The organism is Sphingobium sp., from assembly GCA_035196065.1.
GTDB lineage: Bacteria > Pseudomonadota > Alphaproteobacteria > Sphingomonadales > Sphingomonadaceae > Sphingorhabdus_B > Sphingorhabdus_B rara.
In genome coordinates, this window is the sequence record CP136575.1 from 2,960,746 (window position 1) to 3,018,416 (window position 57,671).

The 57,671-nt window shown below is 58.7% G+C and carries 52 protein-coding genes and 1 tRNA gene (2 of these 53 only partly in view); 24 read left to right on the plus strand and 29 right to left on the minus strand.

Annotated elements, in window-relative coordinates; translation table 11 throughout:
- The 3 genes from RSE16_14260 to RSE16_14270 form a co-directional block, all read right to left on the minus strand.
- A protein-coding gene (locus RSE16_14260; GenBank protein ID WRH75845.1) for an FAD-dependent oxidoreductase crosses the window boundary here: on the minus strand, window positions 1-2,159 show its 5' portion. 349 nt of this gene lie to the left of the window's left edge; the window shows 2,159 of its 2,508 coding nt (coding positions 1-2,159); the start codon lies at window positions 2,157-2,159; its stop codon lies beyond the left edge, outside the window.
- A gap of 233 nt (window positions 2,160-2,392) precedes the next feature.
- Window positions 2,393-2,477, minus strand: a tRNA-Leu gene (locus RSE16_14265).
- A gap of 82 nt (window positions 2,478-2,559) precedes the next feature.
- Window positions 2,560-3,978, minus strand: a complete 1,419-nt coding sequence (locus RSE16_14270) for a coniferyl aldehyde dehydrogenase (GenBank protein ID WRH75846.1) — start codon at window positions 3,976-3,978, stop codon at window positions 2,560-2,562.
- A 154-nt stretch (window positions 3,979-4,132) separates the two neighbouring features.
- On the opposite strand from RSE16_14270, the gene RSE16_14275 reads away from it, so the two are divergent.
- The 7 genes from RSE16_14275 to RSE16_14305 all read left to right on the plus strand — a co-directional run bounded on the left by RSE16_14275 (window position 4,133) and on the right by RSE16_14305 (window position 13,246).
- A complete protein-coding gene (locus RSE16_14275; protein WRH75847.1) occupies window positions 4,133-5,323 on the plus strand; it encodes an acetyl-CoA C-acyltransferase in 1,191 nt (396 codons plus the stop codon).
- A 23-nt stretch (window positions 5,324-5,346) separates the two neighbouring features.
- Window positions 5,347-6,018, plus strand: coding sequence for a DJ-1/PfpI family protein (locus tag RSE16_14280; protein ID WRH75848.1), 672 nt, complete (start codon window positions 5,347-5,349; stop codon window positions 6,016-6,018).
- 70 nt (window positions 6,019-6,088) lie between these two features.
- Window positions 6,089-8,266 carry a PQQ-dependent dehydrogenase, methanol/ethanol family gene (locus RSE16_14285; GenBank protein ID WRH75849.1) on the plus strand — a complete coding sequence of 726 codons (2,178 nt, stop codon included), beginning with the start codon at window positions 6,089-6,091 and terminating at the stop codon, window positions 8,264-8,266.
- 209 nt (window positions 8,267-8,475) lie between these two features.
- The gene (locus RSE16_14290) at window positions 8,476-8,814 is read left to right on the plus strand and encodes a P-II family nitrogen regulator (protein ID WRH75850.1); all 339 of its coding nucleotides are present in this window, start codon (window positions 8,476-8,478) and stop codon (window positions 8,812-8,814) included.
- A 90-nt stretch (window positions 8,815-8,904) separates the two neighbouring features.
- A complete protein-coding gene (glnA, locus tag RSE16_14295) occupies window positions 8,905-10,314 on the plus strand; it encodes a type I glutamate--ammonia ligase (protein ID WRH75851.1) in 1,410 nt (469 codons plus the stop codon).
- Window positions 10,315-10,475: 161 nt separating this feature from the next.
- Window positions 10,476-11,900 (plus strand): aldehyde dehydrogenase family protein, encoded by a 1,425-nt coding sequence (locus tag RSE16_14300; GenBank protein WRH77374.1) that lies wholly within the window; start codon window positions 10,476-10,478, stop codon window positions 11,898-11,900.
- A gap of 20 nt (window positions 11,901-11,920) precedes the next feature.
- Window positions 11,921-13,246 (plus strand): M20/M25/M40 family metallo-hydrolase, encoded by a 1,326-nt coding sequence (locus tag RSE16_14305; GenBank protein WRH77375.1) that lies wholly within the window; start codon window positions 11,921-11,923, stop codon window positions 13,244-13,246.
- On the opposite strand, the gene RSE16_14310 is transcribed toward RSE16_14305, so the two are convergent.
- The 3 genes from RSE16_14310 to RSE16_14320 all read right to left on the minus strand — a co-directional run bounded on the left by RSE16_14310 (window position 13,243) and on the right by RSE16_14320 (window position 15,178).
- Window positions 13,243-14,304: a fatty acid desaturase gene (locus RSE16_14310; protein WRH75852.1), complete on the minus strand. Its 1,062-nt coding sequence runs from the start codon at window positions 14,302-14,304 to the stop codon at window positions 13,243-13,245. The two genes, RSE16_14305 and RSE16_14310, sit on opposite strands and share 4 nt — an antisense overlap.
- Before the next feature lie 97 nt (window positions 14,305-14,401).
- Complete coding sequence (locus RSE16_14315; protein WRH75853.1) at window positions 14,402-14,830, minus strand: DUF1465 family protein; 429 nt, start codon at window positions 14,828-14,830, stop codon at window positions 14,402-14,404.
- Window positions 14,831-14,980: 150 nt separating this feature from the next.
- The gene (locus RSE16_14320; GenBank protein ID WRH75854.1) at window positions 14,981-15,178 is read right to left on the minus strand and encodes a DUF465 domain-containing protein; all 198 of its coding nucleotides are present in this window, start codon (window positions 15,176-15,178) and stop codon (window positions 14,981-14,983) included.
- A gap of 199 nt (window positions 15,179-15,377) precedes the next feature.
- Here RSE16_14320 and RSE16_14325 point away from each other — a divergent pair, with 199 nt between their 5' ends.
- From RSE16_14325 to RSE16_14355, 7 genes are all read left to right on the plus strand, one after another.
- The gene (locus RSE16_14325; protein ID WRH75855.1) at window positions 15,378-15,545 is read left to right on the plus strand and encodes a YdcH family protein; all 168 of its coding nucleotides are present in this window, start codon (window positions 15,378-15,380) and stop codon (window positions 15,543-15,545) included.
- 76 nt (window positions 15,546-15,621) lie between these two features.
- Entirely contained in the window at window positions 15,622-17,886 is a 2,265-nt protein-coding gene (ptsP, locus tag RSE16_14330) for a phosphoenolpyruvate--protein phosphotransferase (GenBank protein WRH75856.1), read from the plus strand.
- Window positions 17,887-17,999: 113 nt separating this feature from the next.
- The gene (locus tag RSE16_14335) at window positions 18,000-18,869 is read left to right on the plus strand and encodes a helix-turn-helix domain-containing protein (GenBank protein WRH75857.1); all 870 of its coding nucleotides are present in this window, start codon (window positions 18,000-18,002) and stop codon (window positions 18,867-18,869) included.
- 153 nt (window positions 18,870-19,022) lie between these two features.
- Window positions 19,023-19,991, plus strand: a complete 969-nt coding sequence (locus tag RSE16_14340; GenBank protein ID WRH75858.1) for a hypothetical protein — start codon at window positions 19,023-19,025, stop codon at window positions 19,989-19,991.
- Window positions 19,992-20,031: 40 nt separating this feature from the next.
- On the plus strand, window positions 20,032-21,000 hold the full coding sequence (gene tilS / locus RSE16_14345) for a tRNA lysidine(34) synthetase TilS (protein WRH75859.1): 969 nt from the start codon (window positions 20,032-20,034) through the stop codon (window positions 20,998-21,000).
- A 103-nt stretch (window positions 21,001-21,103) separates the two neighbouring features.
- A complete protein-coding gene (gene ftsH / locus RSE16_14350; protein ID WRH75860.1) occupies window positions 21,104-23,050 on the plus strand; it encodes an ATP-dependent zinc metalloprotease FtsH in 1,947 nt (648 codons plus the stop codon).
- Window positions 23,051-23,143: 93 nt separating this feature from the next.
- Window positions 23,144-23,761 carry a DUF3800 domain-containing protein gene (locus tag RSE16_14355; protein ID WRH75861.1) on the plus strand — a complete coding sequence of 206 codons (618 nt, stop codon included), beginning with the start codon at window positions 23,144-23,146 and terminating at the stop codon, window positions 23,759-23,761.
- On the opposite strand, the gene rpoZ is transcribed toward RSE16_14355, so the two are convergent.
- Window positions 23,758-24,102, minus strand: a complete 345-nt coding sequence (gene rpoZ / locus RSE16_14360) for a DNA-directed RNA polymerase subunit omega (GenBank protein WRH75862.1) — start codon at window positions 24,100-24,102, stop codon at window positions 23,758-23,760. The two genes, RSE16_14355 and rpoZ, sit on opposite strands and share 4 nt — an antisense overlap.
- Window positions 24,103-24,239: 137 nt before the next feature.
- Between rpoZ and RSE16_14365 the strand changes: the two genes are divergently transcribed.
- Window positions 24,240-25,403 (plus strand): phosphatidylserine/phosphatidylglycerophosphate/cardiolipin synthase family protein, encoded by a 1,164-nt coding sequence (locus RSE16_14365; GenBank protein ID WRH75863.1) that lies wholly within the window; start codon window positions 24,240-24,242, stop codon window positions 25,401-25,403.
- Here RSE16_14365 and RSE16_14370 read toward each other — a convergent pair whose 3' ends face one another.
- Complete coding sequence (locus tag RSE16_14370) at window positions 25,404-26,030, minus strand: NAD-binding protein (GenBank protein WRH75864.1); 627 nt, start codon at window positions 26,028-26,030, stop codon at window positions 25,404-25,406. It lies immediately after the preceding gene.
- A gap of 140 nt (window positions 26,031-26,170) precedes the next feature.
- On the opposite strand from RSE16_14370, the gene RSE16_14375 reads away from it, so the two are divergent.
- Window positions 26,171-26,494 (plus strand): antibiotic biosynthesis monooxygenase, encoded by a 324-nt coding sequence (locus RSE16_14375; GenBank protein WRH75865.1) that lies wholly within the window; start codon window positions 26,171-26,173, stop codon window positions 26,492-26,494.
- Entirely contained in the window at window positions 26,494-27,804 is a 1,311-nt protein-coding gene (locus tag RSE16_14380; GenBank protein WRH75866.1) for an MFS transporter, read from the plus strand. Before RSE16_14375 ends, RSE16_14380 begins: the two co-directional genes overlap by 1 nt.
- Here the strand turns inward: RSE16_14380 and RSE16_14385 are convergent, their stop codons facing one another.
- From RSE16_14385 to RSE16_14430, 10 genes are all read right to left on the minus strand, one after another.
- Entirely contained in the window at window positions 27,805-28,275 is a 471-nt protein-coding gene (locus RSE16_14385; GenBank protein WRH75867.1) for a CHAP domain-containing protein, read from the minus strand. It abuts the gene before it with no gap.
- A 159-nt stretch (window positions 28,276-28,434) separates the two neighbouring features.
- Complete coding sequence (locus tag RSE16_14390) at window positions 28,435-30,441, minus strand: 3-hydroxyacyl-CoA dehydrogenase NAD-binding domain-containing protein (GenBank protein WRH75868.1); 2,007 nt, start codon at window positions 30,439-30,441, stop codon at window positions 28,435-28,437.
- A gap of 17 nt (window positions 30,442-30,458) precedes the next feature.
- Window positions 30,459-31,658: a serine hydrolase gene (locus RSE16_14395; GenBank protein ID WRH75869.1), complete on the minus strand. Its 1,200-nt coding sequence runs from the start codon at window positions 31,656-31,658 to the stop codon at window positions 30,459-30,461.
- Between the two features lie 42 nt (window positions 31,659-31,700).
- Window positions 31,701-32,504 (minus strand): SDR family oxidoreductase, encoded by an 804-nt coding sequence (locus RSE16_14400; GenBank protein WRH75870.1) that lies wholly within the window; start codon window positions 32,502-32,504, stop codon window positions 31,701-31,703.
- Between the two features lie 2 nt (window positions 32,505-32,506).
- The gene (locus tag RSE16_14405; protein WRH75871.1) at window positions 32,507-33,280 is read right to left on the minus strand and encodes an SDR family oxidoreductase; all 774 of its coding nucleotides are present in this window, start codon (window positions 33,278-33,280) and stop codon (window positions 32,507-32,509) included.
- Window positions 33,281-33,391: 111 nt separating this feature from the next.
- Entirely contained in the window at window positions 33,392-34,471 is a 1,080-nt protein-coding gene (locus tag RSE16_14410; GenBank protein WRH75872.1) for a phosphotransferase family protein, read from the minus strand.
- The gene (locus tag RSE16_14415; GenBank protein WRH75873.1) at window positions 34,468-35,556 is read right to left on the minus strand and encodes a Zn-dependent alcohol dehydrogenase; all 1,089 of its coding nucleotides are present in this window, start codon (window positions 35,554-35,556) and stop codon (window positions 34,468-34,470) included. Before RSE16_14415 ends, RSE16_14410 begins: the two co-directional genes overlap by 4 nt.
- Entirely contained in the window at window positions 35,556-36,842 is a 1,287-nt protein-coding gene (locus RSE16_14420) for an acyl-CoA dehydrogenase family protein (protein WRH75874.1), read from the minus strand. The genes RSE16_14415 and RSE16_14420 overlap by 1 nt, the downstream gene beginning before the upstream one ends.
- Window positions 36,843-36,889: 47 nt before the next feature.
- Window positions 36,890-38,329, minus strand: coding sequence for an MFS transporter (locus tag RSE16_14425; protein ID WRH75875.1), 1,440 nt, complete (start codon window positions 38,327-38,329; stop codon window positions 36,890-36,892).
- Window positions 38,326-39,171 (minus strand): SDR family NAD(P)-dependent oxidoreductase, encoded by an 846-nt coding sequence (locus tag RSE16_14430; protein ID WRH75876.1) that lies wholly within the window; start codon window positions 39,169-39,171, stop codon window positions 38,326-38,328. The genes RSE16_14425 and RSE16_14430 overlap by 4 nt, the downstream gene beginning before the upstream one ends.
- A gap of 161 nt (window positions 39,172-39,332) precedes the next feature.
- On the opposite strand from RSE16_14430, the gene RSE16_14435 reads away from it, so the two are divergent.
- The 3 genes from RSE16_14435 to RSE16_14445 all read left to right on the plus strand — a co-directional run bounded on the left by RSE16_14435 (window position 39,333) and on the right by RSE16_14445 (window position 42,578).
- The gene (locus tag RSE16_14435) at window positions 39,333-40,496 is read left to right on the plus strand and encodes an acyl-CoA dehydrogenase family protein (protein ID WRH75877.1); all 1,164 of its coding nucleotides are present in this window, start codon (window positions 39,333-39,335) and stop codon (window positions 40,494-40,496) included.
- Between the two features lie 109 nt (window positions 40,497-40,605).
- Window positions 40,606-41,742 (plus strand): acyl-CoA dehydrogenase family protein, encoded by a 1,137-nt coding sequence (locus RSE16_14440; GenBank protein ID WRH75878.1) that lies wholly within the window; start codon window positions 40,606-40,608, stop codon window positions 41,740-41,742.
- A gap of 41 nt (window positions 41,743-41,783) precedes the next feature.
- Window positions 41,784-42,578, plus strand: coding sequence for an SDR family oxidoreductase (locus RSE16_14445; protein WRH75879.1), 795 nt, complete (start codon window positions 41,784-41,786; stop codon window positions 42,576-42,578).
- Window positions 42,579-43,501: 923 nt separating this feature from the next.
- Here RSE16_14445 and RSE16_14450 read toward each other — a convergent pair.
- The 3 genes from RSE16_14450 to RSE16_14460 all read right to left on the minus strand — a co-directional run bounded on the left by RSE16_14450 (window position 43,502) and on the right by RSE16_14460 (window position 45,696).
- Window positions 43,502-44,377 carry a LysR substrate-binding domain-containing protein gene (locus RSE16_14450; protein WRH75880.1) on the minus strand — a complete coding sequence of 292 codons (876 nt, stop codon included), beginning with the start codon at window positions 44,375-44,377 and terminating at the stop codon, window positions 43,502-43,504.
- Window positions 44,378-44,713: 336 nt separating this feature from the next.
- On the minus strand, window positions 44,714-45,385 hold the full coding sequence (locus RSE16_14455) for a glutathione S-transferase family protein (protein ID WRH75881.1): 672 nt from the start codon (window positions 45,383-45,385) through the stop codon (window positions 44,714-44,716).
- Between the two features lie 101 nt (window positions 45,386-45,486).
- On the minus strand, window positions 45,487-45,696 hold the full coding sequence (locus RSE16_14460; protein WRH75882.1) for a hypothetical protein: 210 nt from the start codon (window positions 45,694-45,696) through the stop codon (window positions 45,487-45,489).
- Window positions 45,697-45,883: 187 nt separating this feature from the next.
- Between RSE16_14460 and RSE16_14465 the strand changes: the two genes are divergently transcribed.
- The 4 genes from RSE16_14465 (at window position 45,884) to RSE16_14480 (ending at window position 50,037) form a co-directional block, all read left to right on the plus strand.
- Window positions 45,884-46,090, plus strand: a complete 207-nt coding sequence (locus RSE16_14465; protein ID WRH75883.1) for a hypothetical protein — start codon at window positions 45,884-45,886, stop codon at window positions 46,088-46,090.
- Between the two features lies 1 nt (window position 46,091).
- Window positions 46,092-47,414, plus strand: coding sequence for a sorbosone dehydrogenase family protein (locus RSE16_14470; GenBank protein ID WRH75884.1), 1,323 nt, complete (start codon window positions 46,092-46,094; stop codon window positions 47,412-47,414).
- Window positions 47,415-47,480: 66 nt separating this feature from the next.
- Window positions 47,481-48,911: a DUF1800 domain-containing protein gene (locus RSE16_14475; GenBank protein ID WRH75885.1), complete on the plus strand. Its 1,431-nt coding sequence runs from the start codon at window positions 47,481-47,483 to the stop codon at window positions 48,909-48,911.
- Between the two features lie 4 nt (window positions 48,912-48,915).
- Entirely contained in the window at window positions 48,916-50,037 is a 1,122-nt protein-coding gene (locus RSE16_14480) for a DUF1501 domain-containing protein (protein ID WRH75886.1), read from the plus strand.
- Between the two features lie 12 nt (window positions 50,038-50,049).
- Here RSE16_14480 and RSE16_14485 read toward each other — a convergent pair whose 3' ends face one another.
- The 8 genes from RSE16_14485 to tgt form a co-directional block, all read right to left on the minus strand.
- Window positions 50,050-51,186, minus strand: a complete 1,137-nt coding sequence (locus tag RSE16_14485) for a serine hydrolase domain-containing protein (protein ID WRH75887.1) — start codon at window positions 51,184-51,186, stop codon at window positions 50,050-50,052.
- 31 nt (window positions 51,187-51,217) lie between these two features.
- Complete coding sequence (gene xth / locus RSE16_14490) at window positions 51,218-51,991, minus strand: exodeoxyribonuclease III (GenBank protein WRH75888.1); 774 nt, start codon at window positions 51,989-51,991, stop codon at window positions 51,218-51,220.
- Between the two features lie 31 nt (window positions 51,992-52,022).
- On the minus strand, window positions 52,023-52,358 hold the full coding sequence (locus RSE16_14495; GenBank protein ID WRH75889.1) for an iron-sulfur cluster assembly accessory protein: 336 nt from the start codon (window positions 52,356-52,358) through the stop codon (window positions 52,023-52,025).
- A gap of 103 nt (window positions 52,359-52,461) precedes the next feature.
- Window positions 52,462-53,136 (minus strand): M23 family metallopeptidase, encoded by a 675-nt coding sequence (locus tag RSE16_14500; protein ID WRH75890.1) that lies wholly within the window; start codon window positions 53,134-53,136, stop codon window positions 52,462-52,464.
- Window positions 53,137-53,282: 146 nt separating this feature from the next.
- Window positions 53,283-54,077 (minus strand): ferritin-like domain-containing protein, encoded by a 795-nt coding sequence (locus RSE16_14505; protein WRH75891.1) that lies wholly within the window; start codon window positions 54,075-54,077, stop codon window positions 53,283-53,285.
- A gap of 95 nt (window positions 54,078-54,172) precedes the next feature.
- Window positions 54,173-54,631, minus strand: a complete 459-nt coding sequence (locus tag RSE16_14510) for a peroxiredoxin (protein WRH75892.1) — start codon at window positions 54,629-54,631, stop codon at window positions 54,173-54,175.
- The gene (locus RSE16_14515; protein WRH75893.1) at window positions 54,628-57,294 is read right to left on the minus strand and encodes a bifunctional [glutamine synthetase] adenylyltransferase/[glutamine synthetase]-adenylyl-L-tyrosine phosphorylase; all 2,667 of its coding nucleotides are present in this window, start codon (window positions 57,292-57,294) and stop codon (window positions 54,628-54,630) included. Before RSE16_14515 ends, RSE16_14510 begins: the two co-directional genes overlap by 4 nt.
- Before the next feature lie 11 nt (window positions 57,295-57,305).
- Window positions 57,306-57,671, minus strand: the 3' portion of a protein-coding gene (gene tgt, locus RSE16_14520; GenBank protein WRH75894.1) for a tRNA guanosine(34) transglycosylase Tgt. The gene runs 759 nt beyond the window's last position; 366 of the gene's 1,125 nt are visible here — the last part of the coding sequence; its start codon lies off the right edge, out of view — the gene reads right to left on this strand; the stop codon is at window positions 57,306-57,308.

Below are 57,671 nucleotides of genomic sequence, written 5' to 3' on the forward strand. Positions count from 1 at the left end.
AATCCGCTTTCATAGGCGGAATATTCCACAGACAATTCGCGCGGGATCAGCTTGTAACTTTTTTCCAAAGCCATTGCTGTCATCGCCCGGATTCCAAACGGCTTTATGTCAAATTCGGCACCAGCCTCCATCAACCGGTCGAATATGTAATTCTGCATCTCGATCGGATGATGAATTTCCCAGCCAAGCTCACCTATGAAGTTGACACGGAGGGCATCGACCTGCGCCAGACCAATGCTGATCTTCTTCCCGGTCAGCCAGGGGAACGCTGCGCTAGACAGATCGGTATCGGTCAGCTTTTCAAGAACGTCGCGCGAACGCGGGCCGGCAAGGACAAGTACGCCCATCGCTGTTGTCAGCCGCTCAAAGCTGACAGAGCCATCACGCGGCATGGCCTTTTTCAGATAGTCATGATCGTGCCGTTCAAAAGCGCCTGCCGAGACCAGATAATAACGCTGCGGCGCCATTTTATAGACGGTGAACTCGCTCCGGACGCCGCCCTTGCTTGTCAGCAGATAGGATAGCGTAACGCGCCCGACCTTTTGCGGCACGGCATTAGTCAGGAGTTCGTTAAGCCAGGCTTCCGCACCGGGCCCGGATATCTCGCATTTGGCAAATGCGCTCATATCCTGAAGGCCGACCTTTTCATGAACATGGCGGCATTCATTGCCCACATGCTCAAAATAATTTGAACGCCGGAAGGACCATTTTTCCCGGATGGGTTCGCCCTCCACCACGGGGTGATTGTCGTTCAACAGCACATCGGGCTTGTCGAGGTCTGCCTCGCTCAGCGCATAGCCTTCAGGCGCAAACCAATTGGGCCGTTCCCAACCAAACACACTACCAAATACCGCACCCAATGCTTTCATGCGATCATAGCAAGGCGTGCGTCGCAGCGCCCGTCCGGCCTCGCGCTCCTCGTCCGGATAATGGACGGTGAAAACCTTGGCATAGGCTTCCTCATTCTTTTCGATCAAGAAGCCCCGCCCTGCATAATCACCGAAGCGGCGCGGATCGACACCCATCATGTCGATGGTCGGTTCGCCATCCACGATCCAGTGGGCCAACTGCCATCCGGCACCGCCGGCAGCGGTTACCCCGAAGCTATGCCCTTCGTTCAGCCAGAAATTCTTGAGGCCCCATGCCGGGCCGACAATCGGCGAACCGTCGGGCGTATAGGCAATCGCCCCATTATAGACCTTCTTGATCCCTACCTCGCCAAAGGCCGGGACGCGTTTCATCGCTGCCAAGACATAGGGCTCAAGCCGTTCGAGGGCATCGGGGAACAGCTCATATTCGCTGTTCGCGGCCGGGCCATCAACATAGCAGGCTGGCGCGCCGACCTCATAGGGACCAAGCAGCAAACCCCCCGCTTCCTCACGCATATAGTAACTGGCGTCGGATTCGCGCAGCACGCCCATTTCGGGAAGGCCCCGACGCTTGCGCTCCATGATCGCCGGGTGCTGTTCGGTGACGATATATTGATGCTCTACCGGGATCACGGGAATATCAAGGCCAACCATCGCGCCGGTCTGTCGGGCAAAATTTCCCGAGCAGGAAATGACATGTTCGCAAAGAACGTCGCCCTGATCAGTCGAAACCAGCCATTCTCCGTTCGGCTGCTGGGTGATCGCGGTAACGGTGGTGTTTCGGTAAATTGTCGCGCCGCGCTGACGGGCCCCTTTTGCCAAGGCCTGTGTCAGATCAGCAGGCTGGATATAACCATCATCGGGATGCTGGATCGCGCCGATCACGCCGTCCATATCGGCGAGCGGCCAGATTTCCTTGACCTGTTCAGGGCTCAGAAAATTGACGTTCACGCCGATGGTCTGCGCCACGCCGGCATAATAATGATATTCATCCAAACGATCGCGGGTGGTTGCCAACCTTATGTTGGTTACCTGGGAAAACCCGGCATGCAGGCCTGTCTCAGCCTCAAGACTGGGATAAAGGCCCACCGAATATTGATGCAGCTTGCCGACCGAATAACTGAGGTTGAACAGCGGCAAAAGGCCTGCCGCATGCCATGTCGATCCGGATGTAAGCTCCTTGCGTTCGAGCAGGATGACATCATCCCAACCCATTTTGGCAAGATGATACAAAGTGCTTACCCCGACGACACCGCCGCCGATGACCACTGCCCGGGCCGTTGTTTTCATAATTTTCGTCCGTCCATTTGTTGGGGGCGCTATGTCAGGCACAAGGGTCAGCAATCAATCCCAATGCACCCGGGATCGGGATTGTATTTCAAAGTCTAATATTATTCATTAGCGATCAGCGTCATTGGGACTGGTCCGCCATCGGAACGGCAATTGCGGTCGGATGGTCAAACCGGCGCGGCATCAAGCGCCGCCCCTGATCGAGCCGCAAAAGCAAATTGAATATTTGGAAATGGTGCCCCTGGCCCGACTCGAACGGGCACATCTTTCGATACTCGATTTTGAGTCGAGCGCGTCTACCAATTCCACCACAGGGGCAGCAGCGGTGCCATTAGCGAAGGCTTGCGGCGGATGCAACGCATAACCGCCGCCCTGTCAAAAGCCAGGGCGACGTCCCGGTTCATCCCAGTTCGCGGGCCAGGGTTTTCTGCGTCGCCTTGCCAAAGGGCGGCTTGAGACCCGCCAAACCCGCAACGTCGATCTTCGGCTGGGTATAGACAGAGCGTGCATGGCTGAAGGTCTTGAAACCTTCCGGTCCATGATAGCTGCCCATGCCCGAAGGACCAATGCCACCAAAAGGCAGATCGTCGACCGAGACGTGGAAGATCACGTCATTGATGGTGACTCCGCCCGAAATGGTGCGGGTCAGCACCCGCTCGCGCTCGGCCGTATCCTCGCCGAAATAATAAAGCCCGAGCGGACGATCCTTGCGGTTGATATAGTCAATCGCCTCATCAATCCCGCGATAGGTCTTGACCGGCAGAACCGGACCGAAAATCTCGTCCTGCATCACCTTCATGTCATCATCGACATTGCGCAAAATGGTGAGCGGCATTTTGTGCCCGTTTGACGAAGAGAAATCTTCATTGCCCGGATTGACCTCGATAGCCTCGGCACCCTTGGCTTTGGCATCGTCGATCAGACCCTGCAGGCGGCCATGGTGGCGCGCATTGACGACCGAGGTATAGTCGTCATTGTTCAAAAGCTTCGGATACATTTTGCCAACCGCACCGACGACTGCGCCGATCGCACGATCCTCCATATCCTCGGGTACCAGCATATAATCAGGTGCAAGGCAGATCTGCCCAGCATTCATCATCTTGCCCATCGCAATGCGCTCACCCGCACGTTCGATATTGGCGCTACGTCCCAAAATCGTGGGTGACTTGCCGCCCAGTTCGAGGGTCACCGGCACCAGGTTATCGGCCGCCGCATGCAGCACATGCTTGCCCACCGCAGTTGCACCCGTGAACAGCAGATGGTCAAACGGCAGCGAACAGAATTGCTGGCCCACATCGGGCCCGCCCGTGATCACCGCAAGCTCTTCCTCAGCGAAATATTTCGCGAAAACGGATTTCATCAGTTCAGAGGTATCCTCGGTGAACTCGCTGGGCTTCACCATCACGCGGTTACCGGCGGCAAAGGCCTGCGCCATCGGTCCGATCGTCAAACCGACGGGGAAATTCCATGGCGAAACGACACCAATCACGCCTTTGGGTTCGTAGCGCAATTCGGCTTTCGCGCCCAGAAGACCGAGTGGAAACAATGGCTTGCGCTTTTCGGCGCGCGCCCATTTGTCCATGTTTTTGAGGCAATATTTAACCGCACTGATCGACGGCACGATGTCAGTCATCATGCTCTGTTCGTGGCTGCGGTGGCCGAAATCCCGGCTCATGGCGCGGGCAAATTCCTCGCCATTGTCCTTGATCATCACAATCAGTCGCTTCAGCCGATCCTTGCGTACCGACATGGACTCAGGGCGCGCCGCCTCAAATGCCGCGCGCTGATTGTCCAATATCGCTTTCATATCCGTCGCCATGACACATTCTCCTCCAATTAATCGGACAGTTAAGCACTCGGCACGCAGATGCAAGCTGCCATAACCGATGGGTCTGGCGGAAAGTGGCATTTGTCTTTGCCGCACTGCGGGATTATGGCGACTCCTATATCTCCCATTTCAAGGAAGCCAGCTCGTGACCAACACCGATCCCGTCGTCATCCTGTCTTATGCACGCACCCCGATGGGCGGCATGCAAGGCGCGCTCGCCGACGTTGCCGCGACTGACCTTGGGGCGACAGCGGTAAAGGCTGCAGTGGAGCGTGCCGGTATTTCGGGCGACGATATCGAACGCATCTATATGGGCTGCGTGCTTCCCGCAGGTCTCGGCCAGGCCCCTGCCCGTCAGGCAGCTATCAAGGCGGGGCTTCCTAAGTCAGTGCAGGCCACCACGGTCAACAAGGTCTGCGGCAGCGGCATGCAGACGGTTATCATGGGCGCAGAAGCGATCGCTGCGGGTTCAGTCGATTATGTGGTTGCAGGTGGCATGGAGAGCATGACCAACGCGCCCTATATCCTCAAAAAACATCGCAGCGGCGCGCGCATCGGGCATGATACCGCCTATGATCATATGTTCCTCGACGGGCTGGAGGATGCCTATGAACCCGGCCGCGCCATGGGCACCTTTGCTCAGGAAACCGCCAACGAATATCAACTGACCCGAGAAGATCAGGACGCCTATTCGATCGAATCGCTCCGCCGCGCACAGGCGGCCATTGCCTCTGGCGCATTCAAGGATGAAATTGTGCCGGTCACGGTAGTCAGCCGCGCAGGGGAGGCGGTAGTCGATACCGACGAGCAGCCCGGTAAAGGCCGTCCTGACAAGATCCCGACACTGAAGCCCGCCTTTGCCAAGGATGGCACGATCACCGCAGCGACCAGTTCTTCGATTTCAGATGGTGCGGCCGCATTGGTCCTGACGCGCGCATCGACTGCAGAAGCCAAGGGGCAGAAAGCGGTTGCGCGGATCGTCGCCTCGGCGGCCCATGCGCAGGAACCGGCAGCCTTCACCACTGCACCGGTTGGGGCGATCACCAAATGCCTCGCCAAGGCGGGATGGAGCATCGACGATGTCGATCTGTTCGAGGTGAACGAAGCCTTTGCCTGTGTCGCCATGTTCTCGATGCGTGATCTTGGCATCGCGCATGACAAGATCAACGTCCATGGCGGCGCAACCGCACTCGGCCATCCGATCGGCGCGTCGGGTGCGCGGATCATCACGACACTGATCGGCGCGCTGAAAACAAACGGCAAAAAGCGCGGTGTGGCATCGCTCTGCATCGGTGGCGGCGAAGCGACAGCGATCGCTTTAGAGATTATCGACTGAACGCGGTCGATAGGGATCCGCACATGAACATCGTCTTCGTCCTGTTCGACAATGTCACCCAACTCGATTTTGCGGGCCCGGTGCAGTTTCTTTCGCGCCTGCCGGGTGCGACGACCCATGTCGTTTCCAAAGATGGCACATCGGTTTCGACCGATTGCCGCTTTGCCATAGTCCCGTCGTCAAGCTTCGCCGATTGTCCGCAAGCGGACATCATCTGCGTGCCCGGCGGCTTTGGGGTGCGCGAGGCGATTGCCGATGCGGAGATCGTCGATTTCGTCCGGACGCAGGCAAAAGCTGCACAATGGATCACCAGCGTCTGCACTGGCAGCTTTATTCTCGGAGCTGCAGGTCTTTTGCAAGGCAAGCGCGCAACAACGCACTGGGCCTATACACAACTCCTTCCTCTCTATGGCGCGACGCACGAAGCAGCGCGCGTTGTGCGCGACGGCAATCTGGTCACTGCCGGCGGCGTGACATCAGGCATCGATTTCGCGCTGGAATTGATGGCGTTGGCACAAGGCGAAGACGTTGCGCGCACGATTCAATTGGCACTCGAATATGATCCGGCACCGCCCTTTGCCGGCGGCACACCAGCAACGGCCCCCGCACCCTTGGTGAGTGGCCTTCGCGATCGGCTTTATGATCCGGCGGCTCAGGAAATGGGCGACGCAATCCGGCAAAGCCTTATTGTTTAACCGATCGCTTAAATTCTTGCTGGACTTGCCCTGAAGAAATAATAATCTCCGCCATCAAAGGAGTGGGGAAATGTTCAAGAAAGTAGGAATCGTCGCGATTGCGGCGCTGGCGCTCGCGGGCTGTAAGCTTGCACAGGATAATCCGGGGGCACAGGACCCCAATCTGGCGAAGATCGACGGCGAATTTCTGAAGACCGGCGGAGATGGCGACGATTGGGCCTCGCCGGCATTCAATTATGCCGAAACCCGCCATAGCCCCCTCACCCAGATCAACGACAAGAATGTGGGGGAGCTTGGCATCGCATGGTATGCTGATCTGCCCGACGCACGCGGCCATGAATCGACCCCTGTTGAGGTTGGCGGCAATCTTTACGTGACCGGCCCCTGGTCGAAAGTTTTTGCCTTTGAGGCCAAGACCGGCAAGCCCTTGTGGCAATTCGATCCCGGCGTTGACAAGGCGCGCGGGGTCAAGGCCTGTTGCGACGTCGTTAACCGCGGTGTCGCCTTCTGGAAGGGCCGCGTTTATGTCGGCACGATTGATGGCCGGCTGATCGCGCTTGATGCCAAGACCGGCAAGGAATTGTGGAGCGCGCAGACGCTCGATCCCAAATCGAACGGCATCATCACCGGCTTCCCCCGTGTTGTGAAAGACCTTGTTATCATCGGCAATGGCGGCGCCGAATTCGGCAAGCGTGGCTATGTGACGGCCTATCATGCCGATAGCGGCAAGCAGGCATGGCGCTTCTACACCGTTCCCAACCCCAAGGGCGAACCCGACGGCGCGGCCAGCGACAAGGTGATGAAGGAACTTGCCTATGATACATGGAGCAAGAAACCGAAAAAGGGCGACTGGCGTGAAAGCGGCGGCGGCGGCACGGTTTGGGACGCGATCGTCTATGACGCTGAACTCGACCAGCTCTATCTTGGCGTCGGCAACGGCAATCCCTGGAACCATGGGCTGCGTTCGAATGGCGAGGGCGACAATCTCTTCCTTTCGTCAATCGTCGCACTGAAACCCGAGACCGGCGAATATCTGTGGCATTATCAAGAAACACCCGCCGAAACCTGGGATTATACCGCAACCCAGCCGATCCTGCTCGCCACTGAAAAGCGTGACGGCAAGGATGTGAAGGTGCTGTACCACGCTCCCAAGAACGGCTTTTTCTTCACGATTGATCGCAGCAACGGCAAATTGCTCTCGGCCAATCCCTTCATCAAGGGTTTGAACTGGGCCACCGGCTACGACATGGCGACCGGCCGCCCGATCGAAAACCCGGCGGCGCGTTTCTACAAAGACGGCAAGATGTTCCTTGCCAATCCGTCGGCATTGGGTGCGCATAACTGGCATCCGATGAGCTTCAACCCGGCAACCGGCCTAGTTTATATTCCCGCCATGCAGTTGGGCGGTGCATTTGTCCCGCAGGCGGCACCGAATGAGCAGGAACGCAAGTCTATGGGCTTCAACACCGGTACCGCGATGGCGGCCGCAGATGTGCCCGATGACCTCAACATGGTGAAAGCCATTCAGGCAGCTACTTTCGGTCAACTTGTCGCTTTCGATCCGAAAAGCGGTACGACCAAATGGTCGGTGGACTATCCAGCCCCCTGGAACGGCGGCACGATGTCGACCGCAGGCAATCTGGTGTTCCAGGGCGACTCGGTAGGCCGCTTCCATGCCTATGCAGCGGATAGCGGCAAGTCGCTTTACAGCCTCGACGTCCAATCGGGCGTGCTGACCGGAGCATCGACATTCCTTGTCGATGGCGAGCAATATGTTGCCTTCATGACCAGCAAGGGCGGCGCCTTTCCTCTGGTGTCCGGCTATGTCGCCGGCGCAAGCCAGGAAGTGCCCAACATCCCGCGGCTGATCGTTCTGAAACTGGGCGGCAAGGGCGCGCTGCCCGCGCTACCACCCGCTGAAAAATGGGTATGGAACCCGCCCGCGATGATCGGCGATGCCGCCACAATCGCTGCCGGCCAGTCCAATTACCAGCGTTACTGCCTGGTTTGCCATGCTCCGGGCGCTGTGGGTTCCGGCGTCTTGCCCGACCTGCGCAAATCAGGAACAATCGCAGATGCCGCGACCTTCAAGTCGATCGTCTATGACGGCATCCTTGCCCAAAATGGCATGGCCAGTTTCAAGCCAGTTATGACGCCGGCGGAAATTGAAACCATCCGGGCCTATCTGATTGGCCGCGCGCATTTTGCCAAGGCGAATGACGACAAGTATCGCGCTGCCCGTAAATAACAGCAATTGCCCCTCTCCTTCACCGGGGAGGGGCAACGATCTGCCCGATTCTCCACCAATTGCCTAAATAATAGGCAGCAGCAGCTTCGGTTGTACCGCCACGGCTCACGGAAAACCCCGTCTTTACCAATTGGCACGCTCCTTGCGAGGGATAGCCCATCATCCGCGCGCGCGGAGCACGTCCTGCACGCGCCAATTTGGGGAAAGCCATGAAGAAGATCGAAGCGATCATCAAACCGTTCAAGCTCGACGAGGTGAAGGAAGCACTGCATGAAGTAGGCGTTTCCGGCATCACAGTCACAGAAGCGAAGGGCTTTGGCCGCCAGAAGGGTCATACAGAGCTCTATCGCGGCGCAGAATATGTCGTCGACTTCCTGCCCAAGGTGAAGCTGGAAGTGGTTGTTGACGACGCGCTTGCAGACCGCGTGGTCGAGGCAATCGCCGCCGCTGCCCAGACCGGCCGCATCGGCGACGGCAAGATTTTCGTGATCCCTGTCGAAACCGCCCTGCGTATCCGCACCGGCGAACGAGACAGCGACGCAGTTTAACATTCGCCCTAAGGCTGCGCGCGTCGCTTCGGCAAGCTCAGAACTACGGCAATCAATCAAAATCAGTTTAGAGGAAAGAAGGAAGTTACCATGGCCAGCGCCAAAGATATTCTGAAACAGATCAAGGACAATGATATCGAGTGGGTGGACCTGCGTTTCACCGACCCCAAGGGCAAGTGGCAGCACCTCACCATGTGCGCCGGCGTGCTTGGCGAAGATGAACTCGAAGACGGCCTGATGTTTGACGGCTCGTCGATCGAGGGCTGGAAGGCGATCAATGAATCGGACATGATCCTGCGTCCCGATCTCGACGCAGTTTGGATGGATCCGTTCAGCGCAACGCCGATGATGATCATCTGCTGCGACATCGTCGAACCTTCATCAGGTGAGCTTTATGCACGCGACCCGCGCAGCACCGCGAAGCGCGCTGAATCCTATCTGAAGTCGACCGGTATCGGCGACACCGTTTATGTTGGTCCCGAAGCCGAATTCTTCATGTTCGACGACGTGACCTTCTATGATGGCTATGATGGCTCGGGCTTCCGCATCGATGATATCGAACTGCCGACCAACACCGGCCGCAGCTATGACGGCGGCAACCTTGCCCACCGTCCGCGCGCCAAGGGCGGCTATTTCCCCGTCGCACCCGTCGACAGCGCCGTCGACATCCGCGGCGAAATGGTCTCGACCATGCTCGAAATGGGTCTGCCCTGCGACAAGCACCACCATGAGGTGGCTGCCGCGCAGCATGAACTCGGCCTCACCTTCGGCACGCTGGTGCAGACTGCAGACCGCATGCAGATCTACAAATATGTCGTGCATCAGGTTGCCCATGCCTATGGCAAGACCGCAACCTTCATGCCGAAGCCGATCAAGGCGGACAATGGTAGCGGCATGCATACCCACATCTCGATCTGGGAAAAGGGCAAGCCGCTCTTCGCTGGTAATGGCTATGCCGGCCTTTCGGACATGTGCCTTTACTTCATCGGCGGCGTGATCAAGCACGCAAAGGCATTGAATGCCTTCACCAACCCGACCACCAACAGCTACAAGCGTCTGGTCCCGGGCTTTGAAGCGCCGGTGTTGCTCGCTTATTCGAGCCGCAACCGTTCGGCTTCGTGCCGCATCCCTTATGGTACTGGCGACAAGGCAAAGCGCGTGGAATTCCGTTTCCCCGATGCGCTGGCCAACCCCTATCTGTGCTATTCGGCGCTGCTGATGGCCGGCCTCGACGGTATCCGTAACAAGATCCACCCCGGCGACGCGATGGACAAGAACCTTTACGACCTGCCGGCGAAGGAACTGAAGAAGGTTCCGACCGTTTGCGGCAGCCTGCGTGAGGCGCTGGAAAGCCTGCAGAAGGATCATGCCTTCCTGCTTGAAGGCGATGTCTTCACCAAGGATCAGATCGAAGCCTATATCGATCTGAAATGGGACGAAGTGACCCGTTGGGAAACCACCCCTTCGCCGGTCGAGTTCGACATGTATTATTCGGGCTAATCGCCCCGAAAAAATCCAAGGGAAAGCCCGGAGGGAAACCTCCGGGCTTTTTTTGTTTAACTGCATGATTGAAACGCAGGTTGACCTCGGCTTAAAAAGTCCCAAATCAAAACCCAAGCGCGGGTCGCATCCGACTCGCCGGCATCCTGAGGAGAGAGATGATGGACAGCTATCTGAAGCATTATATCAACGGCAAATGGGTCGACAGCATCGGTGGCGCGCGTCATCTGGTAATCAGCCCTTCAACCGAGGAGCCCTGCACCGAAATCACGCTGGGCACCCAAGCCGATGTCGATTCCGCCGTTACCGCGGCACGTGAAGCGTTCAAGACATTCAGCCAGACCAGCCGTGAGGAACGGGTCGCGCTGATGAACCGCATCATCGAAGAGTATAAAAAGCGCATTCCCGATTTTGCCAAGTCGATGGCCGCCGAAATGGGCGCGCCGCTCAGCTTTGCAACGATGGCGCAGGCCCCTGCCGGCCTTGGCGGCTTCCTGGGTACGCTGCCTGCGCTCCAGAATTTCTCGTTCAGCGAACAGCATGGCCCCAACACCGTGGTTTATGAACCGATCGGCGTCGTCGGCCTGATCACGCCTTGGAACTGGCCGCTGAACCAGATCGCGCTGAAAGTTGCACCTTGCATCGCTGCAGGCAACACCATGATATTGAAGCCTTCCGAGGAATGCCCCGGCAACGCCGCAATCTTTGCCGAAGTGATGGATGCAGCCGGCGTGCCGGCGGGCGTGTTCAACTTGGTGCAGGGCGATGGCCCGACCGTCGGTGCTGCAATTTCGGCGCACCCCGGGGTCGACATGGTCAGCTTCACCGGTTCAACCCGCGCAGGCATCCTTGTCGCCAAAGCGGCGGCCGATACCGTGAAGCGCGTGCATCAGGAGTTGGGCGGCAAGTCGCCCAACGTCGTATTGCCCGATGCGAAATTCGAAGAAGTGCTGCCGCCAACCGTACAAGGCGTCCTCATCAACAGCGGCCAGAGCTGCATCGCACCGACCCGCATCCTTGTTCCCAAGGAACGCGAGGCAGAGGCTGCCCAGTTCGTTACCGCAATGTTTGAAGGCACAAAGGTCGGCGATCCGCTTCAGGAAGGCGCGCATATCGGCCCGGTGGTCAACAAGGCGCAATATGAAAAGATCCAGGGTCTGATCCAGTCGGCTATCGACGAAGGTGCGAAGCTGGAAACCGGTGGCACTGATCGTCCGGCGGATCTGAATCGCGGCTATTATATCAAGCCGACCGTCTTCTCCGGCGTCACGCCCGACATGCGCATCGCCAAAGAAGAAGTCTTTGGCCCGGTCGCAACGATCATGGCCTATGACGATCTTGATCAGGCAATCGCGGTTGCCAACGACACCGAATATGGTCTGTCTGCTGTGATTTCCGGCGATCCGGCCAAGGCCGCGGCTGTTGCGCCGAAATTGCGTGCCGGCATGGTCGCGATCAACAATTGGGGTCCGGCACCCGGCGCGCCTTTTGGCGGCTACAAGCAGTCGGGCAACGGCCGCGAAGCCGGCCTGTTCGGCCTGAAGGACTTCATGGAAATCAAGGCGATCAGCGGGTTGCCTGCGTGAGCCTTGGCTTGACGAAGAAAATGCGCCAGTCCCTCGCCCTTACAGGTGCGGGACTGGCGCTCGCCTTTGCCAACCCTGCCTTTGCTCAATTGAGCAAGGCGGAAGCCAAGATGGCTGCGACCGTTGATAGCGAATATGAACGCTCGGTCGCGCTGCTCGAACGGATGGTGAACCAGAATTCGGGCACATTGAATTTTGACGGCGTACGCAAGATCGCCGATATGATGCGCGCAGAACTCGAACCCATGGGCTTCACCGTCGAATGGATCGACATGAGCGCCGCGCAACGTTCGGGGCATCTGGTCGCGAAAAAGAACGGGAAAAAGGGCACCAAGCGGCTTCTCCTGATCGCGCATCTCGATACAGTGTTCGAACCCGACAGCCCGTTCCAGACCTTTGTCCGCAAGAAAGATGGCAAATCCGATCTGGCAGAGGGGCCCGGCGCGGGCGACGACAAGGGCGGGATGACGGTAATCGTCGCAGCGCTTCGTGCGATGCAGGCGGCTGGCACGCTCAAGGACGCCAATATCGAAATCCATATGACCGGTGACGAGGAAGATGCAGGCGATCCGATCGAGGTCACCCGCGCGCCATTAATTGCTGCAGGCAAGCGCGCCGATGTTGCCCTCGATTTTGAAGGACTGGTTCAGGATCAGGGTCGTGACATGGGCTCTATCGCCCGCCGTTCGTCGAACAGTTGGAAGTTGGAAGTGAGCGGTGCGACAGGCCACAGCTCACTAATATTCAGCCCGACCTATGGCGATGGCGCAGCATTCGAACTTTCGCGTATCCTCCACCGCTTCCGAACCGAATTGCCCGAAACCAATCTGACCTTCAACGTCGGCCTGATCGCTGCCGGGCAAGAAGCTGGGGTCGATGCAGGTGGCATTCGCGCTACGGCTGCGGGCAAGACCAACATCATTCCCGGTATCGCGCTGGCTCGTGGCGATTTCCGTACCTTGTCAGAGGAACAGACTGCGCGGGTGAAGGCCAAAATGCTCGCCATTGTTGCGGACAATGCGCCCAAGACCAAAGCGACGATCAGTTTCGATCAGGGCGGCTATCCGGCCATGGCGCCCACAGACGGCAACCGGGCGTTGCTCGACCGACTGAACTCAGTCAACCGCGATATGGGGCTTGCCGAAATGCCAGCACTTGATCCGTTGAAACGCGGCGCGGGTGATATCAGCTTTGTCGCAGGCGATGTTGACGGGCTGGCCGGCCTTGGCACCTACAGCTTTGGTGATCATGCGCCGGGGGAGACCGTCGATCTGGACAGCATCCGTCGTCAGGCAAAGCGTGCAGCCATTTTGATGTCGCGGCTTGCGCGGGAAAAGGCGGATTAAGCCGTTTTCCCGCCGCGGATCGACGAGCCTACAAGCCGAATGATCAAACCGCGTAAATTGGGATAATTCGCCTTCGCATAATTGCTGCCATCGCCAAACTTCGCAGCGAGTTGGCGGTGCACCTCCGGCAAGGAATGATAGGGTACGCTCGGCACAAGATGGTGCAGGGCATGATAACGCAGGCCCACGGGCGCCCAGAATTCCGCTATCGGGCCGGGCGGCGGCACATTGACGCTATCCAGATATTGCTCGGTTACGCTCAACACATCTCCGTTATTTTCCCAGAGATGCGCAACCAGGGTGCGCAGCTGGTTCAAGGCAAACGCCGCCGAGACGACGCCGAGATAAATCAGGAAAGCCTTCAGCGCGATCCAACCCATCGCAACGCCCGCAATCAGCCCGATCGACCAAAGGCTGGCACCCGTTTCCATTATGATCCAGTCGCGCCGGAACTGGCCCGTCGGCAAAGGCCGGCGATAGCTTGGGTTGATTGCCAGCGTTGAAAAACGGGCGACCGTTTCGCGCCTTATCCATGGTGAAATGACCGAAAGCGGGGAGAAGATTGCAAATCGCAGCAAAAACCCGACAGAACCAAAAAGCGCGATCGCCAAGAACAACACCAGCATATAAGGCTTCATCAGCGCCAATGGCAGATATTCAGGGTCCCTCGCCGTGCCATAGCGCATCTTTGAATGATGCTGATTGTGCGTATCTTCATAGACAAAGGACGGGATCATCATCGGGATGCCGACCAGCACGTTCCACGCCCAGCGGAACCCGGGCACATGGTCGCGCTTCATATGGGTGATTTCATGGATAAAGCTCGCGCTGCGGTACAGCAGCACGATTGCAACGGTCGCCCCAATCAACTGCACCGCGAGGGACATTCCGGTGATCGCCAAGTACAAACCGGCATAACCAAGCACAGCGGATGCAAGCAAATCCGGCCAATAGATGCCGGGCTTGGCTTTGCTGAATTCACGTGTGAGAGCGGCTGCCTCTCGAATCAGATCGGCATCCTCAAAAGCTGTCGCTCTTATTATCGTCTGCTGTTCCATATCATGCCATATAGTCGCGCAACGCGCCAAGGTCACGCCAAAGAAAGACGAAGTTTTCGATTTGACTGATCTGACAGGCCGGAATTTCGGTATCTAGTCAGAAAGCTTGGCGTAGCTGTTCGATCATCCGATGCGGCGCGGGCGGCTCTGTGGCATCGCTGCCGACATGCGAACTGATCCGTTGAACGCGATAATAAAGGTCTTCGCTGGCCAAGATCAGCGAGCGGGCAACCTCCGGCATCCGGTCAACCATCCAGCCGTCGGTCGCCGGCGCATAGCCAAGCTCGTCGAGCCCGCGCAGAACATCCGTCGGATGGATTTCGCCGGCACTAATCGCCTTCTGATTCAGCAGCCAGGCAATGACGTGCATCAGCCGCGTCGTTACTTTCAGGGACTCACATGAAAATGCGACCGCCACGTCAGCAGGGGTGATTGCGCGTGCATGATCGCTATCAAAATATGACCGCGCCTCGTCGGCCAGAAGCATCGCTTCTGTGTAAAGGCCATCAATAAGCTTTGGCGTCATTTGATAGTGCGGCGTGGGCATAAGGAGGCCATGCCAAAAACAGGTGACCGTTGTCAGCAAGATTTACCATTTTTCCACCGAAAATCATGAATTGTTCCATAACGGAACGTTAACCAAGTGCCAAAATAAGATACTGAAATCTATTAAGATTTAGGCGATGATATCAGGGATTAACTGGTCTTCCAACGCAATGATCCGGTCTTTCAAGGCCAGCTTGCGGCGTTTCAGCCGGGCAATCTGCAACTGATCAGCAACCGGATTTGCCTGAAGCGCCATGATCGCATCGTCGAGGTCGCGATGTTCGATTTTCAACGTTTCAATATGCTGCCTGATGCCCTCGTCGTTCATTATGTCCCAATCGAACCGACCCAATTTGTGCGCTTATGATATCCGGCCTCGCCCGCTGTCGCCAGAACGAAAATCGCATGGATCAAAATGGTGCCTTTTTCGCAAGACAGGCTCTGGGAAACATGATTTACTTTCCTCCTTGGCTCGTTGGAGTCGAACAAGGTCGACTCTCCGGGCGCCAAGCCAGAAGGAGATAGCGGTGAGCAATAATCATTTGTCGGCCCTGCGCTCGAAGCATGCAGACTTGGAAGCGCAGATAGAAATCGAAGAAACCCGGCCCTATCCCGACGAAGATCTCATCCACCGGCTTAAAAAACAGAAACTGGCGCTGAAAGACACGATCGCGCAGGAATTGGCAGAAGCCTGAATACTAGTGCCATAATATTTTTGCAGCTGTGCGAGAGGGTATCGCCTGTCTTGTTGCTGCATGCTAACCAGTGGTGATGGAAACCGCTGCACAAGCTGCTCGCAACATTTTGACCGGCCTGCATGAGGTGATGGCTTCGGGCAACCATGCCCAAGCCAAACTGAACCATGTCGTCAATATTATCGGCGAAGCGCTGACCAGTGAGGTCTGCTCAATCTATCTGCTGCGCGACGGGGTGCTGGAGCTCTTTGCCACACGCGGGCTGAACCAGTCTGCCGTCCATGTCACCAAACTGGCCTTTGGTGAAGGGCTGGTTGGTACGATTGCGGAAAATGTCGAAACGCTGAACCTTGATGAGGCAGCGGCGCACCCTGCGTTCCGCTACATGCAAGAGACGGGGGAGGAACGGTTTCACAGTTTCGCCGGCGTTCCGATCGTGCGCTCCGAACAGGCCGTCGGCGTTCTTGCTGTCCAGCATGCCGAACCGCGTCGTTATGCCGAGGTGGAAATCGAGGCACTGCAGACGACTGCCATGGTGTTGGCAGAACTGATCGCCAATGCCGGCCTGATCGACGAACATCAGACTGCTGGCAGCGCGCAGACCGGCACCGTGATCCTCAACGGATTGCCGCTGGTTACAGGCATGGCGGCGGGCGTGGCGATTTTCCACCAGCCACATGTGCGGATCGCACATACCGTTGCCGAGGATATTGAGGCGGAGCGCGCGCGAGTCTATTCCGCATTTGACCGGATGCGCGAACAGATTGACCGCATGGCAAGTCAGGCCGAATTTGGCAGCGGCGGCGAGCATGACGAGATTATCGCGACCTACAAGATGTTCGCCTATGATGAAGGCTGGTCACGCCGGATCAATGAAGCCATCGACAGCGGCCTCACTGCCGAAGCTGCGATCGAGCGGGTGCAGCAACGCACCCGCATGCGGATGCGGCAAATTGACGACCCGCTGCTTGCCGATCGAATGCATGATCTAGAAGATCTGTCGAACCGGTTGCTGCGCATCGTATCCGGTCAGATGAGCACCGCGGCGCAACTGGGCCTCAAACAGGACTCAATCCTTGTTGCCCGCAATCTGGGGCCGGCCGAACTGCTCGAATATGACAAACGCCGCCTGCGCGGAGTGATACTTGAGGAAGGCTCGCTTACGGCCCATGTGACGATCGTGGCGCGCGCCATGGGCGTACCCGCGCTGGGCCGGGTTGGTGGCGTCAGACAGTCAATTGTCGAAGGCGACATGCTGCTGCTGAACGTCGACGAGAAAAGCGTGATCGTCCGGCCGGGAGACGCCGCAAAGGATGCCTTTTCCGCATCGCTGACCGAACGGCAGAAAAAACGGGCACGCTATGCCGCACTGCGCGATGAACCCGCCGTCACCCGCGATGGCAAGCAGGTCACGCTGATGATCAACGCCGGGCTGCGCGACGATGTTTCTGCAGTGGCGCTGACGGGTGCCGACGGGATCGGATTGTTCCGCACCGAATTCCAGTTCCTCATTTCCGCGACACTGCCGCAACGTGAGCGCCAGCAACGCTTTTATCGGGATGTGCTGGACGCGGCAGGCGGCAAGCCTGTTATCTTCCGTACAATTGATGTGGGCGGCGACAAGGCATTGCCCTATCTGAAGCATGCGTCCGAGGAAGAAGAGAATCCAGCAATGGGTTGGCGCGCACTCCGGCTCGCGCTCGATCAGGAAGGCTTGATGAAGGCCCAAGCGCGCGCACTTCTTGAAGCATCGGCCGGACGGCAACTCAACGTCATGTTCCCGATGGTGTCCGAACCATGGGAGTTTGATACGGCAAAGGCGGTATTCGAAGCCCAGCTGCGTTATCTGGCAGGGCGTAAGAAACAATTGCCATCACGCATTCGCTATGGCGCGATGCTTGAAGTCCCGGCTTTGGCGGAAACGCTCGACATATTGCTGCCGCGGCTCGATTTCCTCTCGATCGGAACCAATGATTTAACGCAGTTCCTTTTTGCGGCAGATCGCGCAGACCCGAGGCTTGCCGAACGCTATGACTGGCTCAGCCCGGCAATCTTGCGCTTCATCCGCCGCGTCGCGACCGCCTGCCGCGAAGCCGGCGTCGACCTTTCGGTATGCGGCGAAATGGGCGGACGCACGTTGGAGGCGCTGGCACTGATCGGGATCGGGATCGAAAAACTGTCGATCACGCCCGCCGCTGTTGGCGCCGTGAAAGCAATGGTCCGTTCGCTCGATCAGGGTGCAGCCGCTGCCAAGATGGATGCCCTTCTCTCCGCCCCGCCGCACAGCATCCGACAGGAGCTTTCATCCTGGGCCGACGAACAGGGCATTGAGATTTCGTAAAATCCTTCACACCGTGGCGCGTTTCAAGGATTTGACGTTGACTTTCATTAAGGTGCCGCCATTGTCCCTGCATCGCCCGGCAGAGGCACTATAACGGGTCAATGGAGAGCGCTGTGGTTGACGAACGCGCAGACGAAGAAATGGATGCGCAGGCTAACGAAGACAGCGCAACCGACAACCAAACAGCCAGCCAACGTCTGCGTGCAGCGCGTGAGGCGGCTGGGCTTTCACTTGCCGATGTTGCCGCCAAAACCCGCGTCCCGATGCGCCATCTGGAGGCGATCGAAGAGGGCGAATTCGCTACATTGCCCGGCGCGACCTATATTCTCGGCTTTTCCCGTTCCTACGCCCGCGCTGTCGGGTTGGATGCAGCCGAACTGACCGACCAATTGCGCGAAGAGCTAGCCGAAGGTGGGCTCCAGCCCATGTCGGCCCGGCAGCCGGCTTATGAGCCCACCGATCCCGCGCGTGTACCATCCTTCACGCTGGCATGGGGCGCAGCTGCTCTCGCCGCTGTCTTGCTCGCCGCCTATTTCATTTGGCGCAGCTTCGCGCTTTCGCCCGACGCAGAGCCTAAGCCGACCAAGCCGGTTGCAGAAGCGCCAATTACCGCGAACAAAGGCGCGGCGGCACCTGCGGCCGCTCCTGCTGCGACCAATGGCACAGTGAAAATCACCGCAACCGATAGCGTATGGGTGAAGATCTACGATGCTGACAATGTGCAGCTCTATGAAAATGAAATGCAGCGAGGCGACAGCTTCACCGTTCCCGGCGATGCTAATAATCCGATGATCGTTACCGGTCGACCGCAGGTCCTGAAGGTGACGATTGACGGGAAGCCGGTTCCCCCACTGGGCACAGGCGAACGGTCGATTGCCGATGTCGGCGTAAGCGCCGCTGCCTTAGCTGCGCGCCCTGCGCCAGCGGCGAGCGCCAGCCCAGCCGGATCCGTTGCACGCGAAGGTGGTGCGCCGGCGCAGTAAAGCATCCGCTGGTACCCAATCCACAAGATTTTACAGCGATTTGCTCCAATTGGGAGCGAAAGGCTTTATTCGCCATATCGCGTGGGCTATACGATCCTAGGGCCAGCCCAATCCAAATTTACATTGAATCAGGCTGTTATGACGGAGACCGCCATGAAATCGGGATATTTGATCACTGCCGCGCTGTTTGCCACGGCCGCCACGCCGATTCAGGCGCAGGAAGCAAATATCGAAGGGCGTGTGGTCAAACTTGAGAAAGAAATGAAGTCCGTCCAGCGCCGGGTGTTTCCCGATGGCGCGGGACGCTTCATCGAACCCGATATCCGCACCGAAGCAGCCAAGCCGGCACCGGTAGGCACTCCTTCTTCGACGGCGGTGAGCGATCTGATCGCGCGGGTCGACGCGCTGGAAACGCAATTGGCGACCCTTACCGGGCAGGTGGAAACACAGGCCGCCAGCATGCGTGCGATGGACAGCCGCCTCAAAGCGATTGAGGCGCAGTTAAAGGAAGCGGCAGCAACCGCTGCTGTTGCAGCGGCACCTGCCCCCGAAGTAACACCGAAAGAAGTGGCTCCGAAGGTTGCAGTTGCCGCGCCAAAGCCTGCTACGCCAGCTACGAAACCTGCTGCACCCGCCGCGAAACCTGCCGCGGCCACAAAGGCACCTGTGGTTGCCAAGCCTTCGGCTGCGCGCACCGCCGCCGTTGCAGCCATCGAACGGCCCAAGTCCAATGACGCGTTTGAGGACAGCTATTCCTACGGCTACCGCCTGTGGGAAGCGAAGTTCTACCCCGAAGCGCAAGTGCAGTTGCAGGATACCGTCAGCAAGTTTCCCAAACATGCGCGTAGCAGCTATGCCCGCAACCTTCTGGGTCGCGCATGGCTGGACGATGGCAAGCCCGCGACAGCGGTGAAGATCTTTTACGACAATTACAAAAATGATCCGCGCGGCGACCGGGCGCCCGACAGCCTCTATTTTCTGGGTGATGCGCTAACCGAACTGGGCAAGGCGGCAGAGGCGTGCGAGGCATTTGCCCAGCTCACCAGCGCCTATCCTGCCGACTCGGCTGGACGGCTGGCAAACCGGCTTGTCGAAGGTCGCAAAAAGGCCAAGTGCAAATAGCTGATGGTCAAGTAGCGGCGGTCTGATTATGGCCGCCCCGATGGCGCGATCAAATGCAGAGATTGAGGCCGGCTTTGCGGCCAACCTGCACCGGCTTACCGGCATTGAAACCGGGGGGGCGGAACAGCCGCGCTTGGGGCTTGCCGTATCGGGCGGCCCAGATAGCCTCGCGCTGCTATTGATTGCCCACACACAATTTCCCGGCACCTTCCGCGTCGCGACCATCGATCATCGCTTAAGGCCCGAAGCCGCTGAAGAAGCAGCCTATGTCGCGCGGATTTGCGCAGAGCGCGGTGTCGACCATGCCATTCTGTCACCTGAACAGCCAATCACCGGCAATCTGCAATCAGCGGCGCGTGACGTGCGCTATGCCTTGCTCGCGCAATGGGCAGACGACAATGGCCTCGACTGGATCGCAACCGCGCATCATGCCGACGATCAACTGGAAACGCTTTTGATGCGGATAGCCCGGGGCAGCGGCATTGCCGGATTGTCCGGAGTTCGCGAGACAAATGGCCGGATCATCAGACCGCTGCTCGGCTTTACCAAGAAAGAGTTGGTGGCATATTGCGCGGCACATGGGGTGGTGCCGTGCGATGATCCTAGCAATAGCAACACCGATTTTGACCGTGTGCAGTTCCGCAACTGGCTGGCGTCCGCGCCTTCCACGCTCGATGCCCGCCGGACGGCACGCACCGTTGCCGCGCTGTCGGGCGCGCATATGGCACTCGAATGGGCAGCCGCGCAGATCGCGAACGACCGCCTCGTGCGTCCAGGCGATGGCAAAGTGCGCCTTGATCCCCAAGGACTGCCGCCTGAGTTTGTCCGCCGTCTGCTGATCCTTGCGTTGCAGGCTGTTGACCCGGCAATCGATCCGCGCGGATCGACAACTGACAGGGCGTTGGCTGCGCTTGCCGCGGGTGAGACATTGACCATCGGCAACATCCTGTGCCGCGGCGGCCCAATCTGGCATTTTCAACCCGCGCCGGAACGCCGACAAAATCATTAGAGAAATCGGAATTTTCGCTGCTTGGCCGAAAACCCTTATATTGCCATTCACCTTTTGCGCCCTACATTGGGACATAACCGATTTTTGATAACGGACTAGATGCATGAACGACGAACAAGAACCCAAAGGCAATCCACTTGTCCGCAATCTGATGATCTGGGCGGGCATCATGGTGGCCCTGCTGCTGGTTGTTTCGATCTTCAGCGGCGGCGGCGCAGATGCGTCCAAAGGGCTCAGCTATTCCAACTTCCGCGACAAAGTTGAAGCGGGCGAAGTGAAGTCCGTGGCGATTTCACCCGACCGCATCACTGGTGAACTGGCCAATGGCGAACAGATCGTCACCGTGCCCGTTCCCGGCGACACCGATCTTTACAAGCTGCTCGACGAAAATGGCGTCGATGTGCAGGGCAAGCCCGAAGAACAGCCCAGCCTCTGGCTGATCCTGCTCTATCAGGCCCTGCCCTTCCTGCTCATTCTTGGCATTGCTTTTTTCGTGCTGCGCCAGATGCAGAAGGGCGGCGGTTCGGGCGCGATGGGTTTTGGAAAATCCAAGGCCAAGCTGTTGACCGAAAAGCATGGCAAGGTGACGTTTGACGATGTCGCCGGCATCGACGAAGCCCGCGAAGAATTGCAGGAAATCGTCGAATTCTTGAAGGATCCGCACAAGTTCAGCCGTCTGGGCGGCAAGATACCGAAGGGCGCGCTGCTGGTCGGCTCGCCCGGCACCGGCAAGACTCTGCTGGCGCGTGCAATTGCAGGCGAAGCGGGCGTTCCCTTCTTCACCATTTCAGGTTCAGACTTTGTCGAAATGTTTGTTGGCGTCGGCGCAAGCCGCGTGCGCGACATGTTCGAACAGGCCAAGAAAAACGCGCCGTGCATCGTCTTCATCGACGAAATCGATGCGGTCGGCCGCAGCCGCGGTGCGGGACTTGGCAACCAGAATGACGAACGCGAACAGACGCTGAACCAGCTGCTGGTCGAAATGGACGGTTTCGAGGCGAATGAAGGTATCATCATCATCGCTGCGACAAACCGCCCGGACGTTCTTGACCCGGCTTTGTTGCGCCCGGGCCGTTTTGACCGCCAGGTCGTCGTGCCGCGCCCCGACATCGATGGCCGCGTCAAGATCCTGGCAGTCCACATGAAAAAGGTACCATTGGCGCCCGACGTCGATCCGCGCGTGATCGCGCGCGGCACTCCCGGCTTTTCGGGTGCTGATCTTGCCAATCTGGTGAACGAGGCTGCTCTGCTTGCGGCCCGCCGTTCGAAACGTCTCGTTGCGATGCAGGAATTTGAAGACGCCAAAGACAAGGTGATGATGGGCACCGAGCGCAAGTCGATGGTGATGACCGAAGACGAAAAGCGCATGACCGCCTTTCATGAGGCAGGCCATGCCATCGTTGCCATTCATGAACCGGCATCGGACCCGATCCACAAGGCCACCATCATTCCGCGCGGCCGCGCACTGGGCATGGTGATGCGCCTGCCCGAACGCGATAATTACAGCTATCACCGCGACAAGATGCACGCCAACCTTGCTGTCAGCATGGGCGGCCGCGTCGCCGAGGAACTGGTGTTCGGCCACGACAAGGTGAGCAGCGGCGCATCGGGCGATATCCAATATGCGACCAGCCTTGCCCGCGACATGGTGACGCAATGGGGCATGTCGGACGAGCTTGGCCCGCTGCAATATGAAGAGCGGCAGGACGGCTATCTGGGCTATGGTATGCGCCAGGCGACGGCAATGTCCGATGAAACCGCAAAGAAGATCGATGCGGAAATCCGCAGGCTGGTCGAAGGCGGCTATAACAAGGCAACTGCGCTGCTGAAAAAACATCGCAAGCAGCTCAACCTGCTGGCCGAAGCGCTGCTCGAATTCGAAACACTGTCGGGCGATGAGATCAAGCAACTGCTCGAGACCGGTTCGTTCCAGCGCGATACCAGCAAGACGATGCGGCCCGCAGCCGTCCCGGTCGTCGGCACCGCTATTCCCAAGGCCGGGCGTGGCAAGCGCGGCGGAATTGGCGATCCCAACCCGCAGGGCGCCTGATTTCCAAAGCTCCCCTCGCAGCATTGCTCGAGGGGAGCTTTTCTTTTTCCTCTTTACCGTTGCGATGCCGCGCTACTGCACTATCCTGCAGCCATGCCGATCTATTGCGATGAATCAGGCGGCGTCGGGCGCGGCGTGATGACCCTGGCAGCGGTCGATATCGATGCCGACAGGGCAGAGGCGCTGACCGCGCGGTTTCGCACCGTCACCGGTTTCCATGGCGAGGTGAAGGGCAGCCGGATCGATCTCGCCGAACGCGCCCTGTTGTTCGAGATGATACAGGACAGCAAGGCGCGCATCCTTGTCGGCATCGCCATATCCGCAATGGTTCCCGACGGGGACGGCGACCGTGGCGATCATGATGCCAGCGTCTATGCTGCATTACTCGAAGATGTTGTCGCCGCGATGCTTTCCGGCGCAGGTGATTGCCCGAATGTGGTGGTTGATGACGGACGCTATGGCCCGATCACGCTTGGCGCCATCCGGGAGGATATTGCTGCTCTGGTCGGCCCGTGCGGCACCGCACAACTTGACCTTAGCCACAGGCTGGCCGGCCTCCAGATCGCAGACGTCGTGGCCAACACATTTTTCAATCGGGCGCTGGTGAACGAACGGCAGGGGCCGATGGCAGCGATTGCTGCCCCGCTTCTGGAAAATGGCCAGATCAGGATGCGGGTGCTCGGCGGCAAAACCGCCGATGCAATTACCTAACGGTCGTAATCGCGGGCAACGCCGGCGCTGCGCGCAGGTGCGGCAGCGGTCAGGCGCAACGCCTCAGCCGACTTGGCGAGCGAGCCGATGTCATCAACCTCTTCGTCCTCGTCGACCTGCACCTTCTGCAACGACTGGATCAAACCTTCCTTGAGATGATCGGGACGAACCGTTTCTTCGGCAATTTCACGCAGTGCGACGACCGGATTCTTGTCGCGATCGCGATCGATTGTCAGTTCCGCACCGCCGGAAATTTCGCGCGCACGCTCAGCCGAGAGCAATACGAGATCGAACCGGTTGGGAACCTTGTCGATGCAATCTTCAACGGTAACGCGTGCCATGCTGGCTCCTGAATCACAAAAATGCCGGAAAAGAGCGGCGCTGATAGGCCTTGGGTGCCGGATTGTCAACGAAAAGCGCCTGTATTGCGCAGCGTCCTGTTCGTTCCTACCTTCGCTCTATGGCCATAATAGACAGCATGGCGGAATTTCCGGGCAACAGGTTCGAAGTGGGCGGGCACAGCCTGCACCTTGTGCATGATCCGGCCGACCGTCTGGGCGCACTGTTGCGTCTGATCGAAAGCGCGCAGCGATCGATCCGCATGTTCAGCTATATGTTCTGCGCGGACCAATCCGGCGACGACGTGCTGGCCGCACTGTCCGCAGCGGCGGGCCGCGGCGTGCGGGTGCAACTTATCATCGACAGTTTCGGGTCAGGCGATACCACGCATGCCTATTTCGATCCGCTGGTTGCGGCCGGCGGGCACTACCATTGCTTCGGCTCGCGCTGGGGCCTGGGCTATCTGGTGCGAAACCATCAGAAAATCCTGATCGCTGATGAAGAACATGCGCTTGTCGGCGGCTTCAACATTTCGGACCATTATTTCGACCGCAAGGGGGATGAAAGTTGGGAGGATCTGGGCGTCATCGTTAGCGGCCCCGAGGTCAGCCACCTCGTCCAATATTATGACGCACTGGACCGTATCTCCGAAGGCGGACGCGTCAAATTTCGCGCGATGCGAAGGGTGATTCGTGATTGGAAGCCGGGCGACGGGCCGGTGCAATGGCTGCTGGGCGGGCCGACGAACCGGATCTCACCTCTGGGGCTAGTCCTCAAACGCGCGCTTGAAACGGCGAAACGGATCGACATTGTCGCCGCCTATTTCTCGCCATCACAGACCATCTTGCGCCGGATCGCGCGCGTCACAAGGCGCGATAAGGGCTCGCGGCTGATCATGGCGGGAAAGACCGACAATGGCGCCACAATCGGTGCAGCGCGATCGCTGTATCGTTATCTTTTGCGGCGAAAGGCCCGGATTTATGAATTCCAGCCGCGTCCGCTCCACATGAAACTCCTTGTCATGGACGACTATGTTTATATCGGTTCGGCCAATCTGGATGTGCGCAGCCTGTTCATCAATATGGAGATTATGGTGCGCGTCCATGATGAAAGTTTCGCCAACCATATGAAGGCACTGATCGATCGCCTGGCCGAACAATCGATTGAACAGACGCGCGAAGTGCTGCGGGAACGCGATAATTGGTGGACGCGGTTCAAATCCGGCGTCGCTTATTTTCTGGTCAATTCGGTGGATTACAGCCTCGGCCGACGGATCAAGTTCGGCCTAATCAAGAACGACTGATCAGCTTTTCCATCCCCAGAAGAGATGGCAAGGCAGGATGTTCCAAAATTCGAAGCCGGCGTCGATGCGCTTGAAATGCGGCGCCATATATTCGCGGGCGCGGGCGCGGAACTGATAGACCAGAAAGGCTCCGCCCGGGCGAATGGCCTTTGCCGTCTCGCTTGCAATGCGGGGACCAAGGTCGCCCGGCAGCGTTGAAAAGGGCAGGCCGGACAAAATATAATCGGCATGTTCGAAACCGAATTCGCGCATGATCGCATTCACATCTGCTGCCGAACCATGGACCGCAACAAAACGGCTGTCGCAAAAATGCTGGCGCAGAAATTCGATGAAATCAGGATTGGTATCAATCACCAGCAGCGTGGCATCCTTGCGCATCCTGTCGAGCACGGGCTGGCAAAATGTGCCGATGCCCGGCCCATATTCGACAAACAACCGGCACTCATCCCATTTTACCGGGGCAAGCATCTTTTCCACTGTCCAGCGTGAGGATGGAATGATCGATCCGACCATTATCGGGTGTTTCAGGAAGCCCCGGAAAAACACACCCCAAGGACCGAAAAAGCGCTTCACTGCGGCCTTGATGCGATCGATGCGGGCAGAAATCGCTACGGAACCCTCGGTCATCAACCTGCCTTATGAGAATAATACAGTGGAGGCAACCAGTCGCAAATGCGCCCCGGCAGTGCAAGCAGGTTAAGCGAAAAATCAGGTAAAAGGTTCCGTCGGGCTTGCAGCGGGCAGCGTTGCGACTCTATGCAATTGTGATGCCTGCCCAGTCCGCCGATAGCATAGCCGTAATTTTCCTGTCGCACCGAAGCGGACAGGACGAGGCGGGATATAATGCCGCAGCCGAGCGGATGGTGAAGCTTGCAAAGGCCCAGCCGGGCTATATCGGCATGGATTCGGTTCGCGATAGGGACGGCGTCGGCATCACCGTCAGCTATTGGGCCGACGATGCCAGTGCACGCGCCTGGCGCGATCACCCTGAACATGTCGAAATCCGCGAGGCTGGTCGTCAGCGCTGGTATTGCAGTTACGACCTGCATGTCGCGCGGATCGAGCGCAGCTATGACTGGAGCAAAGCCTGATGCCTGCCAAGAATGTGATCCCCGCCGACCGCGTGACCATCCTGTTCCTTGTCATGCTGGTTGCAGCGGCCGGCAATACGGCCATGCAATCTGCTCTGCCTGCGATTGCAAGCCAACTCGACATTGGTGATGTCTGGGTCAGCCTCGCCTTCAGTTGGTCAGCATTGCTTTGGGTCTTGACCGCCCCGAAATGGGCCCGCCTTTCCGACCGGCGCGGACGCAAGCAATTGATGACCATCGGCGTGGTCGGTTTTGCGGCGTCAATGGGGCTGTGTGGGATCGTCCTTTGGATGGGCCTTCACGGTTTGATCGCGCCGACTGCCACCTTCATCGCCTTTGCAATCTTTCGCAGCCTGTATGGCGGGTTCGGATCGGCCTCCCCTCCTGCGGTTCAGGCTTATATCGCGGCGCGCACCGAACGGGCCGAGCGCGCCAAGGCTCTGTCTCTGCTCGCTTCCTCTTTCGGCCTTGGAACGGTCATCGGCCCGGCCCTTACCCACTTTCTTGTTTTCGAACCCTTTGGCCTTGCCGGACCGCTAATCGCTTTCGGAAGTTTTGGTTTTCTGGTGCTGGCTGCGCTGCACTGGCGCTTGCCCAACGATACGCCGCGCTTTGCCGCGCGTGGCATCATCACTTCTTACCCTTCGGCAGCGTCGGTCAACCAGCCCGAACAGGATGAAGCGGGTGAAGAAGACAATGCCCTCCCCCGCGAGGAAATACGCTTGCCCTGGCGCGATAGCAGACTCGTCAACTGGTTCATCGCAGGGCTGATTGGCGGTCATGCGCAGGCATTGATATTGGGCGTAATCGGATTTCTCGTACGCGACCGACTGGGTTTGCACGATCTTCCGAAAGAAACGGTCGAGGCGACAGGGTCGGTGATGTTCGTCGGCGCAATGGCAACGCTGTTGGCGCAATGGGGGATCATTCCCATGCTGTCGATCAGCCCGCGCGCGTCGGTGCTATGGGGTTCTTTCCTAGCGCTTCTTGGCATTGCACTCGTTGGAATCAGCTATGATTTCTATGGGATTACGCTGGGCTTCGCCATCGCCTCACTCGGTTTCGGGCTGTATCGGCCGGGCTTCACCACCGGTTCTTCGCTCGCCGTGCGGCGCGACGAGCAAGGCGATGTTGCCGGCAAAATCGCATCGATCAATGGCACGGCCTATATCTTCACGCCTGCGATAGGGGTGGCCTTGTTCAATTGGTGGGAACCGGCGACCTTCATCCTGATCGGGGCCGCCCTACTTTATCTGATCATTTGGGGACGCCGCAGCCTGGAAGAAATGCCAAGGGCGGGCGAGGCCTGATCAGATTTCAGCGCTCTTGTCGGCGTCGTTATAGATAAAGCCGTAAAGCGGATAAGACGACGTTCCAAGGCCCTTAACCGGGGCATACCAAACGCGCACTTCGCTCCAGTCACCATTGGTCGAAACATCGATCACACGCGCACCGCGTTCCACATGACCGCGACGGCCATCAATCGTCGACCAATTGGAATGGTCGATCAGCACTTCACGATCAGATACGATCTTGCTGACCATAGCGACATGGCCCATCGGCATCGAACGGGTGGGTTTGAAAGTCATCACCGCGCCCAGTTTAGGTTCATCACCGCGGGCGTAGCGGCCCTCGGCCTGATACCACCAAGTCTTGGCATTACCGAAAATTTCGACGCCCGAAATCTGCCGGGCAAAGGGGGCGCACTGCAATGCCATTGCCTGCGCAGGTATCAGCAGAGCAAGCGCACCGAGTGCGGCAAGGCATTTTTTGCGGAACATGGAACAACGACCCCAGATCTTTATCTTGTAGGGGCGTGATGGCTGCGAGGGTGTTTGACCACAACATCTTGTCGGTGACTCGTCGGAGTCACAGGATGAACCGTTGTTCATTTTCAGCCCGTCGCCGGTGAGGCTCAACTCACCGGCGACGGGTGTAAATCAGGCGGCTTTCGCCTTCAGCGAATCGGTGACGGCCACGCCATGGCGTTCCAGTGCCTCGACAATCTTGCCCGCGCCTTCAAGGTCGCCCCAGAACATTGGACCGCCGCGATAGACCGGCCAGCCATAGCCATAGATCCAGACGACATCGATATCCGAGGCGCGCTGCGCCTTGCCCTCTTCGAGGATCTTGTAGCCTTCATTGACCATCGGATAGAGCGTGCGCTCGATAATTTCCTGATCGCTGATCTCGCGCTTTGGCAGGTTGGACGTCGAACGGAATTCCTCAATGATGTCGAGCACTTCGGAAGATGGCGAGCCGACCCGCTTTGCATCATAATCGTAAAAACCCTTGCCGTTCTTCTGACCGAAGCGGCCAGCCGCGCAAAGCGCATCGCGGATCGTCTCTACGCGGGTCGGGTCGCGGTGCCAGCCAATGTCGAGACCTGCAAGGTCGCTCATCTGGAATGGCCCCATCGGCATGCCGAAATCGGTATGCACCTTATCAATCTGCGCTGGCGTTGCACCTTCGAGCAGCAACTGCATCGCAGGTTGTTGCCGCTGGCTGAGCATGCGGTTGCCGATAAAGCCGTGGCAGACGCCTGCAACCACGGCGACCTTGCCGATCTTCTTGCCGATCGCCATCGCTGTTGCCAGCACGTCGTCTGCGGTCTTTTCGCCGCGCACCACTTCAAGCAATTTCATCACATTGGCCGGCGAGAAAAAGTGCATGCCGACCACATCCTGCGGACGCGAGGTCGATGCAGCGATTTCATCCACATCCAGATAGCTGGTGTTCGACGCCAGAATCGCGCCGGCCTTGCAGATCTTATCCAGCTTGCCGAACACGTCCTTCTTTACGTCCATGCTTTCATAGACGGCCTCGATCACAAGATCACAATCGGCAAGGTCGTCAAGGCTGAGCGTGGGCGTGAGCAGCCCCATCATCCCTTCGACCTGCTCGGCCGTAAAGCGGCCCTTTGCGGCAGATGCTTCGTAATTTTTGCGGATGACGCCAACACCCCGGTCGAGATTTTCCTGCACCATCTCGACGATGGTGACGGGAATACCCTTAGCCAAGAAGTTCATCGAAATTCCGCCACCCATGGTGCCTGCACCGATCACGCCGACCTTCTTGATGGCGCGAAGCGCGATGTCCTTGGGCAGGCCATCAATCTTTGCGGCCTGACGCTCGGCAAAGAACATGTGACGCTGCGCGGCCGACTGGCTGCCAGACATCAGCTTCACAAATTCGGCCCGTTCGAACTTTAGGCCGTCTTCAATGTTCGGGTTTTCGGCTGCGGCAGCAACGCAGCGCAAATTCGCATAGGGCGCTTCAAAGCCTTTCCACTTGCGAACATTTTCCGCCTCAAGCTTGGCAATAATCGCAATGTCACCCTTGACCGGCAGGTCGCGGGTGTGGCGCGGGCCCTTGGCAACGCATTCGCGGGCAAAGGCCACGGCATCGGCAGCAAGGCTGTCTTCACCGGCCAACTTGTCGATCAACCCCGTGTCGAGCGCTTTCTGCGCCGAAATGGGTTCACCGAGCGAGGTCATGACAGCCGCCTGTTCGATCCCGACAAGGCGCGGTAAGCGCTGCGTTCCGCCCGCCCCAGGCAACAGGCCGAGCTTGACCTCGGGCACGCCCAGCTTTGCCGAAGGAACGGCGATGCGATAATGGCAGACCAGCGTGGTTTCGAGGCCACCGCCCAATGCCGTGCCATGGATCGCCGCAACGACCGGCTTGGTCGCCATTTCGATGGTGTTGAGCACCGAGTTGAAATCCGGCCCTTGCGGGGGCTTTCCAAATTCGGTGATGTCCGCGCCGGCGATGAAAGTCTGCCCTTCGCAGCGGATGACAATCGCCTGCACGCTGTCATCCTTCAGGCCCTGTTCGATACCGTCGGAAATGCCCTGGCGGACATGCCAGCTGAGGGCGTTCACCGGCGGATTGTTTACCGACAGGATCAGGATTTCACCGTCTTGGGAGGTGGTTACCGATTGCATTACTATCTCCACTTTTGTCAGGCGGCCAAGGCCGCATACATCATTGTCCGAATTTCGCGTCGGATCGGGTAGGTCGAAGATGGCGCAAGCTGCGTCATGAAAATCATGATCAGATCCTCGACCGGATCAATCAGGAAGGCGGTCGAATACATGCCGCCCCAGTAAAATTCGCCCTTTGATCCGGCCAACATCGTGGCCGCTGGATCGATATTGCAGGCAAAGCCGAGGCCGAAACCAATACCGGCATTTTCTGCCTCGCTGAACAGGGATTTGCTGTGCTGTGTCAGGTCACCGCCGCCGGGCAGATGGTTGGCAACCATCAGTTCCAACGTCTTGGGGCTGATGACCTGCACACCGTCCAAGGCGCCACCGTTCAGCAGCATCCGGCAAAAGCGGTGATAATCGGGGATGGTCGAGGCAAGTCCACCGCCGCCCGATTCAAATTTCCACCCCTGCGCCCAAAGGCTTTCGGAACCGGGCTTGTCGGTCTGCACCATATTCTGTGTTGGATGAAAGGCATAGCAATCGGGGATGCGGTGCGCCTCGCTGGCCGCCACCTTGAACCCTGTATCCTTCATACCCAGCGGTTCGAAAATATGCTCGCGGAAATAATCACCCAGCGACTGGCCCGAAATGCGTTCAACAAGAACCCCAAGAACATCGGTTGAAACCGAATAGTTCCAACTCGTGCCCGGATCAAATTCAAGCGGGATCTTCGCCAGATGGTCGATGAAGCTCTGGCTGTCATTCTTCACCCAATGCTCAAGCTCGGTCTTGCGATAGGCGGCATCGACCGGCGTGCGTTCCTGAAAGCTGTAGGTGAAGCCCGTAGTATGGCGCAGCACATCGATGATGTTGAGCCGCGTCACCGGCGGGCGCGTGATGAAGGGCACATTTCCGCCACCGCTGACAAAGACGCCCAAATCGGCAAATTCGGGAATATATTTGGCCACCGGCTCGCTGAGCGCGACCTTGCCTTGCTCAACAAGCTGCATGAAGGCGATCGAGGTGATCGGCTTGGTCATGCTGGCGATACGGAAAATCGCATCGCCATCTACGCCAGAGGCCCAGCTGTGCGCGACCTCATCCCCTCGCCCGATGAGCAAGGCACCGAAAGGCAGTTTTCCGCTGTCCAGATATTTCGTCTGGATATGCGCGCCGATCCGGTCAAGCCGGTCGGGCAGGAAACCGAGTTGTTGTGCCGTGCTGCTATTCATAGCATTCCCTTTTCTTCCCTCCCGCAAGCAGGAGGGGGATGATTAATGCGCCGTCTGTCCCAGCAATTGCCGGGTAACCGGATGCGAGCTGGTAAGGCCGCCATCAACCGCAATGGCCTGCCCGTTGACATAGCTTGCCTGATCAGAAGCCAGAAATAATGCAACATTGGCAAGCTCGTCGGGCTGGGCCGCGCGCTTCAGCGGGTTCAATTGCCCGACCTTGTGCATTACATCTTTGGCACGGGCATAATCGAAGGTCGGCTTGGTCATCCCGGTTTCGGTAAGGCCGGGGCAGATTGCGTTCACGCGCACACCAGACGTCGTCAACTGTTGCGCCGCTGTCTTGGCAAGATTGATCACACCGGCTTTCGACGCCGAATAGGTCAGCGGACCCGCGCCGGAATTGAGACCGGCCACACTGGCCGTCAGCACGATTGCGCCGCCGCGTCCCTGATCGACCATTGCCTTGCCCGCATGTTTCACCATCAGCGCAGGGCCAATGACGTTCACACGGAATGTTTCGGCCATGCTGGCCGGATCGATTTCGAAAATCCCGCCCATGTCGCCGATGATCCCGGCATTGGCAAAGGCGACATCAAGGCCACCATAGTTGGACGTGGCGGTCTCAACCAGCTTTGCCACATCGGCCTCAACCCCGGCGTCAATCTGCAGCGCGGTCACAGTGCCGCCGGCAGCTTCGACCATTTTAGCGGTCTCAAATACAGCTTCGCTCTTGTCGCCGATCACCAGCTTTGCCCCTTCGGCGGCAAAGCGCAGCGCCGAGGCGCGGCCGATGCCCGATCCTGCGCCGGTAATGATTGCGACCTTATCTGCCAACGCACCCATGCTCATCCTCCTGAAATCGTGTTACCGCCGTCGATGACGATGGTCTGACCGGTTGTGAAGCCCCCGGCCTTGCTTGCAAGAAATACCGCAGCGCCTGCAATTTCGTGCGGCTCGCCAATGCGGCGTAGCGATGACCGGCGCGTTGAAATTTCCAGCGTTTCCGGGTTTTCCCACAATGCGCGGGCAAAATCGGTCTTGATCAAGCCCGGCGCGATGCAATTCACGCGCACACCCTGCGGGCCGAATTCGTCAGCCAGATTGCGCGCCATCTGCATGTCGGCCGCCTTGGAAATGCAATAGATGCCGATCACTGTCGACGCCTTGATCCCGCCCACAGACGATACGATCGTGATCGATCCATCACGGCGTTCCAGCATTTCAGGGGCGACCATGTGGATCAGCCAATGGTTGGACAATATGTTATTGTCCATAATCTTGCGAAACTGATCATCGCTGATCCCTGCCGACGGGCCATAATAGGGGTTCGACGCCGCGTTGCACACCAGCGCGGTGATCTTGCCAAAGGCCCTGCGCGTCTCATCAACCAGATTCTGCAGATCTGCCTTTGACGAAATGTTCGCGGCAACCGCAATCGCAGTGCCCGCCCCATATTTCGCATTAATCTCTGCCGCGACCGTATCGCAGACATCCTGCTTACGGCTGGAAATGACGACCTTGGCGCCTTGCTCGGCCATTTCCTCGGCAATGGCCTTGCCAATGCCGCGCGATGAACCGGTGATAAGGGCCACCTGCCCTGTCATGTTGAAAAGGGACATTCTAAATCCTTCTATTTTATGGCCCCTGCACAGGCAGGGGCCGAAGGAAGTTTGCACAACATGCTTTGGGCAAACTTATGGCGACCCTGCATTCGCAGGGAGGACGCTGATTTACGCCCCGGCCTTCTTCGCAAATTCCCAGGCGCATTCCGCAAGCGGGGCAACACGTTCGGACATGGCCTTGGCCTGTGCCGAACTGGCGGTGCCGTCGATCACCCGCTTCTTGATGCCCTGGATGATGCCTGCCAGCCGGAAGAAGTTATAGGCGAAATACCAGTTGAGATCGGGGATGCCGTCGCGTCCGGTTGCCTTGCAATAACGTTCGACCACTTCCTCAAGCTCCGGGATGCCCAGCGCCTTGCGATCAAGATCCATCACACCAGAACGGCCGGCATTTTCGGTAACCCAGGCCATTGCAACATAGGTGAAATCGGCCAGCGGATCGCCAAGCGTCGACAATTCCCAATCAAGCACGGCGAGGCACTTTGTCCCGTCGCGTTCAAAAATCGCATTGTCGATGCGGAAGTCACCATGGACCACGCTGGTCCGCGTCTGTTCTGGCAGCGTTGCTGGCAGCCATTCGATCAGCCGCTCCATTGGCTCCATCGTCTCTGTCTCGGACAGCCGATACTGCTTGGTCCAACGATCAACTTGACGGCCGAAATAATTGCCGGGCTTGCCAAAATCGGCAAGGCCTGCATCCTCAATCGGGGTGTTATGCAACCGGGCGAGCACGTCAATCATCTCGAAATAGACCGCGCGCCGTTCCTCTGGATTGCTGCCGGGCATCGCGCCATCCCAGATGGTGCGGCCATCTACCATATCCATCACATAGAACCAGCTTCCGATGACGGCATCATCGGTGCACAGCCCATATTGGCGGGCGACGGGAAAGCCGGTTTTGTGCAATCCGGCCTGCACCTTATATTCGCGGTCCACGGCATGGGCAGAGGGCAACAACGGACCAAAGGGCTTGCGCCGCAATACATAATTATGGCTGTCGGTTGCGATCTTATACGTCGGGTTCGACTGGCCGCCCTTGAACTTGCCGAGATGTAGAGGGCCTTTGAAACCCTCCACATTCGCTTCCATCCATTGCGTCAGTTTCGCTTCGTCGAGACGATCGGCCCCTTCGGGCTCGACCGTACCGACAAATGTTTCCTGTGCGTTGATCGGGGCAGCTTCGCTCATTGATCGAAAACGATCACGCTCCGTGCGCTATCGCCCTTCTTCATCTTTTCGAAGCCTTCATTGATACCCTCCAACGGGATGCGTTCGGCTATGATGCTGTCGAGATCGAGCAGACCGCGCATGTAGAAGTCGACAAGGCGCGGAATGTCGACGGGGAAACGGTTGTTGCCCATGATTGCGCCCTGCAGTTTCTTGCCCGAAAGCAGGTCCATCGCCGACAGACCGACCGAATGCTGCAACGGCATCATCCCAAGGATCGTTGCTGTTCCGCCGCGGCGCAGCGATTTCACTGCCAGTTCGCCCGAAGCAGGACGGCCCACGGCCTCAATCGCATGATCAACGCCGCCCTTGCTGATTTCAAGGATCTGCGCAGCGGCATCATCTGCCAACGCATCGACAACATCAGTTGCGCCCAGTTTGATCGCCAGTTCCCGCTTTTCGGGGATCGGATCGGCTGCGATGATGCGGCCAGCGCCAGCAATCTTCGCTGCATTGATCGTCGCAAGCCCGACGCCGCCACAGCCGACGACCGCAACCGTCTCGCCGGGCGTGACCTTGCAGGCGTTGAAGATTGTGCCAGCCCCGGTGGTAACCGCACAACCGATCACTGCCGCCCGGTCGAGCGGCATTTCCGGATTGATGCGGGTACAGGCATGTTCGTGGATCAGCATCATTTCGGCAAATGCCGAAAGGTTGAGCATCTGGTTGACCGGCGAACCATCGGGCCGGGATAGGCGCGAAGCCTCACCCGGGCCGCGCCGCGTATCGCCGCCAAGGCACAGCGACATGCGCCCGGTGACGCAATATTCGCAATGGCCGCAAAACGCGGACAGGCAGGTGATCACGGCATCGCCGACCTTCACCGTGCGTACTTCCGAACCGACCGCCTCGACAATGCCGGCGGCTTCATGGCCGGGCACTGCGGGCAGCGGGTGCGGATAGGCACCGTCAATGAAGTGGAGATCCGAATGGCACAGGCCGCAGGCAGCGTTGCGGATCAGCACTTCGTGCGGACCCGGCTTCGCTATTTGCAGCGTTTCGATCTCGAGCGGTTTGCCCGGCTGGACGAGGACTGCGGCCTTCATCAGCGTGTCGCCGCCATGTGGCCGCTCGACATTTCAACGCCGCCGCGAACACCGCCATATTTGCCCAGTTCCATGCGTGCAATGGCACGGTTGTGGACTTCATCGGGGCCGTCAGCGAGGCGCAGCGTGCGCTGATGCGCGTAAGCCGATGCCAGACCGAAATCTTCGGAAACGCCGCCGCCGCCATGCGCCTGAATGGCGTCGTCAATGATTTTCAGCGCCATATTGGGTGCCTGCACCTTGATCATCGCGATCTCGTTTGCAGAAGCCTTGTTGCCGACCGTATCCATCATATGCGCGGCCTTAAGGCAGAGAAGGCGGGTCATTTCGATGTCGATGCGTGCGCGGGCAATACGTTCGTGCCAGACGCTATGTTCGGCAATGGTCTTGCCAAAAGCGACGCGGCTGGTGAGGCGCTTGCACATCTTCTCCAGCGCTTCTTCGGCGACGCCGATGGTGCGCATGCAGTGATGAATGCGGCCCGGCCCGAGGCGCCCTTGCGCGATTTCGAACCCACGACCTTCGCCGAGGACGACATTTTCGACCGGAACGCGAACGTCTTTCAGTTCGACTTCCATATGGCCGTGCGGTGCATCATCATATCCGAAAACCGGTAGGTGGCGGAGGATGTTCACACCCGGCGCATCCATAGGGACGATGATCTGCGACTGCTGCTGGTGACGCTGCGCGCCGCCATCGGTCTTGCCCATGACGATCGCCACCTTGCAGCGCGGATCGCCAAGGCCTGAGGACCACCATTTGCGGCCGTTGATTACATATTCATCGCCTTCGCGGCGCATTTCGGTCTGGATATTGGTCGCATCGGACGAAGCGACTCCCGGTTCGGTCATCAGGAATGCGGAACGGATTTCGCCGTTCATCAGCGGGATAAGCCACTTTTTCTTCTGTTCTGCCGTGCCATAACGGTTGAACACTTCCATATTGCCGGTGTCGGGTGCCGAGCAGTTGAACACTTCAGAGGCAAAGCCAACGCGACCCATTTCCTCAGCGCACAGCGCATATTCGACATTGGTCAACTGCGGCCCGTCAAATTCGACCGTGGTATCCAGATGCGGATTTGCGCCCTGTGGCGGCATGAACAGGTTCCAGATGCCAGCAGCCTTGGCCCGGGCCTTTTCCTCTTCCACGACCTGCAGCACCTTCCAGCGCTCACCGGTGGCATCTTCCTTTTTATAATCACCAACGCGCGGACGCAGATAGGTATCGATGTGGTTCTTGACGCGGTCGCGCCAATAGGTTTCGCGTTCGGTGAAGGTAAAGTCCATGCGATTCGTCCTCTTTTAATCGTCCGGTTAACATCAATTCCTTGGGCTTATCCGCCCACTGCTTCAACTGTTTTTTCGCCGCGCAACTGACGCACGCGCGCCTCATGATCTGCCCTGTTGATCGGAAAGCGGCTCATGATCGAAACACTGGCCGTTGCGAGTATCCCCAGCGCCACAATATAGCCGATCCCCAGCGTCTGCAGAACGGGCTGGGCAACCTCACCCGGCACTGCTTTCTGCGGCAATCCTGCCAGGCTGATTATCGTGCCTGTGATGAAAATGCCAAATCCGTGCGAGCATTTCTGCACAAAGAAATAGCCCGAAAAAAACAGCCCCTCCGCCCGTTCGCCGGTGCGCGCTTCGGAATCCTCAATGACGTCAGCCGCCATCGACTGGCCAAGCATGGCACTGCAAACAGCGAAGCTGTTGGAGATGGTCACCAGCGTGAACAGCAACGGAATCAGCAGCGGGCTGCCATTTCCGGGGAATAGGTCAGCAAAACGCAGCAGATAGGGCAGCAGCGTAAAGATGAGTGAGACGATGCCGCACAGCACCGCAGCCGTGCGCTTTTCCATCCGTGATTGCAGCAGTCCGACAAGGAAGAAGGACCCGATCACGCCAACAAACAAGGTCAGCGAATAGGCAAGAAAGCCTTCCTGCGGCATTTCCCAGAAATAGGTCAGCATATAAGTCGTGATCGAAAAAGCGACACCCTGGCTGACAAAGGCGAAAAGCGAGGCGAGAATTAGGATCAGATAAGCGCGGTTGGAAAGAGTGCGCCCGATCTGCCGGAATGTCTCGCCCAACGGCAAATGGGTGGGTGCGGTATCGGGCAGCTTTGCAATCCGCCGATGCGTGGTAAGCGCCGCGGTGGTGGTCGCAATGATCATCAGGAGCGCGCCGGTCCAGCCATAAAGTTCATAGCCATCTTTATTGAGCTGGCCGACGGGATATTCCGCACTAGGCACAAGGAACACCGCAAAAGCGAGAAGCAGCATCAACAGCCCCCCCGCCCAACCGAACAGGAAACGCCAGCGCGTGATTTCCGTGCGCTCGTCATAATCCGCCGATAGCGCGGGTACGATCGAAAGTGCCGGCACCTCGTAACAAGAAACCGCCGCCCGCAAGAGAAAGGCAAAGAGCAGCAGGTAGAGATACAGGCTTTCCTGCGGCAATGTTTCCGGCGGATGCCATAACATGATCCAGCTTGCCGCCATGGGCAGGATCGCGGCATACATCCACGGGTGACGTTTGCCCCAACGGCTGTGCGTCTTGTCGCTCCAATAGCCGACCAGCGGATCGATCACTGCGTCGAGCAGCAATGCAATCAGCAGGATGAAACCTGCGGTACCGGCATCAAGCCCGAGCACCTGATTGTAGAACAGCAGCAACAATGTCGCAAAGCCATTGTCTTTGACGCCGTAGGCGACCGAGCCGAAGCCATTGCCGAGCTTTACGCGCAGCGGCAGTTTGGCCGCTAAATTCATCCCTGTGCGGACCCGATGAAATTCTGCAGTGAGTCAAACATCGCCGGACTGTTTTCATCCCAGCTATGGCGCGGTCCGATCGTGATACCGCCATCAACGACCATATGTGCACCAGTAATGAAACGCGCTTCGTCGCTTGCCAGATAGGCGACCATCGAGGCGATATCATCGGGGTTGCCGCCGCCCTTTACCGGCTGGGCATGGGCGGCAACTTCGTGGATCACCACATTGGCCTCGTCGCGCTTCTCATCGGGAACTTCAAGCGCGGAGGCAAAGATGTTGGTCTTGATGAAGCCGGGACAGATCGCGTTGACGCGAATGTCGTGCCGCGCAAGGTCGGCCGCGGCGAGTTTTGACAGATGCAGCACGCCCGCCTTGGCAACCGCATAGGCTGACGGCGAATAGCCCGCACCCAAAGAAGCGACGCTGGCAGTGTTGACAATCGATGCCCCCGCGCGGCCCTTCATATGCGGCACGGCATAGCGGATGCCCATGGCGACCGAGCGCAACAGCAGGTTCATCGTCCGGTCCCAGCCTTCGGGATCAATCTCGTCAATGGGTGCGCGATCGCCCGCTGCGCCGGCATTATTGAACACAACGTCGATGCCGCCGGTCGTTTCGGCGGCAAAATCCATCAGGGCCTTGATCGCCGCGACATCACAGACATCAGTCTGTTTGAAGATGATCTTGCCATTGGAGGTTGCAGCCAGTTCGGCACCGCCAGCGGCGTCGATATCAGCGGCGATGACGGTCGCGCCTTCCGATGCCAGTCGCAGGCATGCCGCCTTGCCAATGCCTGATGCTGCCCCGGTGACAACCGCGGTCTTGCCGACGAATCTCATATCTCTCTCCTACCTCCGATTCACCGCCTATCCTGTCCCTCAAAATCGACCCGGTCAACGGCTGCAAAAATGCCGTTACGGAAAGGCGGGACGGCAAGTTGACGCTTGCGTAAACCCCGTAAAAAGACATAGTGATTCTGTCTGTTTTGAGGAGAATCCCCATGAGCGATCTGGATCAATTCCGGTCTGAAATCCGTGCCTGGATAGAGGCGAACTGCCCGCCAGAAATGCGCACCCCTGCCCGCGGCGACGATGACGTCTGCTGGGGCGGCCGCAATTTCGTCTTTCAGTCAGAAGCCCAGAAACAATGGCTTGAACGCTGTGCCGAAAAGGGCCTGACCGTTCCCGACTGGCCAAAAGCCTATGGCGGTGCCGGGCTCAGCGCAGCGGAAACCAAGATTTTCCGGCAAGAAATCGCCCGCGCCGGCGCGCGCAGCCCGCTCAACAGCTTTGGCATCTGGATGCTTGGCCCGGCGCTGCTCAAATTCGGGACCGAGGAACAGAAACTGCATTATCTGCCGCCGATTGCACGCGGCGAGATCCGTTGGTGCCAAGGCTATTCCGAACCGGGTTCAGGTTCGGACCTTGTCAGCTTGCAGACCTATGGCGAGGACAAGGGCGACCATTGGGTGGTCAACGGCCAGAAGATCTGGACGAGCTATGCCGACAAGGCCGACTGGATTTTCTGCCTGGTCCGCACCAACAAGGAAGACAAATATCACGGCATCAGCTTCCTGTTGTTCGACATGACCACGCCGGGCGTGACGACGAAGCCGATCAAGTTGATCAGCGGCTATTCGCCTTTCTGCGAAACCTTTTTCGACAATGTCGTCGTTCCAAAGCACCAGATTGTCGGCGAACTGAACCGTGGATGGGACGTCGCCAAATATCTGCTCGGTCATGAACGGGAAATGATCTCGAACATGGGCGGCGGCGATGGCGGCACAGCCTCGCTTGGTGGCGGCATCAAGGATGCGCTCGATGATCAGCCGATATTGCGCGCGCAGCTTGCGATGTTCGACGTCGAAAGCCTTGCTTTCCGTGCACATAGCGAACGCTTCATGGACGAATGGAAGACAGGTAAGGCCCATCCGGCCTATTCGAACCTGATGAAATATATCGGCACCGAACTGAATAAGCAGCGCCACGAACTGGTGATGGCCGCTGGCGGTTCGGACGCGCTGGAATGGGATAGCGAACGGTCGAGCGGCGGTAAGAAGCCGCGCGACTGGCTGCGCACCAAGGCCAATTCGATCGAGGGCGGCACCAGCGAGGTCATGCTCAACGTTGTTGCGAAGCGCATATTGGAAATGCCGGGGGCATAACCCCACTTCGCCTGCGGAAGGGGCCGGGGGAGGGCCCTTTCTGACGCGACTTTTTCTGCCCCTCCCCTGATCCCACCCCAAGCGGGCCGGGAAACCAAGGATGACTGCTATGGCAATGGTATATAATGACGACCAGTCGATGCTGCGCGACAGCGCGCGCGACTTCATGAAAAGCGAAGCGCCGGTCGCGCATCTGCGCAAATATCGCGACATGAACTGCAAGGATGGTTTCGGCCACGCCTTGTGGAAACAATTTGCGGAAATGGGCTTCACCGGCATCCTCATTCCTGAAGATGATGGCGGTCTTGGCATGGGCCATATCGAGGCAGGCATCGTTCTTGAAGAAATCGGCCGTAACCTGACGCCCTCCCCCTTCCTTTCCACCTCGGTCGTAGCCGTCGAAGCTCTAAAGGCTGCCGACAAGGCAATGCGCGACCGCTGGTTCCCCGGTATCCTCTCAGGTGAAACGGTAATTGGCATCGCTATCGACGAAGGCAAAAAGCACCATCCCGAAAAAATTGCGCTGAAGGCCGAGCGTTCAGGCAATGGCTTCAAACTCACCGGCGCGAAGCAATTTGTCGTGCAGGGATCGTCTTCGGATATGCTGATTGTTGCCGCGCGCACGGCAGGTGCCGCTGGTGAGACCGCAGGCATCACCATGTTTGCAGTCGAAAAGGATGCAGCGGGCCTTTCCATGGATGCCGCCCGCACAGTCGACTCGGCTATGGCCGCGCGCATTGCCTTTGACGGCGTCGAAGTTACGGCGGACGCGGTGATCGGCGAAGTGGATGGCGGCTGGGAAGTGCTTGGCAAAATGCTCAACGCCGGACGTACCGGATCGGCCGCCGAAATGGTCGGCGTCGGCACCGGCGCCATGGAATTGACCTTCGACTATCTGAAACAGCGCAAGCAATTCGGAAAACTGATCGGTGAGTTTCAGGCGTTACAACATCGTGCCGCCCATCTTTACGGTGAGATGGAAATGGCACGTTCAGCAGTGCTGAAGGCGCAGAATTTCCTCGACGATGGCGATCCGCGCGGCGAGCTTTACGCCTCTGTTGCCAAGGCAAAGGCAGGGCTTGCTTGCAATCTTTCGGTGCGCGAAGGCGTGCAGATGCACGGCGGGATCGGGATGACCGACGAATATGACATCGGCCTCTATATGAAACGCGACCGCGCGCTCGCCGAATTCATGGGCGACATCTATTTCCATGCCGACCGTGTGGCGCGGCTGAACGGATACTAACCCCAGCCCCGAATGCGGGGCAGGCATCAATGGAGTTTTTTATGAACCTCAATTCACTCTTTGGACTTGAAGGCCGCGTTGCCTTGGTCACCGGCGGATCGCGCGGAATTGGCGCGATGATCGTTGAAGGCTATCTCGCCGCCGGTATCGAGCGCGTCTATATCAGCGCGCGCAAGGTTGATCAGGTCGAGGCAGCTATTGCCCGTTTTGGCCCCAAAGTTATCGGCCTGCCCATGGATATCTCCACCGTAGAGGGATGCCGTGCGCTTGCCGCAGAGATCGGCGCACGGGAGGAAAAACTCGACATCTTGGTCAACAATGCCGGTGCCGCCTGGGGAGAGCCTTATGAAAGCTTTGGCGAATCGGGTTGGGACAAGGTGATGGACCTCAACGTCAAATCGCTCTTCTTCCTTACCCAGGCACTGACCCCCAAGTTGAAGGCTGCGGGCAGTTTCGACCGTCCGGCCAAGGTGATCAATATTGCGTCGATCGACGGGCTGAAGATCAATCCCTGGGAAACCTATAGCTATCAGGCATCAAAGGCCGCAGTCATTCACCTCACGCGGCGGCTGGCGGCCGAGTTGGCACGTCAGAATGTGCTGGTGTCTGGAATTGCACCGGGTGCATTTCAGTCGGATATGAACAAGGCTGCCCGCGATTTCGGCGACCAGGTTGGTAAGAATATCCCCTTCCCGCGCATCGGTACGACCGAAGACATGGCGGGTCTTGCCATCTTCCTGGCCGCGCGTTCGGGCGATTATATTGTTGGAGAAACAATAGCTTGTGACGGCGGCATCGTGAATGCATCGCTGCCCGGAAACACCATCGAGGCCTGATTTTTCAGGCCCTTTGAAAGCGCAATCAGGCCCAGTTGCACGTTATGCAACTGGGCAAATTGTTTTCGCAATTGCACAATAAACGTTGGGCGACCAAATGGCTCTCAACGGAAACGATACTTTCCAAATTTGACGGGCCGGGCACTCTCCTCCTCCTCTCCCCGCCCGCCCGTTGATACGAAGCGGCCTTCACGCTCAGCGTGAAGGCCGTATTCGTTTGTGCGATTGTTTCCCGGTATCGTACGAAGATTCCGCTGGCGTGAAACGCCGCAGCTTATGCTCCAACATATCCACCGCAAACCGGTCCTCCTGTGGATAAGTTGCGTAAATCCTGTTGTGCGACTCAGTCATGGATGAGAGCTTTGTCTTGTCAGGCAGAGACGCCGAAGCGCAAAGCGGATTGGAAACAGGAAGCTAAGCACTGCGGAAAAACTGCAGGATACCTCGCCGGATTGCTTCAGAAGCGCAAGCGGAAGAAACAGGAAAAGCAGAGGTTGCTGCTGGACAACGAACGTCAAGTGCGGGCCAAGGCCTCACCGCCAAAGCCAACGCCGGGCGGGATAGCAAAAGCAGTCAGGCAAACCGGCGTTCCTTCGGGATCGCCGGGGAGCCGGACGCCAGAAACCGGAAAGAATGGCCCTAGCGGCCAAGGACTTCCAATATCAGGCGCAGTGGGCGCTGGCAGCGATGCCAGCGCCCATTATCGTTTGAGAGGCCCAATGGCCCGACATATTGGCCGCAGCCAAAGCTGCCAGCCGCCCTCATCATTTCGATACTGCAATAATCTTGCCGGCGTGATGCGCGTCACGCTCCGAATCAACCGGTTCCTGCCAAAACTGGCTCGCGACCCGGTTGGCGCGGATCTCCCTGCGTCAACATCCTGCCGGGGGCGGAATGTGCAAACATTCCGTTCCTCGGCTTTTTTATACTGCGGATTTAAGCAGCCAATCGTGGAAGATGCGCACCGCGCGTTGTTTCAATGCGCGCGGCCGGCACACGAACCAATAGCTGTAAGGGCTTTCAACCTCGATATCGAAGAGACGCACGAGCCGCGGATCTCTGGCGTCGGACAAATGGCTGCCGTGCATGATTGCGACGCCCAGCCCGTTCGCCGCAGCTTCCAGCATCAACTGTCCACTGTCGATATGGTCAATCGCGGCAGGTTTCAGTCGGGGTGCACCAATAGCCTGTCGCCAGGCGTCAAAGACCAGCGGCATATCGCTATGGACCAGAACAGTCTGGTTCGCGAGGTCGGACGGGTGCTGCAGCTTCTGCTCACGCGCCAGTGTTTCCGATGCGATAGCATAGACGGTGTTGCGGTCGAGCCGTACCGAATACAAGCGCGGATCAACCTGATCGGCAATGATGATCGCCGCATCCACCACGTCACCCAGCAGATTTTCTGCATGGGCAGAGGTATCGAGATCGATATGCAATTTGGGGAACAGCTTGCGCAATTCCGGCAAGCGGGGGATCAGGCGCTGCGAACCGAACAGAGGCAACAATCCCAAACGCAGGCGATATTCACCGCCCTGCCCGGACAATTCATCAACCGCCTCTGCCAGCGATTCCAGCGCGGGTTCGATAGCCTTCAACAAAGCCGCACCGTCGGAGTTCAAGATCATCGCCTGTGCCTTGCGGTCGAACAGCGGCTTACCCATGAAATCTTCAAGCGCCTTGATCCGTCGGCTGAGCGCCGGGGGCGAAAGCCCGAGTTCGGAAGCAGCCGCCTTTGCTGAACCCAGCTTGGCGATACGGACAAAGGCTTCGAGCGAGCGAAGGGGCGGAAGACGGCGCATAGGTGACAAACTCTCCGCTTTTGTGCGGCGCGCAAAGATAGGCTTTACCCCATAGCTGCGCACTTTCGCATGTTTTTCCTCGCCAAAGCGGCTAACATTGGTTGCAAAATTTGCAATCAAAAAAATTTTGTTCGCACTTGCACAATAAATTCAGACGGCCCATATAGGCGGGGCCTTACAGGCATCCTCTCCTAAAGACTTTCCGAGGCTGGTGGTTTCCACCGGCCTCTTTTTTTGCCTGTTGCCTCGCCCTTCCCGACTTGTCGAAACTATCAGGCGCTTTGTGCTGATCGTCGTTCCGAGCCTCAAAGGCAGCGCGCGGCGCGGCGGATGGAACTAGAAATCGACCTGCTCATAATAGGGGGGAGGCGTTATGCTCTCCATCCGCTCTGATAGCAGCGGGCGGAAACTGGGCCGGCTCTTGAACATCGAATACCAGCTTTTGGTCTGTTCATGCCCGCTCCAGTCGATACCGCCGAGATAATCCGCGACTGAAATCTGGGCCGCTGCTGCAAGATCGGCCATGCTCATCGTCGGACCCGCCATCCAGGCACGGTGATCGATCAGATAATCGATATAATCCAGATGCCCATTAGCGAGGCGCATCGCTTCGCGCAGCACATTGCTGTCTGGCGGCTGACGATGGACGATCCGCTTCTTCATCCGTTCATGCAACAAGGGCGCCGTCACATCTCCAAAGAACTGCTGGTCGAACCAGGCAACCAGCCGGCGGATTTCGGCGCGATAGGCGGTCGAACCGCTGATCATCGGCGCAGTGTCGCTGATTTCCTCAATATATTCGCCAATAGCGACCGAATCAGCAAGCGTCAGGTTGCGCGCAGGATCGATCAAAACGGGCGTACGCGCCGCCGGATTCATGTACAGAAAATCGTCCCTATGTTCCCAGGGGTTTTCGCGCACCAGACTGTAAGCGATGCCCTTCTCCCCCATTTGCAAGCGCACCTTGCGCGAAAAGGGACAAAGCGGGAATTGCAGGAGTTGCCACATGACTGCCCTGTTAGGGAAGCGCGCCGTGAAAGGGAAGTCGGGAGTTGGTTTTTGCGCAGTTGCGCGCCGCTAACGTCAACGCCGGATCAGCGGAGCGAGCCTCAATGAAGCGTGCCCGCTGTCATTTCGAGATTGAGGATCGTCACCAGCCGTTCGATCTGTCGCCAACGGCAAAAATGGATATGGTTTCCGAGATTGCGGCTTGCCTCTGCCCGTTCAGCAGCTTCCAGCCCAGCGGCATCGCCAAAACGGGCGATGAGGGCCTGCGCCTCGCGCACATCGCGGGCGTTTACGTAAAACGATAGATTCATGGATGCAGAACGATCCTTAAAAACTGCAAGGTTGCAGGCTGACCGGGGTGTGGCCTGCCTGCATTTCTGTCTATAGCGATCAGCCATGGAGGAAGCCTTCCGACACATGGTTACCTGAAGCTTATCCAAAAGAGGGCAGCCACTTGAACGCTTGCTACCCGCCCCCCTTCGGTGGCATGGGGCGGCAATGGCAACATCGAACACACCCGGCAATGGCGACCGTCCCACAATGGCAGGCGGCATTTTTCTTTTCATCAGCCTGTTGGTCGGCGCAATTGCAGGCACGGCCTTGGGTCAACCCTCGCTTGGCACGATCACCGGTTTTATCGTCGGCAGCGCACTGGCGCTGACCGTCTGGCTGGTTGACCGGAATCGCGCGAAAAAAGGAAACTGACATGCGCAAACATATCCTTGGATTTTCCGCATTCGTGCTGTTTCTTGCCGTTATCGGCATCTGGTTTGCCTTGCGACCCGATGTTGCGCAGTTGCCGCTTTCCAAGGTGACGGGCGTCGATCCCGCGATCACCGATGCGCGTGAGGAAATGGTTCCAACGGTTTCAGTCGCCACGGCTATTGGCTGGAAAGCCGGCGAAACCCCGGTTGCCGCCGAGGGCCTGGTAGTGGAACGTTTTGCCGAAGGACTGGATCATCCGCGCAATGTCTATGTGCTGCCCAATGGCGATATTTTGGTGGCAGAAACCAATGCACCTGCAAACCGTATGAAGGGCCTTGAAGGCTGGATCGCCGAAAAGCTGTTCAGCAAGGCTGGCGCTGCCGTGCCTTCGGCCAATCGCATCACTTTGCTGCGAGATGGCGACGGCGACGGCAAGGCAGAGCTGCGTACCGCCTTTCTTGAAGGGCTCAACTCACCCTTCGGCATGGCACTGATTGGCGATACGCTCTATGTCGCCAATACCGACGCCATACTCGCTTTCCCCTACAAGACGGGCGACACCAAGATCGCGGCAGAGGGCAAAAAGATTCTTGAGCTGAATGCCAAGGCCCCGAACAATCATTGGACGCGCAACCTGGCGGCCAGCCCCGATGGCAAGAAGCTTTACATCGCGGTCGGATCGAACAGCAATATCGGCGAGAACGGCCTCGATACCGAACGCGGGCGCGCGCAAGTCATTGAGCTCGACCTCGCAACCGGCAAGTCGGGTGCCTATAGCTCGGGCCTGCGCAATCCCGTCGGCCTTGACTGGGATAGCAAGGGCCAGCTTTGGACGGTTGTCAACGAACGCGACATGCTCGGTTCCGATACCGTGCCTGACTATCTGGCGGTCGTAGAATTTGGCGCAGATTATGGCTGGCCCCACCATTATTGGGGCGGCTTCACCGATCATCGGGTAAAGCCCGGAAAACCGGAAAAGCGGCAATATGAACGGCGCCCCGATTATGCGCTGGGTGTGCACACCGCGCCGCTGGGCCTCGTCTTTGCCGACCGCGCAAAACTGGGCGGACCCTTTACCAGCGGAGCGTTTATCGCGCGCCATGGTTCATGGAACCGTGTGCCCAAATCGGGCTATGACGTGATCTTCGTGCCGTTCAAAAATGGACAGCCGACCGGCCAGCCTCTGAACGTGCTCACCGCTTTCCTCGACAAGGATGAACAGGCGCGTGGTCGCCCCACAACGGTGGCCGTCGACAAGTCTGGTGCCCTGTTGGTCAGCGATGATGTCGGCAATATAATCTGGCGCGTTCGCGCGAAGGGTTAAGCCGGTTGGCGCGTTAAGCGGGGTAAAGGCCCGCAATATCGGGCCCTCGATTGAAAGAAGGTCCCAATGGCGATCGATGCCGCAATTGCAATGAACCGCTTCGGTCTGGGCGCGCGCTCTGGCGCTGCTGCGCCCGAAAGGCCGGCACGCTGGCTGCTTGACCAGTTGGGGCGCCATGATCCGCGCCCCCCGGCAATTGCGGCGTTACCGCCGCGCAGCGAACTGATCGGCGCGATCCGCGATCTTCGACAGGACAGGCAGCAACGCCGCTCGATGGCGGAAGACAAACCCGCAGACGATGCCGCAGCCGCAGCCGACCGGGATCTCAACAATTATCGCACGGCGGTACGCGGGCAATATGTCGCGGCAGTTGATGCACGGCTCGGTGTGGCGCTATCGTCCGACACCGATTTTGCCGAGCGGCTGGTGCATTTCTGGGCAAATCATTTCGCTATATCGATCGACAAAATTGTCACCGTGGGCCTTGCCGGGAATTTCGAATTTGAAGCGATAAGGCCGCATATCCTTGGCAGCTTTGCCGATCTGCTAAAATCAGCGATCCGGCACCCGGCGATGCTGCTCTACCTTGATCAGGCACAGTCGATCGGCCCAAACAGCCTGCTTGCCCGGCGCATCGGTGCGCGAAGCGACCGCGAAATCGGCCTCAACGAAAATCTGGCGCGCGAGATACTCGAACTGCATACGCTGGGTGATCGAACCGCCTTTACCCAAGAAGATGTCACCGAATTTGCCAAGGCAATGACCGGGCTCACCGTGGCTGGACTTGGCAGACCGCAATTGCAGCGCGCCCTGGGGACCGACAAGTCGCCGGGCGATGCAGTGTTTGCCGATGCGCTGCACGAACCCGGCAATCGCACAATTGCGGGGCGTAGCTATGGCGGAGGCGGCGCGCAGGCGCTGGATAGGATCCTCGACGATCTGGCTATGCATCCCGCAACCGCCCGGCACATCGCCACAAAACTCGCCCGGCATTTCGTGACCGACGATCCGCCTGCCCCACTGGTGGCGCGGTTGGAGGCTGTCTTCCTGAAGACAGGCGGCAACCTGCCCGCCATATATAGGGCGCTGGTCGAAGCACCCGAAAGCTGGCGAATGCCCGTCGCCAAATTCAAAAGCCCGTGGGAATGGACGGTCTCTGCCTTGCGGGCGCTGTCGGTCACCGATTTCCCGGGTCGGGCCCAGGCCGCGGTCGGCTTGTTCACCCAGCTGGGCCAACCGGTCTGGCGTCCCGGATCACCCAAGGGTTTTGGCGATATCAGCGCAGACTGGGCGGGCCCGGCCGCGCTGATGCGCCGGGTGGAAACGGCAGGCCGCTTTGCCCGGCTGGCCGCAAACCGCGTCGACGCGCGACAATTGGCACCTGCCATCCTACCCGGAACGCTCGGCCCGCTGACAGCCGAACAGATCGCCCGCGCCGAAAGCCCCGAACAGGGGTTGGCATTGCTGCTCGTTTCACCCGAATTCCTGCGGAGATAATCCGATGATCCTCAATCGCCGCCATCTTGTGCTGTCGGGACTCGCCGGGACGGGTATTGCCCTTGCCCCGCGCATCGCCTTTGCCGCCGCCGAAACCGACCGGCGCTTCATCTTCATCATTCAGCGCGGCGCCGCCGACGGTCTGGCCATTTTGGCCCCGACCGGCGATCCCGTCTTTGCGGCTGCACGCGGAGAGATCGCGGCCAGCGCTGCAAGCGGGGCCGCGCTGGACAGCCTCTTCACGCTGCATCCGGAAATGAAAGCGAGCGCCGCATTATTCGGGCAAAAACAGGCCGCCTTTGTCCATGCGATTGCCTCTGGCTATCGGGAACGTTCGCATTTTGACGGGCAGAACATGCTCGAAACCGCAGGCACCCGTCCTTATGGCCGCGACGATGGCTGGATGAACCGGTTGCTCACACTGCTTCCCAAGGGCGAAAGCAAGGCCATTGCCTTTGCCAACGCCATCCCGCCAGCGCTGCGCGGCCCGATAGCGGTCAGCAGCTACGCCCCCTCGCGCCTGCCCGACGCCAATGCCGCGCTGCTCGAACGGGTCGCCATGCTTTATGCCGAGGACCGCGAGCTGGCGCCATTATGGCAAAGCGCGACCCAGACCGAAGCCATGGCAATGGGCAGCGACCCGGCAGGACGCGGCGGCGCAGCGGCCGGAAAGCTGGTCGCCAGCCTGATGGCAGGTAGCGACGGTGCCCGTGTTGCGATGGTCGAAACTGGCGGCTGGGATACGCATATCAATCAGGACGGGCGGCTGGGCGCGGTGTTAAAGGGTGTCGATGACATGATCGATGCCCTGCGCATCGACCTTGGACCAGCGTGGGATAAGACACTGGTGCTGGTCGCGACCGAATTCGGGCGCACCGTGCATGTCAACGGGACGCGCGGCACCGACCATGGCACCGGATCGGCAGCATTGCTCTATGGAGGCGCACTGGCCAGCGGCGGCACGGTGCGTTCGGATTGGCCGGGGCTTGCCACCGGACAATTGTTCGAAGGTCGCGACCTCAGGCCGACGATGCGGTTTGAAAGCGTCGCGGTCGGGGCACTTTCGGCGCATTACGGCATCGATCCCGTTTTGATGCGCCGAACAGTGTTTCCAGATTACAGCTGACGCGCCGCCCGATCAATTTCCATAAGCTGCCCGTTCGACCGCGCCGAGGAAATCGAGCGCGCCGGCATCGCCAAAGGGTGCAAGCTGGCTCATCATCACGCCGGCAACGCCATTTGTCGGGTCGATCCAATAATAGCTGTTGAAAATCCCCGCCCAGGCCAAGCTGCCCGGCGCGCGGCCATTGGGGCCTTGTTCGGGATTGATCAGAAAACCCAGACCCCATCCGGTGTGCTGGTCGGGGAAGGTATCATAAGGCCGGGCAAGATCGGGCATTGCCGTTCCCATATAACCGGCACGCAAGGGGGCGACCTGATTGCGCGCCATTTCCGCGACGCTGGCTTCGGATAGCACGCGCGTGCCATCCAATTCACCACCGCGCAGGATCATGCGGACGAACTGGCCATAATCGGCTGCGGTTGAACTCAGGCCGCCGCCGCCCATGTCGAACTCGCCACCGCCCAGAAAGATGGGCTGGGTGGCAAAGCCGCCATCGGGAAGCCGCGCATGCACCTTTGCTGCATCGTCGGGCAGCGCATCGCGGAAAGCGGTCGCCGTCATGCCGAGCGGGGCAAGCAGATTATCCTGAAGATAGGCGCCCAGCCGCTGGCCGGTCGCCGCCTCGATCGCAAGACCAACCCAATCGGTCGCGACGCTATATTCCCACTTTTCGCCTGGATCGAACATCAGCGGCATCTGGATTGACGCGAGCGATCCGGGGGCTGGCATCCCGGTTGCGGCATAATAGCGCAATATTTCCGGGTGGATGAAGAAATAGCCGAGCCCTGCCGTATGCGTCAGCAGATGGCGCAGCGTGATTGGCCGGCTTGCGGCGCGCAAAATCGGTTCGCCGCCGTCCGAAAAGCCGGAGAGGACCTGCGGCGCCGCCAGTTGCGGCAACAAATCTCCAACCGGGGCATCGAGATCGAGCCGGCCCTGTTCGACCAGCTGCATCGCCCCTGCGGAAACGACCGCCTTGGTCATCGACGCAATCTGGAAGACGGTATCGACCTCCATCGCCTGCCCGCTAATGGCATCGGCGTGGCCATAAGCACCCGTAAAGCGCACCCCATCCCGGTCAGCGATCAGCGCCACCGCGCCCGGAATTGCCGCTTGTGCAAAGGCTGCCTGCAGTTGTGCTTCTATCCCCATCTCGTCTCTCCCCCTCAAATCCCGATTATTATCATTCGCCCAGTTCGATCCATGTCGGCGCATGGTCGCTGGCCTTTTCACGTCCGCGATGCGCCTTGTCGACGCCGCTGGCAAGCAACCGGTCGGCCGCAACCGGGCTCAGCAACAGATGGTCAATCCGGAAACCATGATCCTGTTGCCAGGCGCCCGCCTGATAATCCCAATAGGTCCACACCGCGCCCTGCGGATGGTGGGTGGCGATCGCATCGGTCCAGCCGTCGGACAGGATCGTGCGATAGGCGGCAATGCTTTCGGGCTGGCGCAACGCATCGTCGCGCATCGCCTTTGCTGACCAGATATCATGATCATGCGGGATCACATTATAATCGCCTGCCAGCACCACCGGGATTTCCAACGCAAGCAGTTCCTGCGCGCGCGCGCGCAACCGCTTCATCCAGCTGAGTTTGTAATCGAATTTTGGCCCCGGTTGCGGGTTGCCATTGGGCAAATAGATTGATGCGACGCGCAGACCAAAAACCTCAGCCTCCAGATAGCGCGAATGCACATCTTCCGGATCGCCTTCCAGCCCACGCCCCGTTTCCACGGGCTGGGCATCACGCGCCAATATGGCAACGCCGTTAAAGCCTTTTTGCCCGTGCCAGATCGCGCCATAGCCAAGCCGTTCAAACTCGGCGGCGGGAAAGCCCTCATCCTGTGTCTTGATTTCCTGCAGGCAGGCAATGTCCGGTCGGGTTTCGTCGAGCCATTCGAGCAGCCTTGGCAGCCGCGCCTTTATGCCATTGATATTATATGTCGCGATACGCATTCGGCGACCCTAGCGGCCGACCAGCCATGCTTCAAACCGAAAAGCTGGATCCGCAACCGCAACCGGCCTGCGCCTGAGGGTTTGTAACCTGAAAGCTTTTTCCGCCGAGCGATTCGATAAAATCGACCGCAGAGCCGCGCACCAGATCGAGGCTGACCGAATCGACCACCAATTTGGCATCACCCGATTCGGCGACGACATCATCGGCCTCGATACTGTCGGCAAGGCCAAAGCGATATTGAAAGCCTGAACAGCCGCCGCCTTCGACCGACAGGCGAAGCAGCGCGGATTTCCCAAGTTTTTGCGCAATTTCGCTCACCCGGCGGGCGGCGTTAGGCAGCAATTGGATATCAGGATGTGCGGACATGGTGCCAATGTAGGCTCAAACAAAAAGGGCGGCAAGGTGTCTCCACCAAGCCAGCCCCAGATTTACACCCTCTCCCAAAGGTGATGCGTTACGGTCAGGTCGCTTATTCAGCGGGACCGCCTATCGATTTGCTATCAGCATCTTTTGCAGCGAGCAAGAGATTTGACACATTTGTAACAGGCTCAAGAAATGAGGTCGGATTGACGGGTTCGCCGGCGATCCGCACTTCATAATGCAAGTGGCTGCCGGTCGAACGGCCGGTCGATCCCATGAAGCCAATCACGTCGCCCTTGCGAACGCGCTGGCCCGACTGAACGTTCATTGCCGAAAGATGGCCATAACGGGTCTGGATGGCGTTGCCATGTTCGACCTCGATATATTTGCCATATCCGCTGACCCATTGGGCGCGGCCAACAATGCCGTCAGCAGTTGCATAGATCGGAGTGCCGATCGGGCCTGCAATGTCGAGGCCTTTATGATTTTTGCGGCGACCCTGGAACGGATCGGTGCGGTAACCGAAATGGCTGGTCTTGCGCATCACTTCGACCGGATTGATGGCGGGCACAGCAACAACCTGTTTGCTGCGGGTGCCATTGATGCTGCCCCAGCTATCATTGAGGGCGCGAAATTCGGGATCGGACACACCAAGGGCGGTCTTGTTCGATTCGACGTCTTCCGGTTTGACGCGGAACGAATCAGAGGCGGCGGAGTTTGCCATTGCCGGAGTAGCAACTGAGGCCGTGAAGACCAGGCTGCCAGCAAGCAAAAGCTTTCCCATCAGTGATTGGCCTGCGGCCAAAACGCTGTGTAGCATGTGGTAATACGACCCTTTGTTGATTTCCCGGATTTGCATCCGAGAAAGACCCCAAAACTGTGCGGCAGTTAGCTGCCTACCCCTTATGTATATGGTGTGTGACGGGGGGTTCAGCCCAATGCAACCTGCAGATAATAATCCCGCGTTAAACCGGCCTTTGAACGCGCCGAGTCGTTGAACGGAGGCTTCAACTGCCCCCGAAAGTGACGCTCAACCAGTGTTTTCCAATGTTTTTCCGGGATGAACTTTTGCTCACTACAAGCCGACTGAAACCATGTCGTACCCGCCAAAACATGGCGGATTTCGTCGGTATAGATGCGATTCAAGATGCGCGCCGAGGCCGAATCACCCACCGATTCGAATCGCGCCACCGTGGCGGGCGTCACGTCTAGGCCGCGCGCCTCCAGTACCATCGGTACAACGGCCAACCGAGCGAGCGCATCATGCCGCGTCTCATAGGCCGATTCCCATAATCCATCATGGGCGGGCATCGCGCCATATTCGCTGCCCAATTGGCGCAGCCGACGGTCCAGCAAGGCAAAGTGCATCGCTTCATCTGCGCCGACCCGCAGCCAGTCATCGGCAAATTCACGCGGAAACTGCTCTCCAAACCGGCCGACCAGATCAAAGGCAAGGTCGATGGCGACGAATTCGATATGCGCCAATGCGTGGAGCAGCGCCGCCCGTGTCGCATCCGATCCCGCCTTACGCCTTTTCGGCATGAAGCGCGGCGCGAGCAGTTCCGGTCGGGCAGGCCGGGCAGGAAAATCGGGCATGGCCGCGTCAAAACGATGCTCCAGCCGCCCTAACCGCCAGTCGCGCGCCACCGACCGCGCCCGCATCACTTTGGTCTGCGGATCGGGGGTTTCGAGCACCAATTTGCACGCTTCACCGAGCGTCGTCATACGCTCCTCCCGGATGCGGGAGAGGGACGCGAACATGGCTCGCACGCAAAATCATACATCCCATGCCCTCCAAGCGATCAGTGCCATGCAGGGCTTCAAAGCCCCTTTGCAGCCTCCAGCACGTCCTCAGCATGTCCCTTGACCTTCACATTGTTCCAAACGCGGACGACCTTGCCATCCTTGCCCACAAGATAGGTCGACCGTTCGATCCCCATATATTTCTTGCCGTACATGGATTTTTCGACCCAGGCGCCCATCTGTTCGGTCAGGTCACTCTCCTCGTCGGACAGCAGAGTAACGCTAAGGTCATACTTTGCGGCAAATTTGGCAAGCTTTGCAGGCTTGTCCTTTGACACGCCATAGACGGTGACGCCTGCCTTTCCGAAATCGGCGGCCAGCGCCGTGAAATCTTTCGCTTCATTGGTGCAACCCGGCGTATCAGCCTTGGGGTAAAAATAGAGCACGAACGGCGTCTGGATATCGCCGACCGCGACATCTGCGCCGCTGCTATCCTTTACTGTCACAATCGGAAGCGTTTCGCCCACTGCCGTCATTTCACTTTCTCCTTATAATCTTTCCAGACTGCCGATATCGCTGCTTTTGCAGTATCGACCGCCGCCATCAATTCGGTCCAGTCGGCATAATCGAGCGCACGCGCAACAAGTGCGCGGACCGGAGCGGGGGGAACCGCGCTATCGGGCGCGACCAGCCGCAACAGGACCAATAGTCGGGTGAGTAATCCCTGAGCATCAGCAAAGGCAGGCGGCAAAAGGCCCGTAGCGACCAATTCTCCGACCGCGCGTTGCAATTGCGGGTGGATGCCTTTGCGATGTTCCAGCTGCAACGCATGGATGCAAAATTCGGCATCGACCAGCCCGCCGGGGCAGAGCTTTACATCGAGCGGCCCCTTGGGCGGCTTATGCTCCGCCATCTCAGCGCGCATCGCGGTGATATCCTTGCGCAAGGCTGGAATCGCGCGATCGCGACCAAGGATTTCCGCGATCACGGCATCAACCGACGCCGATGGCCCAAAGACAACCCGCGCGCGGGTCAGTGCCATATGCTCCCATGTCCATGCCTCTTCGCGCTGGTAATGCGCGAAGCTTTCCACCGAAACGCAGAGCATCCCCTGCGCGCCCGAGGGACGCAGCCGGGTATCAATCTCGTACAGGGCACCACTGGCGGTCTGCACACTGAGCGCCCCTACGACACGCTGCGCGAGCCGGTTGAAATATTGCGTCGCCCCCAGCGGCCTTCGCCCATCCGACTCAGCCCCCGTTTCACCGGTAAAGAGCAACACCAGATCAAGGTCGGAGGCATGGGTCAGTGATTGGCCGCCGAGCCGGCCATAGGCCAATATGATGAACTCGCCCCCCGGCACGCGGCCATGCGCGTTTTCAAATTCGGCGATGGTGGCGGCGGTCAGTTTGCACACCGCAACTTCGGCCAGCTGCGCATAAGCGCGCGACACATCCAGCGGGTCGTGCCGCCCCTCGATCAACTGCACGCCAAAGGCAAAGCGTTTTTCACCGACAAAGGCACGGACAAGATCGAGCAGCCGTTCATAATCGGCATCGCCCAGCCGGGCGTCCAGTTCGGCTACCAGATCAGCCTTATCGCTTGGCAATTCAAACGCGCTCGCGTCGATCAGCCCTTCCAGATATTCGCTACGCCGCGCCAGTGCATTGGCCAGCGTTGGCGCATAGCTCAGGACATCAGCCAGCAGCTTGAGCAGACCGGGCCGGGCATCAAGCAGATTAAAGAAATTGACCGCGCTCGGCAGGCTTTCGATCATATTGTCGAAACGGGCGAGCGCCGCTTCGGGATCGGGCGCGCGGATCAATGCGTCCATGATCTTGGGCAGGATTGCCTCGAACGCCTCACGCGCCGAACTGGAACGGATCGCGCGCAACTGCCCGCTGCGCCAACGGGCAATTCGCTGTGCGACCGCCGCAGAATCGGCATAGCCCATGGCTTGCAACTGGTCTTCCAGCGGCAAGCGCTCTTCGGGAAAGCGGCGCTGCCGTTCATCCTCGTCGCCGGCAAGCCCATCATAGACTGCGCCAACACGTTCAACGACAGGCTGCAGCAGCGCGATCAGGCCGGCCCCATCTTTCAGCCCGTGCAGCCGCGCCGCCCGGTCAAGATCGGCCTGCTGATCGGGCAGGGAATGTGTCTGCCTATCATCGAGCATCTGCAACCGATGCTCGATGGTGCGCAGCAGGCCATAAGCGCTGCTCAGCACCTCTGAATCACTGCCCGAAATGCGGCCACGTTCAGCCAAAAGCGCAAGCGCGGCGCGGGTATCGGCGATACGCAATGACGGGTCACGCCCGCCATGGATCAACTGGTGCGCCTGTGCGAAAAATTCACACTCGCGGATACCGCCCCTGCCCCGTTTCAGATCATAGCCCGGACCGAAAATCTGGCCTTCATGATAATGGTCGCGGATCTGGCCCGACATTGCACGAATATTGGCGATCTGGCCGAAATCCATACTCCGCCGCCAGATAAAGGGCTGGATGCTCTTCAGGAAATAGGCCCCCAATGCCGTGTCGCCTGCCGCCACCCGGGCCCGAATGAAAGCCGCCTGTTCCCACGCAAGCGCGCTCGATTCATAATAGCTGATCGCTGCTTCGACCGGGATTGCGATCGGCGTGACTTCCGGCGAAGGCCGCAGCCGCATGTCCACCCGAAAGACATAGCCATTTTCATCGCGCGCCGAGAGCAGTTCGATCACCCGTCGACCGATCCTGACCGCCGCATCGGCAACATCCTCCCGCTCCCGTCGCGGCAATGTCTGCGGATCATACAGGAAGATCGGATCAATATCGGAACTGTAGTTCAATTCCTGCCCACCATGCTTGCCAAGGCCGATCACGGCGAAGCCTGCAGGCACGCAGTCATAACGCTCACGGATTGCGGCCTCGATCGCCCGGTCGAGCGCTGTATCGGCAAAGTCGGACAATATGCGGGTCACCCGCGTCAGATCCCAGGCGCCGCACAAGTCGGCGATTGCGGTGACGAGCGCAACGCCCTGCCGTTGCCGGCGCAACGTGGCGGCGACACTGCCATCCACCTCGACCGCCAGTGCAGCGGCCAGTGCCTGATCAAAATCACCCGCCCTGATCAGCGTCACCAGCGCGGGGTGGCGGTCGATGAGGAGCGCCAGAAAGGGGCTGTTCGTCCGCGCTCTATCAAGGGCGTCGTCGATCATCGCCCCGACCTTCACCGCAGATAATCACGCCGGAAATCGGCAGCAAAGGCGGCAAAGCGACCCTGCGATATCGCCGAGCGCATCCCCGCCATCAGGCTTTGGTAGAAATGCAGATTATGCTGCGTCATCAGCATCGCGCCCAATATCTCGCCCGAACGGACAAGATGGTGGAGATAGGCGCGGCTCCATGTAGAACAGACCGGGCAGTCGCAGCGTTCGTCAATCGGGCCCTGATCCTCGGCATGTTTGGCGTTGCGGATGTTGACCGGGCCGTTCCAGGTAAATGCCTGACCGTTGCGGCCCGAACGGGTTGGCAGCACACAATCGAACATGTCGATACCGCGTTCGACCGCGCCCACCAGATCGTCGGGCTTTCC

Bases quoted from the DNA above. Each gene is read 5' to 3' on its own strand.
- RSE16_14450 (WRH75880.1), bottom strand. From the start codon at position 44,377: ATGCGCCGTCTTCCGCCCCTTCGCTCGCTCGAAGCCTTTGTCCGTATC.
- RSE16_14445 (WRH75879.1), top strand. From the start codon at position 41,784: ATGAACCTCAATTCACTCTTTGGACTTGAAGGCCGCGTTGCCTTGGTC.
- RSE16_14475 (WRH75885.1), top strand. From the start codon at position 47,481: ATGGCGATCGATGCCGCAATTGCAATGAACCGCTTCGGTCTGGGCGCG.
- ftsH (WRH75860.1), top strand. From the start codon at position 21,104: ATGAACGACGAACAAGAACCCAAAGGCAATCCACTTGTCCGCAATCTG.
- RSE16_14480 (WRH75886.1), top strand. From the start codon at position 48,916: ATGATCCTCAATCGCCGCCATCTTGTGCTGTCGGGACTCGCCGGGACG.
- RSE16_14485 (WRH75887.1), bottom strand. From the start codon at position 51,186: ATGGGGATAGAAGCACAACTGCAGGCAGCCTTTGCACAAGCGGCAATT.
- RSE16_14370 (WRH75864.1), bottom strand. From the start codon at position 26,030: ATGACCGAGGGTTCCGTAGCGATTTCTGCCCGCATCGATCGCATCAAG.
- RSE16_14410 (WRH75872.1), bottom strand. From the start codon at position 34,471: ATGAGCGAAGCTGCCCCGATCAACGCACAGGAAACATTTGTCGGTACG.
- RSE16_14405 (WRH75871.1), bottom strand. From the start codon at position 33,280: ATGTCCCTTTTCAACATGACAGGGCAGGTGGCCCTTATCACCGGTTCA.
- RSE16_14320 (WRH75854.1), bottom strand. From the start codon at position 15,178: ATGAACGACGAGGGCATCAGGCAGCATATTGAAACGTTGAAAATCGAA.
- RSE16_14315 (WRH75853.1), bottom strand. From the start codon at position 14,830: ATGACGCCAAAGCTTATTGATGGCCTTTACACAGAAGCGATGCTTCTG.
- RSE16_14420 (WRH75874.1), bottom strand. From the start codon at position 36,842: ATGGACTTTACCTTCACCGAACGCGAAACCTATTGGCGCGACCGCGTC.
- glnA (WRH75851.1), top strand. From the start codon at position 8,905: ATGGCCAGCGCCAAAGATATTCTGAAACAGATCAAGGACAATGATATC.
- RSE16_14340 (WRH75858.1), top strand. From the start codon at position 19,023: ATGAAATCGGGATATTTGATCACTGCCGCGCTGTTTGCCACGGCCGCC.
- RSE16_14430 (WRH75876.1), bottom strand. From the start codon at position 39,171: ATGAGATTCGTCGGCAAGACCGCGGTTGTCACCGGGGCAGCATCAGGC.
- RSE16_14305 (WRH77375.1), top strand. From the start codon at position 11,921: ATGCGCCAGTCCCTCGCCCTTACAGGTGCGGGACTGGCGCTCGCCTTT.
- RSE16_14280 (WRH75848.1), top strand. From the start codon at position 5,347: ATGAACATCGTCTTCGTCCTGTTCGACAATGTCACCCAACTCGATTTT.
- RSE16_14380 (WRH75866.1), top strand. From the start codon at position 26,494: ATGCCTGCCAAGAATGTGATCCCCGCCGACCGCGTGACCATCCTGTTC.
- RSE16_14290 (WRH75850.1), top strand. From the start codon at position 8,476: ATGAAGAAGATCGAAGCGATCATCAAACCGTTCAAGCTCGACGAGGTG.
- RSE16_14270 (WRH75846.1), bottom strand. From the start codon at position 3,978: ATGGCGACGGATATGAAAGCGATATTGGACAATCAGCGCGCGGCATTT.
- RSE16_14395 (WRH75869.1), bottom strand. From the start codon at position 31,658: ATGAATAGCAGCACGGCACAACAACTCGGTTTCCTGCCCGACCGGCTT.
- RSE16_14435 (WRH75877.1), top strand. From the start codon at position 39,333: ATGAGCGATCTGGATCAATTCCGGTCTGAAATCCGTGCCTGGATAGAG.
- xth (WRH75888.1), bottom strand. From the start codon at position 51,991: ATGCGTATCGCGACATATAATATCAATGGCATAAAGGCGCGGCTGCCA.
- RSE16_14510 (WRH75892.1), bottom strand. From the start codon at position 54,631: ATGACGGCAGTGGGCGAAACGCTTCCGATTGTGACAGTAAAGGATAGC.
- tilS (WRH75859.1), top strand. From the start codon at position 20,032: ATGGCGCGATCAAATGCAGAGATTGAGGCCGGCTTTGCGGCCAACCTG.
- RSE16_14285 (WRH75849.1), top strand. From the start codon at position 6,089: ATGTTCAAGAAAGTAGGAATCGTCGCGATTGCGGCGCTGGCGCTCGCG.
- RSE16_14355 (WRH75861.1), top strand. From the start codon at position 23,144: ATGCCGATCTATTGCGATGAATCAGGCGGCGTCGGGCGCGGCGTGATG.
- RSE16_14470 (WRH75884.1), top strand. From the start codon at position 46,092: ATGCGCAAACATATCCTTGGATTTTCCGCATTCGTGCTGTTTCTTGCC.
- RSE16_14400 (WRH75870.1), bottom strand. From the start codon at position 32,504: ATGGGTGCGTTGGCAGATAAGGTCGCAATCATTACCGGCGCAGGATCG.
- RSE16_14495 (WRH75889.1), bottom strand. From the start codon at position 52,358: ATGTCCGCACATCCTGATATCCAATTGCTGCCTAACGCCGCCCGCCGG.
- RSE16_14300 (WRH77374.1), top strand. From the start codon at position 10,476: ATGGACAGCTATCTGAAGCATTATATCAACGGCAAATGGGTCGACAGC.
- RSE16_14440 (WRH75878.1), top strand. From the start codon at position 40,606: ATGGCAATGGTATATAATGACGACCAGTCGATGCTGCGCGACAGCGCG.
- rpoZ (WRH75862.1), bottom strand. From the start codon at position 24,102: ATGGCACGCGTTACCGTTGAAGATTGCATCGACAAGGTTCCCAACCGG.
- RSE16_14385 (WRH75867.1), bottom strand. From the start codon at position 28,275: ATGTTCCGCAAAAAATGCCTTGCCGCACTCGGTGCGCTTGCTCTGCTG.
- RSE16_14310 (WRH75852.1), bottom strand. From the start codon at position 14,304: ATGGAACAGCAGACGATAATAAGAGCGACAGCTTTTGAGGATGCCGAT.
- ptsP (WRH75856.1), top strand. From the start codon at position 15,622: ATGGAAACCGCTGCACAAGCTGCTCGCAACATTTTGACCGGCCTGCAT.
- RSE16_14505 (WRH75891.1), bottom strand. From the start codon at position 54,077: ATGACGACGCTCGGTGAAGCGTGCAAATTGGTGCTCGAAACCCCCGAT.
- RSE16_14500 (WRH75890.1), bottom strand. From the start codon at position 53,136: ATGGGAAAGCTTTTGCTTGCTGGCAGCCTGGTCTTCACGGCCTCAGTT.
- RSE16_14455 (WRH75881.1), bottom strand. From the start codon at position 45,385: ATGTGGCAACTCCTGCAATTCCCGCTTTGTCCCTTTTCGCGCAAGGTG.
- RSE16_14425 (WRH75875.1), bottom strand. From the start codon at position 38,329: ATGAATTTAGCGGCCAAACTGCCGCTGCGCGTAAAGCTCGGCAATGGC.
- RSE16_14390 (WRH75868.1), bottom strand. From the start codon at position 30,441: ATGCAATCGGTAACCACCTCCCAAGACGGTGAAATCCTGATCCTGTCG.
- RSE16_14460 (WRH75882.1), bottom strand. From the start codon at position 45,696: ATGAATCTATCGTTTTACGTAAACGCCCGCGATGTGCGCGAGGCGCAG.
- RSE16_14365 (WRH75863.1), top strand. From the start codon at position 24,240: ATGGCGGAATTTCCGGGCAACAGGTTCGAAGTGGGCGGGCACAGCCTG.
- RSE16_14465 (WRH75883.1), top strand. From the start codon at position 45,884: ATGGCAACATCGAACACACCCGGCAATGGCGACCGTCCCACAATGGCA.
- RSE16_14375 (WRH75865.1), top strand. From the start codon at position 26,171: ATGCCTGCCCAGTCCGCCGATAGCATAGCCGTAATTTTCCTGTCGCAC.
- RSE16_14515 (WRH75893.1), bottom strand. From the start codon at position 57,294: ATGATCGACGACGCCCTTGATAGAGCGCGGACGAACAGCCCCTTTCTG.
- RSE16_14415 (WRH75873.1), bottom strand. From the start codon at position 35,556: ATGAAGGCCGCAGTCCTCGTCCAGCCGGGCAAACCGCTCGAGATCGAA.